Annotated in this window: 52 protein-coding genes and 4 pseudogenes; 30 read left to right on the top strand and 26 right to left on the bottom strand. The window is 42.0% G+C overall.

What is annotated here, in order from left to right:
* Nucleotides 1-32: 32 nt before the first annotated feature.
* A complete protein-coding gene (locus B1L02_RS23145; RefSeq protein ID WP_088533052.1) occupies nucleotides 33-242 on the bottom strand; it encodes a hypothetical protein in 210 nt (69 codons plus the stop codon).
* A gap of 427 nt (nucleotides 243-669) precedes the next feature.
* Here B1L02_RS23145 and B1L02_RS23140 point away from each other — a divergent pair, with 427 nt between their 5' ends.
* The 4 genes from B1L02_RS23140 to B1L02_RS23120 all read left to right on the top strand — a co-directional run bounded on the left by B1L02_RS23140 (nucleotide 670) and on the right by B1L02_RS23120 (nucleotide 5,092).
* A complete protein-coding gene (locus B1L02_RS23140; protein WP_088533051.1) occupies nucleotides 670-1,467 on the top strand; it encodes a substrate-binding periplasmic protein in 798 nt (265 codons plus the stop codon).
* A 95-nt stretch (nucleotides 1,468-1,562) separates the two neighbouring features.
* Entirely contained in the window at nucleotides 1,563-2,738 is a 1,176-nt protein-coding gene (locus B1L02_RS23135) for a GGDEF domain-containing protein (RefSeq protein WP_088533050.1), read from the top strand.
* Between the two features lie 18 nt (nucleotides 2,739-2,756).
* Nucleotides 2,757-3,698 (top strand): alpha/beta hydrolase, encoded by a 942-nt coding sequence (locus tag B1L02_RS23130; protein ID WP_088533049.1) that lies wholly within the window; start codon nucleotides 2,757-2,759, stop codon nucleotides 3,696-3,698.
* A 524-nt stretch (nucleotides 3,699-4,222) separates the two neighbouring features.
* Nucleotides 4,223-5,092, top strand: coding sequence for an MBL fold metallo-hydrolase (locus B1L02_RS23120; RefSeq protein ID WP_088533047.1), 870 nt, complete (start codon nucleotides 4,223-4,225; stop codon nucleotides 5,090-5,092).
* Between the two features lie 80 nt (nucleotides 5,093-5,172).
* Here B1L02_RS23120 and B1L02_RS23115 read toward each other — a convergent pair whose 3' ends face one another.
* Complete coding sequence (locus tag B1L02_RS23115; protein WP_088533046.1) at nucleotides 5,173-5,406, bottom strand: hypothetical protein; 234 nt, start codon at nucleotides 5,404-5,406, stop codon at nucleotides 5,173-5,175.
* A 281-nt stretch (nucleotides 5,407-5,687) separates the two neighbouring features.
* Here B1L02_RS23115 and B1L02_RS23110 point away from each other — a divergent pair, with 281 nt between their 5' ends.
* The 7 genes from B1L02_RS23110 to B1L02_RS24875 all read left to right on the top strand — a co-directional run bounded on the left by B1L02_RS23110 (nucleotide 5,688) and on the right by B1L02_RS24875 (nucleotide 8,964).
* On the top strand, nucleotides 5,688-5,996 hold the full coding sequence (locus tag B1L02_RS23110; protein WP_088533045.1) for a helix-turn-helix domain-containing protein: 309 nt from the start codon (nucleotides 5,688-5,690) through the stop codon (nucleotides 5,994-5,996).
* Between the two features lie 141 nt (nucleotides 5,997-6,137).
* Nucleotides 6,138-6,575 (top strand): hypothetical protein, encoded by a 438-nt coding sequence (locus B1L02_RS23105; protein WP_088533044.1) that lies wholly within the window; start codon nucleotides 6,138-6,140, stop codon nucleotides 6,573-6,575.
* 111 nt (nucleotides 6,576-6,686) lie between these two features.
* Nucleotides 6,687-7,376: a hypothetical protein gene (locus B1L02_RS23100; protein ID WP_088533043.1), complete on the top strand. Its 690-nt coding sequence runs from the start codon at nucleotides 6,687-6,689 to the stop codon at nucleotides 7,374-7,376.
* Between the two features lie 129 nt (nucleotides 7,377-7,505).
* Nucleotides 7,506-7,823 carry a hypothetical protein gene (locus B1L02_RS23095; protein WP_088533042.1) on the top strand — a complete coding sequence of 106 codons (318 nt, stop codon included), beginning with the start codon at nucleotides 7,506-7,508 and terminating at the stop codon, nucleotides 7,821-7,823.
* A gap of 2 nt (nucleotides 7,824-7,825) precedes the next feature.
* Nucleotides 7,826-8,365 (top strand): hypothetical protein, encoded by a 540-nt coding sequence (locus B1L02_RS24880; RefSeq protein ID WP_223192130.1) that lies wholly within the window; start codon nucleotides 7,826-7,828, stop codon nucleotides 8,363-8,365.
* Nucleotides 8,366-8,425: 60 nt separating this feature from the next.
* Nucleotides 8,426-8,803, top strand: a complete 378-nt coding sequence (locus tag B1L02_RS23085; RefSeq protein WP_223192131.1) for a hypothetical protein — start codon at nucleotides 8,426-8,428, stop codon at nucleotides 8,801-8,803.
* On the top strand, nucleotides 8,785-8,964 hold the full coding sequence (locus B1L02_RS24875) for a hypothetical protein (RefSeq protein ID WP_223192132.1): 180 nt from the start codon (nucleotides 8,785-8,787) through the stop codon (nucleotides 8,962-8,964). The genes B1L02_RS23085 and B1L02_RS24875 overlap by 19 nt, the downstream gene beginning before the upstream one ends.
* Before the next feature lie 75 nt (nucleotides 8,965-9,039).
* Here the strand turns inward: B1L02_RS24875 and B1L02_RS23080 are convergent.
* The 4 genes and pseudogenes from B1L02_RS23080 to B1L02_RS23065 form a co-directional block, all read right to left on the bottom strand.
* A pseudogene (locus tag B1L02_RS23080) lies at nucleotides 9,040-10,347 on the bottom strand (IS5 family transposase).
* A gap of 494 nt (nucleotides 10,348-10,841) precedes the next feature.
* Nucleotides 10,842-11,795, bottom strand: a complete 954-nt coding sequence (locus B1L02_RS23075) for a hypothetical protein (RefSeq protein WP_088533041.1) — start codon at nucleotides 11,793-11,795, stop codon at nucleotides 10,842-10,844.
* An 8-nt stretch (nucleotides 11,796-11,803) separates the two neighbouring features.
* Entirely contained in the window at nucleotides 11,804-14,872 is a 3,069-nt protein-coding gene (locus B1L02_RS23070; RefSeq protein ID WP_088533040.1) for a hypothetical protein, read from the bottom strand.
* A gap of 15 nt (nucleotides 14,873-14,887) precedes the next feature.
* The gene (locus B1L02_RS23065; RefSeq protein WP_088533039.1) at nucleotides 14,888-15,955 is read right to left on the bottom strand and encodes a DUF4150 domain-containing protein; all 1,068 of its coding nucleotides are present in this window, start codon (nucleotides 15,953-15,955) and stop codon (nucleotides 14,888-14,890) included.
* 474 nt (nucleotides 15,956-16,429) lie between these two features.
* Here B1L02_RS23065 and cspE point away from each other — a divergent pair, with 474 nt between their 5' ends.
* A complete protein-coding gene (gene cspE, locus B1L02_RS23060; RefSeq protein WP_010369631.1) occupies nucleotides 16,430-16,642 on the top strand; it encodes a cold-shock protein in 213 nt (70 codons plus the stop codon).
* Between the two features lie 57 nt (nucleotides 16,643-16,699).
* Here cspE and B1L02_RS23055 read toward each other — a convergent pair whose 3' ends face one another.
* The 6 genes from B1L02_RS23055 to B1L02_RS23030 form a co-directional block, all read right to left on the bottom strand.
* On the bottom strand, nucleotides 16,700-18,034 hold the full coding sequence (locus tag B1L02_RS23055; RefSeq protein ID WP_088533038.1) for a magnesium transporter: 1,335 nt from the start codon (nucleotides 18,032-18,034) through the stop codon (nucleotides 16,700-16,702).
* A 3-nt stretch (nucleotides 18,035-18,037) separates the two neighbouring features.
* The gene (locus B1L02_RS23050) at nucleotides 18,038-18,856 is read right to left on the bottom strand and encodes a magnesium transporter MgtE N-terminal domain-containing protein (protein ID WP_088533037.1); all 819 of its coding nucleotides are present in this window, start codon (nucleotides 18,854-18,856) and stop codon (nucleotides 18,038-18,040) included.
* 9 nt (nucleotides 18,857-18,865) lie between these two features.
* Nucleotides 18,866-19,723 (bottom strand): mechanosensitive ion channel family protein, encoded by an 858-nt coding sequence (locus tag B1L02_RS23045; protein ID WP_088533036.1) that lies wholly within the window; start codon nucleotides 19,721-19,723, stop codon nucleotides 18,866-18,868.
* A 215-nt stretch (nucleotides 19,724-19,938) separates the two neighbouring features.
* The gene (locus B1L02_RS23040) at nucleotides 19,939-20,403 is read right to left on the bottom strand and encodes a pyridoxamine 5'-phosphate oxidase family protein (RefSeq protein ID WP_088533035.1); all 465 of its coding nucleotides are present in this window, start codon (nucleotides 20,401-20,403) and stop codon (nucleotides 19,939-19,941) included.
* A gap of 62 nt (nucleotides 20,404-20,465) precedes the next feature.
* Nucleotides 20,466-21,020 (bottom strand): type 1 glutamine amidotransferase domain-containing protein, encoded by a 555-nt coding sequence (locus B1L02_RS23035; RefSeq protein ID WP_088533034.1) that lies wholly within the window; start codon nucleotides 21,018-21,020, stop codon nucleotides 20,466-20,468.
* A 167-nt stretch (nucleotides 21,021-21,187) separates the two neighbouring features.
* On the bottom strand, nucleotides 21,188-23,191 hold the full coding sequence (locus B1L02_RS23030) for an alpha-amylase (protein ID WP_088533033.1): 2,004 nt from the start codon (nucleotides 23,189-23,191) through the stop codon (nucleotides 21,188-21,190).
* Between the two features lie 505 nt (nucleotides 23,192-23,696).
* Here B1L02_RS23030 and B1L02_RS23025 point away from each other — a divergent pair.
* Nucleotides 23,697-28,628: an Ig-like domain-containing protein gene (locus tag B1L02_RS23025; protein WP_232003204.1), complete on the top strand. Its 4,932-nt coding sequence runs from the start codon at nucleotides 23,697-23,699 to the stop codon at nucleotides 28,626-28,628.
* Nucleotides 28,625-30,841 carry an Ig-like domain-containing protein gene (locus B1L02_RS24870; RefSeq protein ID WP_232003203.1) on the top strand — a complete coding sequence of 739 codons (2,217 nt, stop codon included), beginning with the start codon at nucleotides 28,625-28,627 and terminating at the stop codon, nucleotides 30,839-30,841. The genes B1L02_RS23025 and B1L02_RS24870 overlap by 4 nt, the downstream gene beginning before the upstream one ends.
* Before the next feature lie 106 nt (nucleotides 30,842-30,947).
* Here the strand turns inward: B1L02_RS24870 and B1L02_RS23020 are convergent, their stop codons facing one another.
* Nucleotides 30,948-31,682, bottom strand: a complete 735-nt coding sequence (locus B1L02_RS23020; RefSeq protein ID WP_174694592.1) for a substrate-binding periplasmic protein — start codon at nucleotides 31,680-31,682, stop codon at nucleotides 30,948-30,950.
* A 297-nt stretch (nucleotides 31,683-31,979) separates the two neighbouring features.
* Here B1L02_RS23020 and B1L02_RS23015 point away from each other — a divergent pair, with 297 nt between their 5' ends.
* On the top strand, nucleotides 31,980-34,586 hold the full coding sequence (locus tag B1L02_RS23015; protein WP_088533031.1) for an ExeM/NucH family extracellular endonuclease: 2,607 nt from the start codon (nucleotides 31,980-31,982) through the stop codon (nucleotides 34,584-34,586).
* A 71-nt stretch (nucleotides 34,587-34,657) separates the two neighbouring features.
* Here the strand turns inward: B1L02_RS23015 and B1L02_RS23010 are convergent, their stop codons facing one another.
* The 3 genes from B1L02_RS23010 to B1L02_RS23000 form a co-directional block, all read right to left on the bottom strand.
* Complete coding sequence (locus B1L02_RS23010; RefSeq protein ID WP_088533030.1) at nucleotides 34,658-35,155, bottom strand: GrpB family protein; 498 nt, start codon at nucleotides 35,153-35,155, stop codon at nucleotides 34,658-34,660.
* Between the two features lie 700 nt (nucleotides 35,156-35,855).
* Nucleotides 35,856-36,281, bottom strand: a complete 426-nt coding sequence (locus B1L02_RS23005; protein ID WP_088533029.1) for a GNAT family N-acetyltransferase — start codon at nucleotides 36,279-36,281, stop codon at nucleotides 35,856-35,858.
* Between the two features lie 325 nt (nucleotides 36,282-36,606).
* Nucleotides 36,607-37,281, bottom strand: a complete 675-nt coding sequence (locus B1L02_RS23000; RefSeq protein WP_088533028.1) for an ArsR/SmtB family transcription factor — start codon at nucleotides 37,279-37,281, stop codon at nucleotides 36,607-36,609.
* A gap of 73 nt (nucleotides 37,282-37,354) precedes the next feature.
* Between B1L02_RS23000 and B1L02_RS22995 the strand changes: the two genes are divergently transcribed.
* From B1L02_RS22995 to B1L02_RS22985, 3 genes are read left to right on the top strand one after another with little or no spacing between them, the layout of a single operon-like run.
* Complete coding sequence (locus tag B1L02_RS22995; RefSeq protein WP_088533027.1) at nucleotides 37,355-37,720, top strand: NIPSNAP family protein; 366 nt, start codon at nucleotides 37,355-37,357, stop codon at nucleotides 37,718-37,720.
* A complete protein-coding gene (locus B1L02_RS22990) occupies nucleotides 37,708-38,025 on the top strand; it encodes an antibiotic biosynthesis monooxygenase family protein (protein WP_088533026.1) in 318 nt (105 codons plus the stop codon). The genes B1L02_RS22995 and B1L02_RS22990 overlap by 13 nt, the downstream gene beginning before the upstream one ends.
* Nucleotides 38,026-38,040: 15 nt before the next feature.
* Entirely contained in the window at nucleotides 38,041-38,679 is a 639-nt protein-coding gene (locus B1L02_RS22985) for a LysE family translocator (protein ID WP_088533025.1), read from the top strand.
* Between the two features lie 239 nt (nucleotides 38,680-38,918).
* On the opposite strand, the gene B1L02_RS22980 is transcribed toward B1L02_RS22985, so the two are convergent.
* From B1L02_RS22980 to B1L02_RS22965, 4 genes are all read right to left on the bottom strand, one after another.
* On the bottom strand, nucleotides 38,919-39,383 hold the full coding sequence (locus tag B1L02_RS22980; protein ID WP_088533024.1) for a GNAT family N-acetyltransferase: 465 nt from the start codon (nucleotides 39,381-39,383) through the stop codon (nucleotides 38,919-38,921).
* A 63-nt stretch (nucleotides 39,384-39,446) separates the two neighbouring features.
* On the bottom strand, nucleotides 39,447-39,917 hold the full coding sequence (locus B1L02_RS22975) for an energy transducer TonB (RefSeq protein WP_088533023.1): 471 nt from the start codon (nucleotides 39,915-39,917) through the stop codon (nucleotides 39,447-39,449).
* 45 nt (nucleotides 39,918-39,962) lie between these two features.
* Nucleotides 39,963-40,517, bottom strand: a complete 555-nt coding sequence (locus B1L02_RS22970) for a GNAT family N-acetyltransferase (protein ID WP_088533022.1) — start codon at nucleotides 40,515-40,517, stop codon at nucleotides 39,963-39,965.
* 83 nt (nucleotides 40,518-40,600) lie between these two features.
* Nucleotides 40,601-41,767 (bottom strand): MFS transporter, encoded by a 1,167-nt coding sequence (locus B1L02_RS22965; protein WP_088533150.1) that lies wholly within the window; start codon nucleotides 41,765-41,767, stop codon nucleotides 40,601-40,603.
* 101 nt (nucleotides 41,768-41,868) lie between these two features.
* Between B1L02_RS22965 and B1L02_RS22960 the strand changes: the two genes are divergently transcribed.
* Both B1L02_RS22960 and B1L02_RS22955 read left to right on the top strand, forming a co-directional pair.
* A complete protein-coding gene (locus B1L02_RS22960; RefSeq protein ID WP_088533021.1) occupies nucleotides 41,869-42,756 on the top strand; it encodes a LysR family transcriptional regulator in 888 nt (295 codons plus the stop codon).
* A 166-nt stretch (nucleotides 42,757-42,922) separates the two neighbouring features.
* Entirely contained in the window at nucleotides 42,923-45,208 is a 2,286-nt protein-coding gene (locus B1L02_RS22955; RefSeq protein WP_088533020.1) for an InlB B-repeat-containing protein, read from the top strand.
* A 377-nt stretch (nucleotides 45,209-45,585) separates the two neighbouring features.
* Here the strand turns inward: B1L02_RS22955 and B1L02_RS24865 are convergent.
* Nucleotides 45,586-45,789 (bottom strand): annotated as a pseudogene (locus tag B1L02_RS24865) (transposase); the annotation flags it as partial.
* A 167-nt stretch (nucleotides 45,790-45,956) separates the two neighbouring features.
* Nucleotides 45,957-46,098 (bottom strand): annotated as a pseudogene (locus B1L02_RS22945) (transposase); the annotation flags it as partial.
* 177 nt (nucleotides 46,099-46,275) lie between these two features.
* On the opposite strand from B1L02_RS22945, the gene B1L02_RS22940 reads away from it, so the two are divergent.
* Entirely contained in the window at nucleotides 46,276-46,557 is a 282-nt protein-coding gene (locus tag B1L02_RS22940) for a type II toxin-antitoxin system Phd/YefM family antitoxin (protein WP_167651286.1), read from the top strand.
* Nucleotides 46,554-46,841, top strand: a complete 288-nt coding sequence (locus tag B1L02_RS22935) for a type II toxin-antitoxin system RelE/ParE family toxin (RefSeq protein ID WP_088533018.1) — start codon at nucleotides 46,554-46,556, stop codon at nucleotides 46,839-46,841. The genes B1L02_RS22940 and B1L02_RS22935 overlap by 4 nt, the downstream gene beginning before the upstream one ends.
* Nucleotides 46,842-47,378: 537 nt before the next feature.
* Here the strand turns inward: B1L02_RS22935 and B1L02_RS22925 are convergent.
* Nucleotides 47,379-48,497: pseudogene (locus B1L02_RS22925) on the bottom strand (IS3 family transposase).
* 270 nt (nucleotides 48,498-48,767) lie between these two features.
* Here B1L02_RS22925 and B1L02_RS22920 point away from each other — a divergent pair.
* Nucleotides 48,768-49,907, top strand: coding sequence for a S8 family serine peptidase (locus tag B1L02_RS22920; RefSeq protein WP_069022850.1), 1,140 nt, complete (start codon nucleotides 48,768-48,770; stop codon nucleotides 49,905-49,907).
* Between the two features lie 159 nt (nucleotides 49,908-50,066).
* Complete coding sequence (locus tag B1L02_RS22915; protein WP_088533017.1) at nucleotides 50,067-50,756, top strand: DUF4386 family protein; 690 nt, start codon at nucleotides 50,067-50,069, stop codon at nucleotides 50,754-50,756.
* A 74-nt stretch (nucleotides 50,757-50,830) separates the two neighbouring features.
* Here the strand turns inward: B1L02_RS22915 and B1L02_RS22910 are convergent, their stop codons facing one another.
* From B1L02_RS22910 to B1L02_RS22900, 3 genes are read right to left on the bottom strand one after another with little or no spacing between them, the layout of a single operon-like run.
* On the bottom strand, nucleotides 50,831-51,235 hold the full coding sequence (locus B1L02_RS22910; protein ID WP_088533016.1) for a lysozyme inhibitor LprI family protein: 405 nt from the start codon (nucleotides 51,233-51,235) through the stop codon (nucleotides 50,831-50,833).
* On the bottom strand, nucleotides 51,232-51,564 hold the full coding sequence (locus B1L02_RS22905; protein ID WP_088533015.1) for a hypothetical protein: 333 nt from the start codon (nucleotides 51,562-51,564) through the stop codon (nucleotides 51,232-51,234). Before B1L02_RS22905 ends, B1L02_RS22910 begins: the two co-directional genes overlap by 4 nt.
* Nucleotides 51,557-53,014, bottom strand: a complete 1,458-nt coding sequence (locus B1L02_RS22900; protein ID WP_088533014.1) for a PLP-dependent aminotransferase family protein — start codon at nucleotides 53,012-53,014, stop codon at nucleotides 51,557-51,559. The genes B1L02_RS22905 and B1L02_RS22900 overlap by 8 nt, the downstream gene beginning before the upstream one ends.
* Before the next feature lie 96 nt (nucleotides 53,015-53,110).
* Between B1L02_RS22900 and B1L02_RS22895 the strand changes: the two genes are divergently transcribed.
* From B1L02_RS22895 to B1L02_RS22870, 6 genes are all read left to right on the top strand, one after another.
* Nucleotides 53,111-53,686 (top strand): GNAT family N-acetyltransferase, encoded by a 576-nt coding sequence (locus B1L02_RS22895; protein ID WP_088533013.1) that lies wholly within the window; start codon nucleotides 53,111-53,113, stop codon nucleotides 53,684-53,686.
* Nucleotides 53,683-54,264, top strand: coding sequence for an FMN-binding negative transcriptional regulator (locus tag B1L02_RS22890; RefSeq protein WP_088533012.1), 582 nt, complete (start codon nucleotides 53,683-53,685; stop codon nucleotides 54,262-54,264). The genes B1L02_RS22895 and B1L02_RS22890 overlap by 4 nt, the downstream gene beginning before the upstream one ends.
* 149 nt (nucleotides 54,265-54,413) lie before the next feature.
* Complete coding sequence (locus tag B1L02_RS22885) at nucleotides 54,414-54,878, top strand: hypothetical protein (protein ID WP_088533011.1); 465 nt, start codon at nucleotides 54,414-54,416, stop codon at nucleotides 54,876-54,878.
* A 246-nt stretch (nucleotides 54,879-55,124) separates the two neighbouring features.
* Nucleotides 55,125-56,138: a DUF5924 family protein gene (locus B1L02_RS22880; RefSeq protein WP_174694591.1), complete on the top strand. Its 1,014-nt coding sequence runs from the start codon at nucleotides 55,125-55,127 to the stop codon at nucleotides 56,136-56,138.
* 98 nt (nucleotides 56,139-56,236) lie between these two features.
* Nucleotides 56,237-56,680 carry a DUF2000 domain-containing protein gene (locus B1L02_RS22875; protein ID WP_088533009.1) on the top strand — a complete coding sequence of 148 codons (444 nt, stop codon included), beginning with the start codon at nucleotides 56,237-56,239 and terminating at the stop codon, nucleotides 56,678-56,680.
* A 52-nt stretch (nucleotides 56,681-56,732) separates the two neighbouring features.
* Nucleotides 56,733-57,290, top strand: coding sequence for a hypothetical protein (locus tag B1L02_RS22870; RefSeq protein ID WP_088533008.1), 558 nt, complete (start codon nucleotides 56,733-56,735; stop codon nucleotides 57,288-57,290).
* The last annotated feature ends 381 nt before the right edge of the window (nucleotides 57,291-57,671 follow it).

Raw genomic sequence — 57,671 nt, 5'->3', positions numbered from 1 at the left:
GCTTTAGCCTCCTTTGACTTCCTCTTGCTTAACTATTCACCTAACTTTTTGTTCGAGTTCGCGATATAAAGCATGACGAGAATAAACAAAAGCGAAAACGGTGGCAGTAAACTCATAAATAAACCGATAAACATTTCAAGTTTTCCCATTTTTGCTTTTTTTACCAAAAGTATGCTGATCCCAGCAGAGACTACCACCAGAAAAAAATAGATCTGAGCGGCAAAATCAAAGTGTATATTCATCTCACTCTCCCATTAGGACATAACAGAGTTTGACCCGTGCACTCATAGTGTCCATTTGATATGCGCCTACAGTTGACTATTACATCGGCCTTTCTGCAAGTAGCGGGAAGCTGAAGTAATAAAGCCAAAAACTTTTATTTTCATTTTAAAATTCTTCTGTTTGACTTTGTGCATTTAACATTAATGCTCATTCAGAGTAGTTCAGTTCTCAAGAAGAACAAATATCACCACAAGAAGTCAACAATTTTTAGTTATTAAGAATTAAATTTAACTTGTGTAGGCATCAATTGATGTGTAGTAATCAACGACCAATATTACTTACGTTTATCAATGAAATTTGGTTAACAAATGGAGAACACTTAGTCATTAGATTTTTTATAGAAAGCCACTATATTTAAAAAATGATTACTACGCACATAAGTGAAAAATGAACTTATTTCGCTTTGTTTTTATTTGCTGCGGTATCTTTCTGCCGCTCTTATCTAATGCCATTCCCCATAAACCTGAATATTCAACACCTATCAAGGTAACCATTTTGGTCGACGATGCTTACCCGCCTTATAGTTATCAAATTAATGGCGAGCTTTATGGCATCTATGTCGATATAGTGAGACAAGCAGCGCGTTTGCTGAGTAATGAATATCAAGTTAACTTGCAAGCGGTGCCTTGGAAGCGAGGCGTTTCCTCTTTGGTATCCGGTGAAGCAATGGCGTTAATGCCACCTTATATTCATATCAAAAAACGTCCCTATATCTGGCCCTATTCAATTCCCCTTCAAGAAGAGGTGGTGGTTGCCTTTTGTAATCAGGGGATCACGCTAAAAAACTTGCCTCACGTAAAACCAGACAGAGTACTTAATATTGGTATTAATGCCGGTTATATCATCTTAGATGAAAGCCTAAAGGAAGCGAAAAAACAGGGATTTATTCAACTTTGGGAAAACAAAAGTACACGTTCAAATATCGAAAAGCTCGCACGCGGACGCATTGATTGTTACGTCAATGATCGGCTTTCTACTTTGCTTGGTATCAATAAAATGTCGCAGATAACGCCAAACTTAAATACCAGTAATATTGTTGAAGACAAAATAGTAATGCGTCGCACAGCCCATATCGGGTACTTAAAAGGGTTTGAAGAGAAGTACCCATTTAAACAAGACTTTATCCAAAAAATGGACGTGGCATTAAGAAAGGTAGTTACCACCCACGCTACAGAAAAGGAGTAAAAACCACTATAATAATCTTTTCCTTTCACAACTGACAAAAAGCGTATTTATCACCTATATTTTAAATATAGAAAACCCCTAGGCTTATACGAAAAATGATGAGTGTTATTGGTGAAAGTTCAGCCTCCGAAGAAATATGCCAATGGAGGTCCGAATTTAAAGAAAAAGCATGGGAGCAAAGGTATTTAGAGAGTAAATTGCAACAAGACAAAAAAGTAGCGCGTTTTTTAGCTATTGCTGTTGCTACTGTACTACTTTTGATATTGCCATTTGATAAATTAATCATTAAACCACAACATTGGCCCCATCCTGCATTTGAATGGCGTGTTGTAATTGTCGTTGTTTGTATTGTTTCCGCATACAGTGTTATCCATCAGAAGACGAGCAAACAGCTTAAAAAACTTGTATTAGCATTTATTATTTTTTTTCTTTTCAACGTACAAGCGATTGCGCTTACCTACCAAGATCACTACGTACTACATGTGTTCTTTGACGTGATTATAATTGTTATCATTTATTCATCAACTTTGTTATCGTTGAAGCTATCCTCTTTGCTTTGTGTTAGCTATGCGGTAATTGGTAGTTTGAATATCGTTTTTACCAAAACATTAGACACTCATACTGTAGGAATGGTATTGGTGGCTTATCTGTCTGCAAATCTTGTAGGTACAATAATTTCCCAATTAGAACACAGGCTAAGACGAGAGCTATTTCTTCGTAAGGAGCAATTAAAAGAAGCTGCACTGAAAATGGAGTCGTTCGCATTTCGCGATGCCTTAACAAACATCCCTAACCGACGCTCCTTCGATGATAGTTTTGAACATCATCAAAAAAGCGCGAAGCGACTCGCCGCTGAGCACAGAAACGTCTGCCTTATAATTTCTGATATTGATTTTTTTAAAAAAGTAAATGACACCTACGGACATGATGTTGGTGATATAGTACTAGTCAAGTTTTCTCAGTTTCTAGCTGAATCTATTCGCCCTAATGATGCGGTATACCGCTTCGGCGGTGAAGAGTTCATCATGATATTGCAAAACATCAAAGCGCACGAAGCAACAGAAAAAATAAGAAATATAATCAAAAAACTGAATGATCGGGTTTTTACTGTACCTGAAATTAACTACCCCATAACAGCGAGTTTTGGTTTAGCTTTTTTAAAACCAGAAGAAAATTCGCGCGACATAATAGCCAGAGCAGATAAAATGCTTTACCAAGCAAAAGCTAATGGTAGAAATCAGCTTTGCATTGACACTACTGGCACTTTTTAATTTTATTATGAGATTTTAATGTCTACTTTTACTAAGCTTTTTTCAGGACTACAACGCAGTGTATACAGCGAAATTATTTTTAGAGTAGCAAGAAGATTACTTCGCAGTTCTGAAGATCATTCTATAGCTTGGTTGCGGCGCAGGACAAACTTCTTAAGTAAGTTTTTTTACAGTGATACTGCCACTTATTCACAGCCTCAGATTATAGCAGACAGGCAAGCAATACTTATCACACCGATTGAAAACCAGCACCCTACTCAGCAAATTGTTTTCTTTCATGGCGGTGGTTTTGTTCTTGATGGAGGTCATTTCTACCAAAAGTTTTGCCGTACACTCGCTGAGCAAAGTAGGATGAGCGTATTGCTATTAAACTATCGACTTGCACCTGAATATACTTACCCTACCGCACATCAAGATTGCTTATTAATGACACAAGCATACCTTACCAGCAAAACAAGTCACCAATTTCATTTTATTGGTGATTCAGCTGGAGCTGCTTTGCTGTTGACAACCTTCCAGCAACTTGCATCTCAAGGGAAGCATAAAAATGTAGCGAGTTTACTCTTACTGTCACCATGGATAGCTGCGCATACTCATATAAAATCTAAGCAAAATGAAACTCACAGAGATTGTATTAGTCACCAAAACTTAAGGCGATGGTTTAATAGTTACTACCAACATAGTTATGATACTCATTTAGCAAGTCAAGTGTATGACTTTCCATTCCACGCATTACCCGCGGTCTTTATACAATTTGCGAGTGACGAAATACTAGCCCAACAGATCAGAGATTTTATTGACCACAGCCGCGAGAAACATGTTGCCCTAATCACAGATGAAGTGAACCATCTGTTTCACAGTTTTCAAATTTTGGGGCTGTATACACAAGAGGGAAAACAAGCGATGAGAAAAATTGTTAAGTTTATTCATAATGCAAACGCGGTAGTTGTAACAAATTAAGCAACAGAACTTTTGGGAAGAACTCGACCAATGCTATGTGTATTTAAAATGTAACAGTAAATCTCATGGTATATGCATCCGTTATTGTTCAGTATGCAGCTCGTTTGAAGAGTCATAAATATCAACGATTTTACGGGTTTTGGAGTTCCCACCCTAATACAGGTAAAACGGCTAAGCTTAACTAGGGCCTGTTGACCTTTGCTGTTTGATTTTTGTTCCCCTGAGTGTGTTTTGGTCGCGGCGCTCGACTTGCCGCCTAGTAATCTAAGCAAAAGTTGAGCAACAATGAACAAAGCGCACTCAGATGAACCCGAAGGGCAGCGCTTGATTGGCATTTCTTCGGTGTTGCCCCACAAGGATGTGGGGTAAGGTGACTTTGCAGGAGTACAAAGCCTTTATCGCCAGACTAACGATGCTACGCAGGCTCTGCCTGGTATAAATGGCAATCAAACTGCTGCAAAAACAAACTTTAAAGGTCAACAGGCCCTAGGCTTTTATACATATAAAGACGAAAAGGATGGAATATGATTAAACTCGCAAAAAGCTTATTCGCAGCCATAGCGCTCAGTATAATGTTCGTGTCAAATGTTCAGGCTGATGACGTTGAGTTTAAGTTGCAAGAGGTAGCAAAGGGCCTTCACGTGCTATTTGGGCAAGGCGGTAATATTGCGATAAGCTCAGGCTCGGATGGCGTTTATATCGTCGATGATCAGTTCGCTAAACTCAGCGAACAAATTAAAGCCAAAATCAAAACAATCCAACCCAATGCACCTGAGTTTGTTATTAATACCCATCATCATGGCGACCATACAGGAGGCAACGAAAATTTCGCACAAGCGGGCAGCCATGTTATCGCGCATCACAATGTATACAAGCGGTTAGAACAAAAACATGGTGACGGTTCTGACTACTTGCCAACCTTGACGTTTGGCAGTGATATGAAGCTCCACTTTAACCAAGAGCATGCTCACTTGTGGCATTATCATCACGCCCATACCGATGGCGATGCTGTGATCTTTTTTGACCGGGCAAATGCCGTACATATGGGCGATATCTATTTTAATTTAGGCAGCTTACCTTTTGTCGATGTCGACAGCGGCGGCTCCTTAAACGGGACAATTGCAGCGGTACAAGATGTGATAGAGAAAATAGACGACAAGACTACCGTCATACCAGGCCATGGTCCTGTAACAGATAAACAAAATTTACAAGACTATCTAGCACTATTACAAAAAGCGAAAGTACTTATGCTAGATGCAATGAAAAATAATACAAGCTTGGAAGAAGTTTTAGCCGCTCGTCCACTACAAGTACTCAATCTTAACTATGCTAATTGGCTACCAGAGGAGCGCGTTACCACTTTATTCTATCGCAGTTTGAAATCGCCCCAGTAAAATAAAGTGCTAACCTATTTTAAAAAAGGGGATGCCAGTAATGCACATCCCCTCCACCGAAAATACTTAGCTTAAAAACACTACTCCATCGTTGGTGCACTGGCATAAACAAGGTCGACTAAATTACTCATTGTTTTAGACTTTTGCATATATGCTTTCTCCATATAGGCAAGCTCTTGTAGCTCAAATAGTGTGGTCTCTACTAACGCTAACCATTTAGCCGTGGACTCTGGCACCTCTGAGCCTTGCTTACTTGCTTTTTTTAACGCCTCATAATAAATATTAAGATCGTTATACTGACGTAAGTAATCCATATAATAATCCTTGTCACCAACCGATATTCTATAAAGCTGAGCTTATCAAAAACTTCGCCTGAAAATTCTGTCGAACAAAAAAATTCACAACAAAAATTTAAATAAACACCATTACTCAACAACTTACATTAGAATAAAATCATTTTAGTAACATAAAAACAAAACAAGCTTGCAAATTTGGTACATGCGGTTACAATCCAAATTTTACAAAATAGAAACAGTAACGGCGTTAAAATTTAACTTTCGCATATCGCGAGCCCGAGTGAAAAAGGATTAAGTGAGTGGGCAGAACCCGATTTAAGTGTACAGGTGATGATCTTAGAAGACTGCGCATGTCGGCTGATAAAACCACCCAGCAGATGGCTGACTTAGTAGGGATCCGGCGACAAACCTATGAAGAGTATGAAAAAGGTATTTGCAAATTTTCATTCGAGTACTTTTTAGAATGGAGTACATACTGTGGTATGGATGTTAATCCAATTACAGACTACTTTATGGACCTACGCACAAAGATGCAAGACGTAAAACTCTGGCGAGAAAGCCCTTCTCCTGCAAAAAAGCGCAAAAACCAAAAAGGTCAGGAAGATTAGTGTGTTAACATCCACCTTTTAATACAACATCTTTAGTTTCACTTGTTTACAAAACAAGCAACAAGTTATTCTCATTTTTGACGTTTCGCGATAGAGTAGTGCTAACCAAAACACCGAAAATAATCCTGAAGGGAAATCAACATGCAGCTATTCAAAAATGTGACAGTAGGCATACTAACCTTTTGCTTTATCGAGATAAAAAAATTTGTAAGTAAAATAAAACAAGGCACTCGCGTGCGCTTAGTTAATTGCGCTAGTCGTAACAAACATTGCGCTGTAGCAACTCAGTGCTATCGCAACGGTAATACCATGACGGAGTCACAACTGTACCGAATAGTGGGTGGTTCGGGTTTAGACTATTATAAAAACTTGCAGAGTGAATATGTTTACAATCAGTTCAGTTCAGTGCTGAATTGTCAGGACCTGCAGCAAAGCAATCGGGGCTATCGAGGGCACCAACATGAAGATACAGGTGCTGCGAGTATGCACGGTGAAACAGGATTACTAATAAACGATAGAGATTTGAAGCGTGTCAATGGGGGTTCTGGTGGACACCAATTTGAAGATCCGAGAGGATAAAGCACGATACCTTGTGGCTTCACATTGTTATCTGTTTAAGCTCACTCTCTTCATGCTAAGACGAAAGTTTGAAATAATACTAAACGAGTAAAGGACAGCAAGGAATAAATAATGAAAACGTCTTGGCTCTTTTATATTGCAGCATTGCTGTTTACTGGGTTATTGTCATATATACATCTAAATACAGACTTGTTTTATGGTATAGCTACTCTTGTCGTGATGACGACTCTTGCTACCCGTTATAGAAATCAAGTAAATATCGTGCATATCATCACAGTGATATTTCTCTTTACCATAATCGAGTTTGGCTTATTTGAGTTGATTGACATCTATATGCGAGAGGAACCACCATATAAAAAGAACTTTATGGTTTATTTAATGCACTTCTTTGTTGATGTATCAATTCTTTTAATACTAAGAAAACGAGTGATGTACTCTTTATTGTTTATGCGCCGCTTCCACCCAAATAACTGGCGTGCCATTTACATTACCCATGCCGACATTTTATTGTACGGTATCTACATCTTATTTATCATTGTAGACTCAGCCGCATTTGTAGAAAACTTGTTCCGAAATATGGATTATATCTTTGGCGTCTCAGAAGCAACGGCTAAGCCCTTCTGGAGCTGGAACTGGGTTTACAAAAGTTACCCCTACGCAAAAAGTATTCTGCTTTCTTGTGTTGTAACTATCTTACTCGCCACCATTTTTGTAGAAAATCAACGGCCCGAACAGGAAGACGATGATGAAGATGACAACGATGAAGTAATACATAAAACAGATCAACAACAAAAGCCGTAATGGCTTTTGTTGTTGGGTATCTAGTTACCATCTTTTCCCGCGTCAAACCCAAAACCTTTCATTCAGTGTTAGTCCACCTCCTACCTGTTTTCCTCCAAGAATGTATATGATTCACAAAGGAGATGACCAATGAACGAAGAAAAATCAGTCAAGGATGCCATTAACGCCTTTTATAAAGGTGCTGGTGTTGACCTAACGTCTTCAGGTGAAGTAAACGCTAAGGTCGCTGAAATATTTGGTAAGATGGTTGAAGAAACGCGACAATGCACAGCCGCTTTGAAAAGGATGCCTAAACCAACAGCTGCTAAAGCGACAATAGGTTGGATCGCTAAAAACTTTACACAAAGTATTATTAGTCAATTAAGTGAAGAACAGTCGCTTTCGTGTGCGAAAAAGGTGATATTAAATTATAAATCTCCAATGAAGCTAGCTTCTCTTGGAGTGTAACAATGAAGTTATTATTATCAATTGCACTTTTTGCGTTATTACCCACCTCCAGCTATGCAGAAAGCTGGCCTAAACCACAATGCCAAGGCGAGCCATACTGGCTTGAATTTAGTACTGCGAAGCTCTGTATCCCCAAGCAAAACGTTACTCATCTCAATATTCTTCATTCAGAGTTACCCTCGTTCACCGTTACAACTGTGCATGGCGAACTCATTTTTCAGTTACAAACGGCTGAGAATATTACCGGTGGTCTAAATAGTAAATATGGACTTGATCTAGCGTCTTATTTTATCGCATTGAAAAACAAAGATAAGCCAGCCATTGATTACAATATTGCCTACCAAGTCCATGAGCTTACATCACCTAACGACATTGGCATATTTAACACTGAAGACTGGCTGGCCGTATCGCTAATCAACAACACTCGTAGCTTTGATGAGCTTTTTATCTTTAACAAATCTAGCCAACACATACTGCATATTGGTGGTCAATTTGATAGTTTTGAAGCTAAAACACTCTTAGCTCAGTTCCGGTTACCATGATTGAAAGGTATAAAAGACTATTAAAAATTATAATAATTACAAAATAAACAAGGATTTACTATGCGATACCTTACAGCAATAGGGACTTTTTTATTAGCTGCTTACTCTATCTATCTGAATACGGTAATCTCAGACTTAGAGTTTGAGCGAGATAACTTGGAGGAGCGTATCGCAGCTCTCTCCAGCAACATTAAGACTTCCGACAATTTAAAGCCACACCTTGCAGAAGTCGCTATCAGCAAGCCAAAGTCTAATGGTAAGTTCGCGGATGAGAATAGAACTAACCAATATACTGAAGTTAAAACACCTAAAGAAAGTAACGAAAGCACAATCACGCCTTCGAATGATAAAGGGTTTGACGAACAATCTGTAGACGAAACTTCGGCATTCGAATTTTCCGATCAAATTCATTTTTTTTCATGGAAAACGAAATCCTAAACAAGCTGCGCGTAACTAATATTGATTGCCGTGAAACGGCCTGTCGAGTGGATATCTATATCAATGAAGACGAACCAATCAAAACCGCAGCGGCTGTTGGTGAAATATTTGGGAGCGATGAACGCTGGCAAGATCACCCCTTCTATTTTAGTCGATTCTGAATATTGGCGCTTTGATGCTTAGACTGGCCGAATAAAATCAGTCCAGACTGAGCATTCGCTTTATTGACAGCGACGTTATTGCACAGCGTTTCGCACTGTTAATAGCTGATATAAAATCCAGGCATAAAAAAGCCGCAGTTGAGCTAGGATTTTACGGCAGTTTTGGCCTACGCCTGCAAGCACTGCGTTAAGCCTGTCACCGAGCTTTCCTTTTAAACGGTTAAGACCCAAGTGGCCATCTTGTTTCATGTGCCCGATGATTGGCTCTATCGCGTTGCGTCGCCTGAGCTTTTTCTTAATGCTCGGCGTCACTCCACGTTTTTGCCCTGCAATACACACATCATAACGTTCTGCAAAATGCCCGCGATAACCTCTATCTACAAAACAGCTGTATGGCCTTTTATCTGTCACGTTTTCTACTATTCTCAACGTTTCCCATAACGTGTCACCGTCATAGGGGTTGCCGTGCATTGCATGAGCGCACACCACAAACTGCTCTTTCAATGTTGTCGCGACACTCACTTTGACACCAAACTCATATGGCTTTGCGCTTTTCCCCTTGGCGATACATTCAACACCCGGCTCATGTAGGCTATAGAGCTTGTTTTTACTCGTTCTTTCTTGCTTTAACAGTCGCTCAGCCTGCTGCAGAGTATCGAAGAATTCCTTGCTTGGTTGCTCGGTGATTTTCCGCAAGATGTCTTTCATCACTCGCCTGAGATAGTTTTTCTGTTTTTTCAGTGTTTTCTTCATGCGTTTGAATTGTTTGGCATGGGCATAACTTGCCACCTTTTGAGCGGCCTTAGGGCCAACTCGTTCATAACTTTGCCTAAGCACGATGCCGGCTTGCTTAGCGAAGCCAACCAGTTTATTGCGGCATTTTTCTAGTAGTTTACTGTCCGTTGGATGGGCGATATTTTTCTCCATAACGGTGCTGTCTACGACTACTTCTCGCAAGCTTGAAGGCTTGATGGTATTACTTTTAATGCCCGCATCTACCGTGAGTGACAGCATTAACTCAACGCCATCCTCACCAATTCGCTTGCGAAAGCGTGTCATTGAACTGGGATCGCAAGGTGGTTCATGCGCAAAAAATTGCATGCCACAAAAATATTGCCAATACGGGTTTTCGCACCACATGGCCACCGTGTTTTCGTCAGACAGTTTGTGAATTTGTTTCAGGTATTCGAGACCCGCAAGCAGGCGGATAGGCTTGGCGCCAGCGCCTTTATCGCCATAATGCTGTTTAAATTCAACCTATAGACGCTGCCAATCAATGAGTTTTGCCAATTTCACGAGTTCATGACGCGGTGAAACAATATCAATAAGCTCGACTTGAAACAGGTGCTTTTGTGGTGTTTGCATGGTTGGTTTTGGTTTCATTTTTACACTCAAATTGCAATGTTTTGGTTGTGTGATTCAAAAAAGTTGCAATTTGAGGGTAGTAAGATCGTTTAGATCTTCAAGTAATTCAATAAATTAAATTGGTTTCAGGATCGACTAAGTAAGGCTACTCCCTTTTATTTCGGCCCCATAAGGTACAGTATATTACACTCTTTAAAAAAACCATTATATCGAGCAGTCCTCATACGAATATCATCATCTTATTTTGACCAATAAAAACGAGCAGAAAGCCCCCTAATTTATTGGTTAGGGACGTGCTTACTTGCAACTTTAAACATACTTAAAAATCTTTGAATATTTATAGTAGGCGAGTACAACATACTATAAAAATCGATTAATGCATTTTCTATTTTGTGTTGCCATGTTGATGCACGGAGCGCAGACTGAATCAATCTAGGTTTGTATGAAGCTATATACGCTAGCGTTGCAAACGTCCCATAAAAGCATCAAAAGTTAAAAGCTATCCACAACACCTATTCCGGATAGCAAAATACTAGCTGTAACACTATCATGGTGAACATACCTCTAGGCTTGGGTGGCCTTTTGGGATCAGGGGTCCATACTTCCCACGGTTTTGTAATTTCTGGTTGAACTTTGCCCTCAGACCAGTCAAACTCTAAAGCTTCCTGAAATATTTGCTCTTCAATTTCTCTTTGCTGTTCGAGGCTGAATTGTGTCCAAAATCTATTCGAGCGTTTATTTTTTTCATCTAATTTGGCAGTCAAAGGGTCAAGTTCTCGAAATAGCTCAAACTCAGGTGAGTCAGGTAGTGGTTTACTTATATCCATGTACCTCACGATATATTCCCACATTAGATAATTATTAATGGGCATTGATGTATTATCCAAACCTAAAGACAACGTCATCTTTGCATTTGGGAACGAATCTAAGTTATGATGCCTTAACTCTAAAACACTCATCATAGAGCCTACGGAGCCAACCCTTTGCTTTTGTTTGCAAACAATATCCTCCCAATTAAAGCTTAAATTAGCACCTGAAGGAATATCTTTTTCACCATCAATTTTACACGCAAAGCTTACCGTTTGTTCTACGCGATTTAAACACACACCTTTTTTGGGTTTAAAAGACTTTAAACACCCTAATAAGTTAACAAAAAATATTGAATAAATTGGAAGTATTATTAACGCTGGCCAATAGAAATCATCTCCCATAAATAAATACGCGATAAGTTTCCCAAAAAGTGCAAACCACATCAACGCAGATAAAAAGCAGGGGAGTGCAAAAATATAAAATGACCAACTTTGAGGTGCATGTATAAAAATAAAACGATTTTTCCTATCTTCTTCTTTCCTTTTCATGAACATTATATAGAAGGCCAAACCAAATCGCTCTCTAGATAGACCACCATAAAAGTTTTCAGCGTTAAAAAATCGATTAAAGTTGCATGTCTTAGTTAGTTCTTTCAATCTTCCTCCTAGCTTTCATATTCTTTATAATTAACAGGAAGTTTAAACCCACTCCTTCTTATAAATGGTGTTAGTTCAACATCCAAAATATCACCATCTAGGGTAAAGTTAAAAATCCCACCACATTTAACTCTATCTTTGTTATAAACTGGCTTATGATCTTTTAGCCCATATACCCAAAATCCCTCATAAACTTCTAGGTTAACTTTATTCCGGTACTTGAACTTAACGCTTAACCCTAGCTCTTGCTCTAAGTCATTCATTAGTGGTGCTTCAACCTCAACCGTATAACTTAAACCAAAATTTATCTTACTTTTAACTCTTGGTGCATATAAAATAGAGATAATATACTCATAAAACTTTTCAGAGTTTGAGAAAGCTATATATTTGTTCTCTTCGGTACTAAATTCCCCAAACTTAACCCACCTTTTCAGCTTAGAGTCAGTTAAAACTTCAGCTAAGATTCCAGCTAAAATTGCACATATAAAAAAGGCCCAACCCCAAGGGCCTAATGAACCAAAAAGCACTGCATGTCCAGAAGTAAGCAAAGTGAAACCAGCTGAGACGAGAGAGGCTATTCCAGCATCAACATCCTTTTTCTCAATTAACTCCAAACCATCGTAAATCAAAACAATAGATGCTGCCAGTCCCACAAGACCTGTCGCGCTTCTTAAAATGGTATATGACGTTGCATGACCAAAAAGTACTCCTTGACCTCTACTTTTCGTTAAAAATTTACTATTATCACTAGTATTAATCATAGAGTTTAATAAGGACGTTGTTGCTACTATATTTGCACCTATTAATGCAAAGTTTTTATTTAGCTCATAAAACCCATCTTTTTTTTCAAAGTTTTTTTTGTAATCACTATATTGGAGTATTGCCCCCCAAATAGTAATGGCTACCAACACTCTAGGTATTACACCTTTTGCCGCGGTCTTAAAATTTGATAGTTCGCTATTGGTAAGACCTTGTCTGTGATAACCTCTCCCCAACTCATCAAATAGCTCTTTGTGCTCATATTCGAGCTCAAATAGCTCCTTAGGGAGTGATAAAACATACTTTGTTGAGCTGTTTACATCCCCTTTAAGCTTTTTAAATTCGATAGTTTTTATAGCTAAACTTTCTATACTTTCTTTAGTCTTGGTTAAAATAACTCCGTTTACTTTGCCTTTTTCATCAAATACTTCTAATCCAAGCGCTTTTGCAACGGTAATAAATTGGTTATTATTCTTTGAGCCAACTTTATCTTTTATAACAGCATCAATAATCTTTTTAAAAGCTTGGTGTTGCTTTCTGTTAGTTAGCCTCCCTAATGTCGTTATATCACTAAACTCTTTAGTAAGAGAAAAGTGAGTATCCGGTACGTTACCAGCTGGGAACAGCTTAAGTTTATCTACAAATTCAGGTACGCGACTTTTTATCGTCGAGGCCATAAATCGTTGCAGCTTTTCACTAGGGGTCTGCTTGTCAATAAATTCCTTATGGAGTGCTAAATGAAGATTGGTAAACTCTTCAACCCCTTTAAGAGAAATATCGGAAGCTCCCTTTGTCAGATTAAACATTGATACAGGAGCAAGTGCTTCATCTGGATTAAACTTTTTGGGATCAAAATCCCCAAGCGCAACCCCTATTAGCGTTTCATCGTATTGTGCAGATGCAGATGTATCACCATAAGCAAGCTCGTTGCCACAAAATTGTTTTTGGAACCATTCATTTTCATCAGACACATGTTTGAAGACTAGTTTAATCGCTTTTTTATGTTGTTCATCAAGTTTGCTTGTTAACTTGCTTACTCGCGCCTTATCTAACACGGCCTTGAAGTTTACTTGCAATCCTTCTTTTCTCAGTGCCATTAGATTAAAGTGTTGACAGAACATATGAAAACTATAATGGTCTTGAATATTGTCCAAAGTTGAAAAATCACGAGAGATAAATTGGAGTTTTGATGGCTCAGATATTCCTCTTGGTGGTGTATGATTTTCAGTATAAATTTTGATTAATTTTTCTTTATTTTCATAAAAAGTCTCAACTAGATCTAATATCTCAGCACTGTTACTGCCAACAAGGTACTTTTCAACTTTACTTTCAGAGAGATGTGCAGCTGCACTTCGTAACTCACGACTAAATGAATCTTTTTGCTTATAATTGATTTCAGGTTTATACCGACTTTGAGCAACGTTCCGCATAGAAAAATCTTTTTCATGTAGCTCATCATTTAAAAATACACTTTGAGCAATGATAGCGGACTTATAATAACCGTTTTCTTCCAAAGTCAAGCGTTGAGTTGTAAGCTGCGCGAGGGCTGTTTCACTTAATAGGAAGCATTTTTGCGCTATCCCTAAAACGTCATGTAAATAGATACAGGGTTCGCCGTCTTCGTTGGCTTTTAAGTTTTCAATACTGTCCCAGTTGGGGGCTGATGAAAAATCGATGGTTTGCATCCGCTCGCTACGATAGGTCGAGGCTTTTCCTTCCTCTGGACACTTTGACGTCATCGGCTTTTTATCAAAGCGGCTGTCATCTGGCTTCATATCACCCAGCACGCTGATGTAATCCCACGACCATTGCACGCGTGAAAAGGCAACTTGATAAGTCATGGTTTTAACTGAAGTTGAGTCTGAGAATAGGCCTTTTGCGCGAATTGGTAGTGTGAGTCTTGGCATGTGCGTGCCGTTGTTGGGCCTGAAGCTTTGACCGTGATACTCACGAAGGTCAACTTCACTGAGCATGCCACCTGAAATGGCAGCTATTTCTCGCCACAAATAACCATTAACAAAAAAGTAGTAGTAACCAACCGGCTCATCTTCTTGAAATTCTTTTTGATCTTTAAACATGGGCACGTATTCAGGTGCCTTTGCTTTATTAATATCAAGCGAAGCTTCTGAGAATACACGTAGTTCTACCGTCTCCACAAAAGGAATTTGGTCATCCGGTTTTGGTGATGACGCTCGTTGAACTTCAGCAAAACCAAGTGGCACTGTACAATCTTTGCCATTTAATCCTTGAAGTTGCAATTCCAGCGTACAAGGTGCTTGCTCGTCGTTGAGTTCCGTATTAAAAATATGTGCGCCCATGCTTTATTGCCCTCCCTATTCTAGTTTTTTTTGTTGTTTGTTTGCGCCTTGCTTTATCACGAAATTTCCCTGTGAAATAAGACTACGGCTGCTTTGGTTATTTAGACCAAATGCACTCTGGATTGGGCCTTGTTCAGTAACCGTTGCATCTCTTTTTGCCACTGACAGTGAGCTAGGGGTCGCACCGCCTGGTTGATTCAAGGGAGAAGGCGGCGTGTTTTTACTGTTAGAGATCATAAGGTCTCCTTGGCGAACGGCGGGTTTTCCTTCGATATACACATCAAAAGAGCTGGTAATAAACTCTGCTTTGCCTTTGATAGTGCCGCTGGCAATGCCTTTCTTTCTACCGGGTTGGTCACCTGTGCTTTTTGAAAAGTTACTTTTGATGTTGGCTGCGGGATTGCCATTGATTTTTACCGAGCTTGCCGTGCTCGCTGCATCACCCGATTTGGCGAGATTGCTATAAGGAATTGGCACAACAACTTTACCAATTTTAGTCCAGCACACATCTATGGTATTTAGCATACCACCACTGTCTTTATGGACTGCAGTGCGACCATTAATTAATACGTTTTGGCCGCTTACGATGCCGACTTGCTGCGCTTCGCTATCTACGTCTTTTTCAATTTGTTCCTCAGTGCCAGCCTGCCATCCTATTTTGCGTTCAACCAAATCCAAAAATGCTCGAGCATTGTCAACCGGTTTGTGCATGTCCATGCCAGTATCTGGCTCTTGATGAGGTAAAATTGGCTCGTTTTTTTCGTCGTTCCACTTAGGCGGTGGGACAATATAGTCACTGGCAAACTCAGTTATCATTTCACCCAATACCATATCGCCATATTTAGCGCGCGCAATCTCATCTATAAATGCGTTTTCACCACTGGCCTTGTCAGGAAATACTGCAATTCCATTCACACAGCCAATGGCACCATTATTTTTCGCTGCGATAGTAAGCTTTAACAATGCAGGATTATTATGTCGCCATGACACGCTCCCACCTACTCGAAGCATTGCAGACATTGCATCTTGATCGTACTGAATCGAATCTAGCTCTTTTCCTTTTACTGCCGCGATAAAGCTCATAACACACTCCTTGTTAGTCTCTATTTGTTTCCTGAAGTAGCACACAAAATCGTTGCCTTAATCAAGAATGAATCAAAAGCTTAAACGTACAAAAATTAACGTAAGATTAAAGTTGGTAATGTTTTAAAAGATGATGTAGTAAGTCCTTCTATTCGATTAGGCAGGCAAACACATACTTAACTTAAATTCGTCCATTCCAATCAAAGTTACACCAATAAATCCGCTCAAAATTCATTTTCGCTTGTTTTTTAGACAAAAAATTAAAAACTTCATTGGACAGCGCCGTCAGAACGCTATACTATATGCAGGCTTTAGATACTTAGAGCACTTACTACTGCTGCACTGTTTTTTCTTGATACTCTTTTTTTTAAAAAGTCGTTTATAGATATACCAATGCGTTACTAGCTAAGTTTTATCTATCGCTTTATCGGTGATTTTCACCACACAATTAATTTTTTGAAAAAGGTTTCAATTATGTCTAACACAGTAAACGGCACAGTTAAGTGGTTCAACGAAGAGAAAGGTTTTGGATTCATCACTCAAGAGAACGGCGGTAAGGATGTATTCGTACACTTCCGTGCAATCGTTTCTGACGGTTTCAAAACTTTAACTGAAGGCCAATCAGTGTCTTTCACAGTTGAAGAAGGCCAAAAAGGTCCTCAAGCAAGCAACGTAGTAGTTAACTAATACGTGTTGCTCAGAGCTAGTGCTTGCACTAGCTCTACGAATTCCCCCACTCCTCACTCAGCCTTTCGGCAACATATCTGACAGCAACAACGCAATCCCCAAAAATGACATAAAGCCCGCTATATCTGTAATTGTCGTAAGTACAATTGATGAAGACTGCGCAGGGTCGAGTCCAAATTTTTTCAATGCAATTGGTACAATGGCACCTGAGCTTCCCGCAATGACAAGGGACGATATCATCGCCAGTGCAATAACTAGTGCAAGACCGAGTGATTGACTCCACAAATACACGCCAATACCACAAGTCACTGCGATTGCTATGCCATTTAACAGCCCAACCATCATTTCCTTTAACATCACCTGATACCAGTGTCGCGTTGAAATTTCTCGTAGCGTTAAGCCTCGCATCGTTACAGCCAAAGCTTGAGCCCCCGCATTACCCGACTGTCCAGCTGCTACTGGCAGTAAAATAGCTAAAGCGGTAACTTGAGCAATTAACCCCTCAAATGCCCCCACGACTGCTGCAGCTGCGAATGCTGTTAACAAGTTAATTTGTAACCATGGAAGCCGTTTCTTTACTGCAAACCAACTACTCGATAGGGCTTTTTCATCTTTACTCGCACCTACCATGGTCTGCATATCACTCGCTAAATCCTCTTTGGTTGACTGATAGGCATCAAAAAATCGGATCTGCCCAACGAGCTGTCGCTGAGCATCTAATACTGGAATCGCTCGCACCTTGTGCCCCTCAAACGCTTCCACGACCTGATCTTTATGATCCATCACATTTAGCGTAACTCGGATCGGTGTCGCGACCTGCATTAGGGTTTTACTTGAGGTACTTCCCACCAACACATTAAGGGTTGTTTCGCCCACTAAATCCTGCTGCTCGTTTAACACATAGATGACATCTGGCACTTTACCGTCCAATCGCTTTAGCTGCACGAGTACTTCACGTAGTGTGGTATCTGAGTAAAACGCTTGAACCTTTTTGTTCATCATTCTCGCAGCGGTATTTTCAGGAAAAACCAGCAACTCACTAAGTTCATCCGCTATGGTTGAATGCTGCTCTTTTAATTTAGCGAGCAGTGCCTGCTGCGCTTCCTGCGACTGTTTGTTTAATAGTCCAACCGCAATATGGCTATCTAGGCTGGCAATAAACTGCGCTTGATAATCCACAGGGAATTGCTGGAAAATTTGTTCTGCGGCTCCCGGTGGCAAATATTTCCATAAACGATAAATGATATGTTGTGCCTGCTGTTGTAATAATTGAGCGGCTTCGTCTGGAGGCAAAGTGCCAAGGAGCTGCGCACTTTTGAGCGGAAACTTACTTAAAAACTCGTCACTGAGCTGCTCTACCGCGGAATCTAATGTATCTTTTGCTGCGCTCATCGCTTATTTCCCTCTTTTAACTGGCACCAATGTGTCTAACATACTGGCAAACGAACTAGTATACGCATCTAACAAATCTAAAGATTCGCTTGGCTTATCTTGTGTTTCATCCATTCTGCCGAGAGCACTTCTTACTCTGTGATGTGGCAACACCCCAATAAAATCACCGCTTCGGTTGACAACCGCAACCTGATCTTGGCTTGCCCAAACGGGCGATTTCAAAGCGCTATGCAACTCGGTATAACCACTTAAAGAAACGACGTGAATATCCATAAAATCTGCAACTTCCTGCTGCGGCGCTTTTCGAAGCAGATGATTTAGCGACAACTGACCCACCACATGACGATGCTGATTTACCACATAAACTAGCGCAAACGCAATATAGTCACGTTTCTTTAAACGCAGCAATGACTCCTCAACCGTCATTGTCTCTTCAAGAATTAATACGTCCGTTTCAACCCATGCTCCCACAGTATAATCTGGATAGCTAATCAACATCTTACAAAGAGTTTGTCGTCTTACTGAGATAAGGTTAAGAAAACGTACAAGCTCGTCGTCTTGCAAATGCCTATAGATAGCAGCGATATCTGCCAACTTCATTTTGCCAAGCCATCTCACAATATCCACATCCGTTTGCGTTATCAGGATTTCCGCCGCACTGCGGGGCTGCATGACTTTAAGCACATTTAAAGCAACTTCATTTGATAAGGTTTTTAGCAACTCGGCAGCCACATCTGGCGTTTGCAAAGAAAGTAAGCGCGCTGCGCCAGCTGGCTCTTCTTGTAAAAAGTGTTGCGCAATTTTGAGGTTTAACGCTGACATAGAGCCTCCCTACTGCTTACTTGAATGACTGTGTGCCGCGGTAATATGTGCAGAGTCTTTTAGAAATTGCCTTGCCGGTATTAGGGTTCTACCCTTTTGCGTTTCGATCACTAACATCGTTGCTGTGATTTCGGTAAGCGTTCCTGAAACGCCTGCAATTTCAATTTGATCGTTAATTCGACAGTGACGCAGTGCTTGTTTCGCCGCGACAGTATTTGCAATTAATTCTCGACTGCCAAGACCAAAGGCCAATGCGACTCCGGCACACAGTACGCCCGTCAGCACCACCACCATATTGGTCACAAATTGAATATTTATCCCTAATTGCTCAATACCTATTACCGTTGCGGTAAATAGAATCGCGAGCTTGGCAATATTACCCGCGACTTCGACCCGCGCAAACCCTACGGACTGCGCACCAGCTCTCGCCATTGCACTGGCCAAGTTGCCGAGTAGATAACCGCCAACAATAATAAATATCCCGGCGAGAAGATTTGGTAAGTAACTAAGTAACGAAGAGATCCAATCACTGAAGAAATTTAAGCCAAGGCTAGATGTAGCTGCTGCGATAAAAAACATCATCGTGACCCAAAACACGGTTTTCCCTATCAATCGAGCGTGTTTTAGATTTAGCTGAAGCGTTTGTTCGGTTTGCACTCGTTTACTCAAGCCCGCTAACGCGCGATTGCAAAGCTTAAATAACGAAATAGTCAGCTTGCTCAACAGCCAAGCCACCACCCAACCGACAAGCAGCATAAGTGCCGCGCCCAATAGTTGCGGCGTATGAGTAACAAGTTGATTGATCAATTGCTCGTAACTGGCAGATAAGGCATGTTGCCAATTATCAAAGGTATCCTCGGTGGCCATGTAAACTCCTGAGTTTGCTGAAACAACTTACTTTCAAATCAATACATTCATTGTTATCACAGTGTTAGCCGTTGTCCAGAGAATTCCCCGAAGTCCTAAATATTTAAACTACTAACAATACGTTTGGAATATTTTTGTGCGAATCAAAGCAATTAAGGCGCAAAAACAAGTATCGTCTTTGCGTCCTAGTTGTTTCTTTACATTATGTGATATGGCTACCTGAAGTGGATGGTCTCTCGCTCACCCATTTCTTCCGGTTCCACATTTTTGCCCACCGCTAGTTTTAATAAGCCGCTCAAGTCAGGGCTAACATGCCAAATTTCAGCATCGTCCAGTTCAAAACGAAGCATGATAAGATCGGGGTCATCTTTACCCTTTTCAAACCAGCTCTCGGTCTGCCTTGACCAATGGGCATCAAGTACGTCTTGTCGTGTTTCTTCGATTAAGTGTCCGCGAATACAAGCAAATACATTGTGCCCTTTGCTGGAAAATTGTGCTGTTGCTTTACCACACTTAGCAATCCGATTTGTTTTACTGGTAAAAAACCAAAACTCGCCGTTGGCGTCTTTATCTAACTGTGCGCGCATTGGCTCATGGTGATTATTGTCATCACTCAAACCAATCATCACATTGGGACTACTGTCTAGCGCCTCCCAAAAGGTTTTCTTTATATCTGACATTATCTTCTCCTTATCTAATCAAATTAGCGTCTGCTTGAAACGGCACAAACCGACTATCTCGATTAATTGATATTATCTTGCTGCAAAGCCTCGATAATTGCTTCGTTAAAAGCATCAAGATCATTGGGATTGCGGCTTGTGATCAAGTTGTCGTCTACCGCAACTTTAAGGTCAACCCAGTCTGCACCTGCATTCTTGAGGTCGGTTTTGATACTTGGGTAAGAGGTAAGCGTTTTACCCTCCACCAGCTGCGCTTCAATTAGCAGCCAAGGGCCGTGGCATATCGCCGCAATTGGGCGCTTATTACCAAACTGTGAAAAGGCCTGAATAAATTTAACCGCAGATTTTTCCTGCCTTAGTCTGTCAGGGTTGAACAACCCGCCTGGTAAAACGAGCCCCGCATATTGACTGGGTATGGCTTCATCTAAAGTCAAATCAACGGCGACTTTCTCACCCCAATTGTCTTCATTCCAAGCGGCAATATCACCCTTTTTTAATGAAATGATATCAACATTAAATCCAGCGTTTTCAAGCGCCTGCTTAGGTTTAATCAGCTCGCTTTGTTCGAACCCGTCAGTGGCCAAGATCGCGACTGAAATATTGTCTGAGCTCGTCATCATTCTCTCCTTTCATACATTGTTGTTGTAGAGATAGATGCAGAATCAATACCATTATATAACCATATGAAATGTATGAACTTTAAAAAGCAATGTATCGATTGAATGTAATCTTTACAGCATAAAGGGATGTAAATCTGGACTAGGCTAAGCCTAGTCCATCTTTATTATAGAGAAGAGATAGAGGCTAAGTTTGTGCCAAACTCAAACACATTCAATTTTCCACATTGGCCGAAATGGTTATTGCTCGCATATGGTGTGTTTTGTTGGTTAATGTCGCCTTCCCAACCTTGACCACTTTTAACGAATGCTTTTACTTCAAACCAACCATTGAATGTTTTGCTACAGTCCATTTCTACTTCCAGCAGCCAGTAATGTGCTCCCCATTGATTAAGAGACATGACGCCGAAGCCATCGCTTTCGTAATGTTTTTCCGCGCCCCAACTTGCAGGCCAAATATTGGTTGTCCAATCCAGCGGGCTCCCTTCGGCGCCACTCGACTGCCCAGTTTCAGCCGCTAGCCAATCCAGTCTCGTATCAGCCGTTTTCCAAACCGAGGTTGTCGTGTTTCGCATGTTCAAGTGCTTGATAGGTAAAGAGCAAAGAGTAGGTTCGGTGCTACAATCAATCCCTCGTTGCAATGCAGCTCCGTGATCAAGACCACCACGGACGAACATATCCTGACCAGCTTGAGTTTCGGCTTTAATAAACACAAGTGTACGTTGCCAATCACCAGACGGCGGTGGTGTTGCCAGTTTACTTTGATGATGAATGGCGACGGCATCCATAGCAGCTAAATTAATTTGTGCGTAACCACTGGTATCAACTTCGATGCGTCGGCCTGCGCAGTTTTCGTGAGCGATACCTCCACTTAGCACATCACAATAGGTTCCTGCTGAAAGCCCTGTTTGCAGGCTTTGAACCATACTAGAAGATTCTCGGTTTATGGCGACAAAGCCCAAATCACCTCGAGAAAATGCAATTTGGTTATTACCATTGTCCCACCAGTTTGCTACCGTCCAATTGCCATTAGTATGATTTCTAAACTGCGTCGCTCCTGCGACCATTGGGCGACGATGCTCACACTGCCATAATTGACTAGTGCAATTAAGGTTGCCATTTTGATGAACAGGCACCGAAGGGCCTCCAGCATCAGTGTCGCCATTAAACTCGTAACTAGACATCACTTTAGGGTAGCCATAAGGATATGCCAGCATAAATACATTGGCTAAGTCATATAGTTTACCATCATGAAAAGTAACGATAGAGCCTGCACCACCATGCCCGCGCTGGTTGTCATGATTGTCTGTAAATACTACGGCTTTATAACTTGGCATCATGTCCCACGCTTCGCCAAAGCTTTTTAACCAAGCCAACTTGCCTTGCTTAAATGTCTCGCTCAGTTTAATGCTGTATTTAAACTCGGTGACTAAGCCATTTTGATGATACTCAGAAGCAGAAACCGCCTCGCCTCCTTGGTCAATCACCTCTTGGAAAACGACCGCTGGTTGATTTAGCTTGGCTAACACATCGCCAATATCACTTGCAGGCATGTGCTTGCTTGCATCCAACCTAAACCCTGCCACGCCCAGAGACTGTAAATCGTTCAAAAAGCCCGCGAGGGTATTTTGTACGTAGCTCGCATCAGTGTCTAAATCATGAAGCCCAACGAGTTCGCAGTGCTGTACTCGCCATGCATTATTACCATAGTCTTCAGGGTTTATTGCGCAGGTCTCATGAAAATCTTGTGGACTATAGATAGGATATTGTTTGTTGCCAAAAGCGTTACCCGCAACTCCGGTGCCGCTGCCATGGGCCATGTGGTTTATAACGGCATCAACATAGATGTCTACTCCGGCAGATTTACACCTCGCGACCATATCGGCAAATTCGGCTCGACTTCCACTACGACTCGTAATCTCATAACTGACTGGCTGATAACGAGTCCACCATTGGTCCCCTGTAATATGCTCATTGGGTGGCGATACTTGCACAGCCGCGTAGCCTTTTGGCCCCAAAAACGTTTCACATTCCGTAGCAACATCTGCCCAAGACCACTCGAATAAATGAACGAATGTTGTTGGGTCGCCTTCAGCGGCATGTGCAGGTGTAATGCAACTGGATGCTAACAACACCCCCGCTGCAATTTGGTTTAGTTTTATATTTTTCATTATTGCGCCTCTTATTCACACGAGATTAACAATATAGAATTCCTAGCTAAGCAATCTACTGAATACGTATGCATAAGTTTTACTAAAAAGTAGATTTACTAAGACATAACATAAACACCGAGTAGTATTTCAGCTTCAGTAATGAATCAACTCCTCTAGCAACTGAATCCATGCTCACCATGTACGAGAACAATTAAATTGCAATTAACAAAGCAATAACCATTAAATAATTACATGAATATGAAGTTTAAAACCCAAAAAAGAAACATTAAAAAGTAATTTTTTCTTATTTTTATTTTAATCCATATAAAAAATCGCAACAATAAAAATGAAAATGTCCCTAAGTTTCTGTTTTAGGTTACGAATTTTTAGAAATAGTTATTTCAAGCTTCAAAACATCAACTACACTCAAATTACATCTTTGTATAAAAAAACCGCATAGATGTCATCTAAAGCAGTTCTATCAATGTTATCAACCTAGTAACTGAATCACTCAGGGGTCACTATGATTACACCGCGCTCACTTTTAAGCTGTGTTCGAAAGATTGTCTCTAACAGCTGTATAGCTGGCGGTATATTTTTCGCCTTAACCTCATCCGCATTTGCACTGGAAAACTGGAAGAAAGTCGAACGACTCACGCCAACAGATGAAGTGACAAATGCTGATACATTGGTCTTTAAAGTCACGTTTGTTAATGCACATACCGTTGCACCAACTGCCAGTGACTTTACGATTATTGGCGATGAAGATGAACAAGTCATCGACAACAATACTGTTGGCACAGGTAGTAAAACCACCGCATCAGTCACACAAGTCACCGTCGACTCGGGTAACAGCTCTATTTACCATGTTACGCTCTCTGGAGGTGACCTTGCCAGCTACAATGGTGTTGTCTCATTGTTACCGGCGAGTAACCGTATTAAACCTGAAGTGTTTGAGGCTTACTACGTTAGTAATGGCACAACGTTGCCAGCTTCAGATAAACTCATGGTATTTGACTACGCCGACCAAACAAGCGAATTGAGTAACGGTAACTTTGGTGCAACTGCAGCAGAAGCCAGAGCGAATGCCGATGCAATGTGCAAAAGTAAATTTATACGCAAGCATAGCCGTTTAAACAATATAATTGATAGTTCTGCAACAACCGCTGTAAGTAATGGACCTGTGAAAGCACACGCGGTTATGTCATTCACTGCATCAGATGATATCGCCAGCCTTGACACCAATTACAGTATGCCTAGTGTCAATGTCTATAATACTGGTGGCACAAAACTGGCTGATACAGATTGGGATGATTTTGTTAATGGTACATTGAGCTCTCTTAACAGTAATGCACCAGATATATTAGAATCCTCAGGTAACGTTAAATACTTTTGGAGCTTTTCAGAATCCAATGGCACTCTAAGTACTGCAAGCAATTGCTCAGGAGGTACTTCATCCTCAAGTAGCGTAAAAGGAATAGTCAATCAAAATGGTAGCTGGTACGCGTTAATTGGTAGTATCCCCTGTAATAACGCTATCAACTTTATCTGTGTTGCATGGCATGAGTCAGCCTATCTAGACGCTAATATCTCCAACACTGCGCCTACGATTAGTAACTTACCAGCAAGCTTTACTGTGACAGAAGATATCGCGACAACGATTGATCTCTCCGCAGTGACGTTAGCTGATGGAGAAGATGACAACTTAACAGTCACCTTAGCGCTGGACAGTGGCACCATCGCAAGCACCGATGGCAATGGTACAGTGAGCAGCGTCACAGTGGCGGGAAGTGGTACCGCAAGTATGACATTAAGTGGGTCGGCGGCAGCACTCAATACCTATCTCGATGTGACGACTAAACTCAACATTACCACAGCAGCAGACGCTACAACGGCGATGACACTTACGGTCACACCGAGTGACGGCACCGTTGATGGTAGCGCTGCAACCAGCACCATAAACGTCACGGCAGTCAACGATAAACCAACGTTTACTTCTACAGCAGTCACTGCATCAACTGAGGATTCAGTATACAAATATTCAATAGCCACCAACGATCCAGACAAAGACGCTGTCACCGTTTCCGTCTCCTCTAGTACTCCACTTCCTAGCTGGTTAAGCTTAAACACAAGCACAGAGGCAACGGTGTCGACCCTTGCAGGTCAAAGTTCGGGCTATGCAGATGGTACAGGCACTGCCGCCTCGTTTAAATCGCCGTATGACGTGGTAACCGACAGTAACGGTAACGTTTACGTCGCTGACTATGGTAACCATGTTATCCGTAAAATAACCCCTGAAGGAGTAGTAACGACGCTAGCTGGGTCTGGAAGCGCAGGCTCTGACGACGGAACAGGAAGCGCAGCTTCGTTTAATTACCCCAAAGCCGTTGCGCTAGATTCATCTGGTAATATTTACGTTGCAGATTCTTCTAACAATACTATTCGTAAAGTTACGCCAGCTGGTGTGGTAACGACCTTTGCTGGTAGCGGAACTTACGGTAGCAATGATGGAACGGGCACGGCCGCAACCTTCGCAGCACCAACAGGGATTACTATTGACAGCAACGGGAATCTTTATGTCGTAGAAACAAACCCTCATATTGTTCGTAAAATTACTCCTGCAGGTGTCGTAACCACCTTTGCAGGTAGTAAAAATTCGTCAGGATTTACGGACGCAACGGGAACATCTGCAACATTCAACTTCCCTTATAATGGTGGTAGTAATAGCAATAATGACCTATTTATAGCTGACCGCAACAATCACGCTATTCGTAAAGTCACCTCGGCAAGTGTTGTAACCACTTTTGCAGGCACAGGCTCTGCAGGTTCAACAAACGGAACCGGAACGCAAGCTAGCTTTAATAAACCTTATGATGTAGCAGCAGATAGCGCAGATAACCTTTACGTAACCGAGCAAGCTGCGCACACCATTCGTAAAATCACCAGTACTGGAGTGGTAACAACCTATGCTGGAAGCGCTGGGGCTTCAGGAAATGCAGACGGTCTAGTTAGTGTGGCACGCTTTAGTCAACCCTATGGCATTGCGGTTGACAGTAATGACGTTGTGTACGTTGCAGATACTGGTAACCATCGAATTCGAAAGATTTCACCTGCTGAAACGACCTTAACAGGTACACCGACCAACGACGATGTTGGCGATCACTATATTTGTTTAATTGTTTCCGACGGTACTGAGACTAGTGAGCAATGCTTCACTATTACGGTTACAAACGTCAATGATGCGCCCGTTGTCGCGACGAATACAGGTTTAACGCTTGATGTAGGCACAACGATAAACATCACGAGTTCTGCACTGTCTGCAAGTGACGTCGATGATAGCGGTACCGGTTTAACTTATACAGTAACAACCTTACCAAGCCACGGCAGCCTCTTTGTAGATGCCAATAGTAACGATAGCTTAGATAGTGGTGAAGCGCTCGGCAGCAATGGTACATTCACACAAGCTGATATTGAAAATGGCAACTTCTTTTATACCCACGACGACTCTCAAAATGCGAGTGACAGTTTTGTCTTTTCACTAGAGGATGGCTTGGAAGACGGTGTTACCGCCATAACCAATCAAACCTTTAGCTTTGTTGTTGTACTAAACAAAGCGCCGGTTATCAGCGGTACCCCATCAGCTACCGTAAATGAAAATGTTGCATATAGTTTTACGCCTACCGCAACTGACGAAGATAACGACACCTTAACATTTAGCATCACGAATAAACCAAGCTGGGCAACCTTTAGCACCTCAACCGGTAGTTTAACGGGAACACCTAGCTATACCGATGCTGGTGCATACAATGGTATTGTTATTACAGTGAGTGATGGTACAGCCAGCGATACCTTGAATTTTAATATTACTGTCGTCAATGTGAACCGCACACCAAGTATTAGTGGAACACCAGCGACCAGCGTTGATGAAGATAGTAGTTATAGCTTTACGCCAACGGCCTCTGATCCTGACGGAGATACGCTTACTTTCAGTATAACTAATAAACCAAGTTGGGCTACCTTCAGTACCAGCACAGGCGCCTTGAGTGGCACGCCAAGTTTTACTGATGCTGGCGACTACAACGGTATTGTAATAACGGCCAGTGATGGCAGCGCAACACAAACGCTAAGCTTTAATATTAATGTTGTAAATGTGAATCGGGCGCCTTCTATCAGTGGTACTCCGTCTACTTCGGTACTTGAAGGTGGTGTTTATAATTTCACACCAACGGCAAGCGACCCTGATAATGACAACCTGAGCTTCTCTATTACCAATCAGCCGGGCTGGGCATCATTTAGCTCGACTACAGGGGCGCTAACAGGAACTCCTGATTTCAATCAATCAGGTACTTACAGTGGCATAGTTATCACGGTAAGTGATGGTAGTGCGACTCAAAGCCTGACTTTTTCTGTTACTGTAAACGATGTAAACCGAGCTCCCACGATAAGTGGAACACCTACTTCTACGGTAAATGAAGGAGTAAGTTATAGCTTTACCCCAAGTGCTTCAGATGAGGATAACGATAATCTTACCTTTAGCATTACCAATGCGCCTGATTGGACAACATTCAGTAGTACAACGGGTACACTAACCGGTACTCCTACCTTTAATGATGGTGGTGAGCAATACAACATCACAATTCGTGTTAGCGATGGTATTGAAGGTGCAAACCTTAACTTCACGCTAAGTGTGGTCAACATCAACCGCTTGCCAACTATCAGTGGTACACCAGGCGTGAAAGTCACTGTCGGGGAAAACTATAGTTTTATACCTGCAGCAACAGATGAAGATGAGGACACGCTCAACTTTACGATCACGAATAAGCCAAGCTGGGCACTATTCTCAGCATCAACCGGTGAACTCTCTGGTACACCATCAGAGACAGATATTGGTACGACTAGCGGAATTCAAATAAGTGTTAGTGATGGCACTGACAATGCGAGTTTACCAGCATTTAACCTTGAAGTGGTTGCTGAAAACACAGCTCCAACGGGTGAGAACCTCTCGCTCAGCGTTAAAGAAGATACCTCTTTGACTATTCTGCCGACATTACAAGATGCTGAAGATGATACCTTAACGCTGACCATCGGTAGTCAGCCAGCAAATGGTTCATTAACCAACAATGGTACGGGCTGGATATATCAACCAGAAGCTGACTTTAATGGGGACGATAGCTTTACCTATTCAGTGAGCGATGGAGAGCTGCAAAGTGATCGTTATACCGTTACATTGACTATTACACCTGTAAATGATTTGCCCGTCGCAAATAACGACACTTTCCAGTTAGACGGCACAGCCAATAACACTTATACCTTAGATGTCTTAGCGAATGATACGGATGTAGATGGTGATACCCTCATGATTGAAGGCGTCAAGGCAAGTTTAGGTACCGCCAGCATAGTCGACAATGCACTACAGTACAATGCCCAAGCAACTTCGCAGGCTCTGTTACTTTGAACTACGCCATTCGTGATGGTCATGGTGGTCGAGCTAAAGCAAATGCTCTATTAGAAATAAATGGTGCAGTCAATGGTGAACCTCCTGTTGTCACCGCCCCAGCAGATCTAGAAGTTAATGCTACGGGGCTATTTACCAAGGTGAATTTGGGTACTGCGACAGCACTCAATAGCAGCGGTGAGCCTTTACCCGTTACGCTAACAGAAGGTAAAACCATCTTTGCACCGGGAGTGCATAACGTCTACTGGCAAGCAACAGATGCAAACGGTAACTTAGGAACAGATCAACAGCTGTTGAGAGTGAACCCACTAGTGTCGTTGAGTAAAGATAAAACCGTTGCTGAAGGCACTAGGATAGATATTCAAGTGCTGCTAAATGGCCCTGCTCCGCAGTACCCAGTGACAGTCGACTACACGGTGACTGGCAGCGCAACATCTGGTGTGGATCATGACTTGAGTAGTGGCTCGGTAACGATAAGTTCAGGTACAAAAGCCAACATTTCAATTCAAACTGTTGCAGATGGTGAGTTTGAGGGGAATGAGACGATCACGGTCAGCTTGAATAGCGGTATTAATCTTGGTGCAAAACGGGAAACCACTATTACTGTGAGCGAACAAAATATTGCACCTGATGTCTCGCTAGTTGTGACTCAGAATGACCAAAACCGATTAACCGTTAGCCAAGATGAAGGAACTGTATCTATCGTTGCAACGGTGAATGATCCAAATGTTGGTGATACTGTGACGAGCACATGGAAAGTAACGGGCATGACTTCTGACCAATATACTGAAGATACACTGCAACTAAGCTTTAACCCTCAAGAACTGCAAGCGGGAACATACAAGATCACGCATACAGCGACTGATTCAAGTGGTGCACAAGATAGTGAGAGCGTATTTATTCAAGTGACCCAGTCATTGCAGCAATTATCTGATACCGAAGATACCGATGGCGATCTCATCCCTGATAGCCAAGAAGGTTACGCAGATGACGACGGAGACGGGATCCCTGATTTCCAAGACGCAATCACCGAGTGTAACGTGATGCCTCAAGAGGTGGTTACACAGGACGGCTTCTTAGTCGAAGGTAACCCTGGGGTCTGTTTACGTAAAGGCGAGTTTACCGCGAGCGGTGAAACTGGTGGTCTACTGATGACAGATGAAGAGGGTAACTCACAACTGGGCAGCGATAATGATGCGCAAATCACTGGCGGCTTGTTTGACTTTATCGCTTATGGATTGCCCAAAGCAGGTCAAGTGTATCAATTAGTGATGCCACAGCGCTTACCTATCCCAAGAGATGCCGTTTATCGTAAGTTTAAAGCGTCATCAGGCCTTTGGGTGAATTTTGTGGAAGACGCAAATAACCTTGTCTTTAGTAGTGAAGGTGAGCTAGGCATTTGTCCTCCTCCAGGAGATGAAAATTGGTCACCAGGACTGACTGAAGGTCATTGGTGTGTGCAACTTCAGATAGAAGATGGTGGTATCAATGATGACGATGGTGAGGCAAACGGTAGTATTGTGGATCCAGGTGGTGTCGGTGTACTACTCTCAAATAATCAGATGCCTGTAGCCCTAGACGATACAATTAGTATGAAGTGGAACACCAATATTACTATTGACGTCTTAGCGAATGACACTGACGCTGATGGAGATATGCTTACCATAGCAAATGCGTCAGCCAGTTTTGGTGAAGTACAGATCAATTCAGATAATACCCTGCACTACACACCAAACGCAGGATATATAGGAATAGATACGCTGAATTACGCCATAACTGATGGTAATGGAGGAACCGCAGGAGCGAGCGTAGTAATTACTGTAGTTGCCAATACGGCTCCCATAACGGTTTCCGATGTTGCAACGGTTGTTTCAGGAAAACCAATTACCATTAATGTGCTAGCAAACGACAGTGATAGCGATGGCGATACGCTGCAAGTAACTGAGGCAACGGCACAACACGGTAGTGTCGCTGTTAATGCTGATTACAGCTTAACCTATCAGTCAAATTCTGGGTTTGTTGGCAGTGAAACCGTTACCTACACAATCACAGATGGTGAGGCGAGTGTTCAAGGTAGTGTGAATATTACTGTCAACAAAGCACCTACCGATAGCGTCACGAACAAGAGTGATGGCGGTAGTATGCCATTATGGTTGATTTGGTTCAGTCTGGCACTTACTGTAGTTCGCCGTTGGCATTCAATAGCACGTTAACCACCTTATAGGTTAGTAACCACACAATAAGGGGTGATGAAGTTAAGCTTCATTACCCCTTCTTTTTGCGATAACACACAGAGCCAACAGAAGCGAGTACGGTTACTCACTCATCTAATTGATACTTTTTAAGTGTTGCTTGGTAAAAACCATTTGTCTGTAGTTGCGATAGACCCTTATTGAACAATTCAATAACTTCTGTTGCTTTTGGGTGGGATTTGCTAATGCCGATATGAAGCGGCCATTGTGCTATGGTCGGTTGATGTACTTTGAGGTCATGAAATTCAGCGTGTTGAGATTGCAAATAGACAAACGCAAGTTCGTCGCTTACTACAGCGTCTACTCGCGCTTTACTGAGAAGCGACAGACAGGAAGTCAGGTTTGTGAGCTTTTCTAAGCGAACTTGTGGGACCTGAGCGAGTGCAATTTCAGAACGAAAGCCCCGAATAGCACATACACTCAGACCCTTTAGATCTTCCATGTCCTCAAAGTCGACATCAGATCCCTTACGCGAAATAAGTACAAGGCGGTTGCTGTAGTAAGGCTCACTAAACATAAAACGTTCATCTCGGCTATCTGAGCGCCATAAAGCGGGGATAATATCGACCTGCCCTTTCGCCACGATTCGCATGGCTCGACTTAAAGGCATAATGAGCATTTCAAAATTTTGATTCTCCGCCTTAAATGCCGCGCGCACGAGCTCAACACTAAGGCCTGAACGTTCATCAACAATATACGGCGGCCAAACATGTTGCGCTCCCACTATGGCATCATTTGCCGATGATGTGCATGACAGGGTGATAAACAGGAGACATGACTGTTTTAAACTCTTTATCGCCATGTTTACGCTCTCCCGTCCTCACTTTCAAACTAAGTTAGCTTACAACTTTGCTACAAATATTTGCTCCGCTCCCAATTGAGTATAGCGCAACTGTTGCATCACGAAATATAAACATACTTGCTCACTGGTAACGTTTGAATATGGCATAAAATTCAACGACTTTTGTCCTTCAATACACAATTTACTGTAAACCAATGTAAATAAACCGTGAAGTTTAATTGAATTGTCATCAATAGCGCTTAAAATACTGCGTCCGAATAAAAATTCGGATAATTCTAATACACGGGAAAATAAAAAATGATTAAAAAATCTATCCTAGCTTCAGCTATTGCATTAGCTTGCCTAAATGCACAAGCAGAGGTGATTATCTCTGAGTATGTTGAAGGTAGCAGTTATAACAAAGCCATTGAGCTCTACAATGGTGGTGACGAAGCTGTCAGTCTAACTGGTTACTCTGTCAATTTCTTCTTTAATGGCGCAACAGAAGCTCGCACTAACATAGAATTAAGTGGTGAGCTTGCGGCTAAATCAACTTATGTTATTGCTCATGCTGACTCCGCAGCAGAGATCATCGCAAAAGCACAGTTAACAAACACAAGTAGCTGGTTTAATGGTGATGATGCCGTTACGCTTACGCTCAATGGTGCAGTTGTTGATAGCCTAGGTCAGATTGGTGTCGACCCTGGTAGCGAATGGATTGATGGCGATATTAGAACAAAAGATAAAACACTTGTCAGAGATCCTGCAATAACAACTGGCCGCACCGATGCAACTTCTGCATTTGTTGGCACTGGACAATGGCTTGCACTTGCTAAAGACGACTTTAGCAACCTAGGTATCCACATTAATGGCGGTGACGTACCTGAGCCAGAGCCAGTTATCTGTGGCGAAAATAATACCTTGATCAGTGCTATTCAGGGCGCAGGCGATGCAAGTCCATTGGCTGGAGAAACGGTTGAAATTCAAGCTGTTGTCACTGCAAGTATGCAATCAGATGACGGACTTGGCGGCTTCTTCATTCAAGAAGAAAGCACTGACTATGATGCTGATAGTAATACTTCCGAAGGTATTTTTGTCGTATATACTGCAACACCAGTAAGCACAGGCGATGTGGTTAAATTACGTGGTAAAGTTGAAGAGAAGTATGGTCAAACTCAACTCATTAACGTCGACGCAATTGAGCTATGCGGTTCTGCAACAGCTTCAGCGACTACCGTTACTTTACCTGCAGAGAATGGCCTTGAAGCCTACGAAGGCATGTTGGTTTCGATTTCAAATGAGTTGGTCGTTAACGATACATACGGACTTGCGCGCTACGGCGAAGTACGCTTAGGTACTGAACGTTTGTACCAAAGCACTCAAGTAGCAACGCCTGGTGATGCAGCAAACCAGCTAGAAGCTGAGAACAAGCGCAAAGAAATTTTACTTGATGATGGTTCATCAGTACAAAACCCTGACGTTATTCCTTATCCATCACCCACACTAGATGCCTATAACACCTTACGACTGGGCGATTCCGTGACGGGCCTTGAGGGTGTCATGGGATATGGTTATAGCCAATACCGTATTCACCCAACAACAACACCAAACTTTGTTCATACTAATCTCCGTACAGAAGCACCTCAAGTAGAAGTGCGTGGAGATTTACGTATTGCTAGCTTCAACGTATTAAACTACTTCAATGGTGACGGTCAAGGTGCAGGTTTCCCAACGTCACGAGGAGCTGACAATCTTGAAGAGTTTGAACGTCAAAAAGCCAAAACGGTTGCTGCAATTTCTGCGCTCGATGCCGATATCATCGGTCTACTTGAAGTAGAAAATGATGGCTTTGGTGAGTTTAGTGCGATTGCCGATCTCGTTAACGCTTTAAATGCGGCAGACTCTGCTAATACCTATGCATTTGTAAACCTTAATGTTGACCAAGTGGGTGGGGATGCAATTACATCCGGTATCATCTATCGTAGTAACAAGGTAGCTGAAGTAGGCACGCCAGCATTTACCGAAACAGTACCATTTGATTACGGTAACCGTCCTCCTGTCGTACAAACGTTCAAAGAAGCAAACGGTGAAGAAATCTTCACAGTGGTCATGGCTCACTTACGCTCTAAAGGCAGTTGCTCAAAAGCTGAGGGCTTAGATCAAGACCAAAATGATGGTCAAGGTTGTTGGAACCAAACTCGAGTCACTGCGGTTAATACCCTAGCGACTTGGCTTGGCACAAATCCGACAGGAGTTGCAGAAGATGATGTGATTATTCTGGGTGACATGAATGCATACGCTCAGGAAGATCCAATCAACACCTATGTCGAGAATGGTTATGCCAACATCAAGCAAACGCTTCATGGCAATAACTTAGATTATTCATACGTGTATCAAGGGCGTATCGGTAGCCTAGATCACGCCTTTGCTTCAAACACGATGATGGAGAAAGTAAAGTCAGTAACGGATTGGCATATCAATGCTGACGAACCCGTTGCGCTAGATTACAACACTGAGTACAAGTCAGATACTCACAAAGCAAGTCTTTACGCGACACACGCTTATCGCGCATCGGATCATGACCCTGTGGTTATCGACCTTAACCTTGCTAAAGAGCCGACGATTATTGAAGGCGAGTTTACAGGCCTTGCAGGTTGGTTCTGGTGGCAACATCGCTCAATCGAGCTACCTGCGGGCTTTGATAAACTAGAAGTGTCAATCACAGGTCAAGGCGAAGCGGACTTGTATGTGCGCCATAAGAAAATGCCAAACTTCTTTAAGTACGACTGTCGTCCATACCTTTGGGGTAGCGAAGAAAGCTGTGTATTTGACGAGCCTGCTGAAGGTAAATGGAATTTCCGTCTCCGCGGTCTATTCCCTTACTACAACGTAACTATCAAATATAAAGCGACAAAAGCGAATTAAAGTAATAACCATGGTAAAGGGAAGCAATTAGCTTCCCTTTCTCTAAGAAACAATATAACTTGCCCATCGTATTAAGCTAATACTCGTTTAATAAACGGCCACTTTTGTTGAGTATATTGCTCGCGGTCATCTTTGTATTCTTTTGCTAACCTCTGCTTTAACGCGCAGTACTCAGCTCTTAAATCTGATGACGCTCTTAATTTTTCCCTAAAAGAAATACGCTCTTGCCAAAGTAGGCTGTTGAAAGGGACAAGGTGTAAGTGATGGGTTCTACACTCAGGCGTTGGTTTGCAAAACCAGTGCATTACGTCAGCTTTATAGGGGTAATAACAATAACCGTGTTGAGTGAGCACTTGGATGGCTTCTTTTGACGCTTCTAGTGACTTAACACCCACCATAATATCTATCACCGGCTTAGCAACCATACCAACCACCGCTGTACTACCCACATGTTCAATATCACCTTCAACCCAAGGGCAAAGCAAAGGCGCTAACCTTAGCTTTTCATCTTGGAACATCCGTGGCCAATCTTGATTATATTTAGAAAGTGAAATCGCTTGGTCTGCCATTGGAAGGAGGATCCCATAGTTGCGTCAGGTTCGGTTTGGAACAGTATACAGCTAAAGCAAAGCTATAATCATCACTACCACATAAACGCGCGATCAATGCACAATTGAAGTACGGGCTAACACTTACACCCACCATAATTTGCATTTATATTATGGTGAGTGTCTGCTATCTGCTTGTCTAGTAAAGCAGCACACAGGCCGTAAAGATTCGATACGTGGTAAGTGAATTCGGGCCAGCTTTGACGATGGGTTCAGGGCAGAGCTTATCTTCGATTAATGGTCATTAACGAAGTATGCTCTCACCCTGGATGAGTCTGCAGCCGTACTGTTGATCACCACAATTATATCCGTATTTATCATGCCTTTTTTCTTTGGATGAAGTATTAATTTTTTAACCTTAGAAGTGCTAGCTCCTAAGGAATTATAGTCGCGTCATGAAAAGAAAAGAGAACCGATTTAAAGCAACTCAATTACAATAGATTAAGCTGCTTTACTTGTTTGTATAGAATCATCAGGTTACTTAGTTGATTCTGAAAAACTCGGATTTTCAAAAATGCCATAAAAGCCGACTGATGTCGGCTTCCCCTGCTAATTTTAGCATTCGGCTCTACTGCTTGAAATGACACTTTTATAGTTGGAGTGAGAACTATCCTGCCACAGAAGCGGCTGATAGGTGCTCAGCCCCAAATATCATTAATTTTTATTCTGATAAAACAAATTCTTTCAATTGTTCGTCTGATCTAGGGAAAATATAGGCGGAACGTTGCTTTTTCCAGCCTAACTTCTCGTAAAACCCACTTTTACCAGGAGCAGCGGTGAGCATAGTTGTTAAGTATGAGCTCAAGTTTTTTTCTAATTCATTTAAAATATTAGCTCCAACTCTTCTTCCTTGATATTCAGGGTGAATTACCAAATCTACAATCCAAGCATAAAAGCAACCATCATCCACTGTTCTACCTAAACCGATTAAATTATCTCCATCATAGGCAAAATATTTCAATGTGCTATCCGTGAATGCTTTGCACAGTTGCTCAGGGCTGCGTTTTTCCCAACCAACAGATTCAAACAATTCACTTACTTTTTTCCAATCTATGTTTTTAGTTGAACTAGAATATCGAATTTTCATAACTTAATCCTTTTAAGTGTATTTTGAATTTTATAATATCTTATGTGATTGGTTAATAAAGTTATTTTTTTAATGTGTGATATCTTTTGCTGGTAAAGAGGCCAGGGTAAGAGCATACTTCGTTAATGACTAACACAGACACCCACCATAATTTGCATCTATGCTTTGGTGGGTATCTGCTATTTGGTTTGTAACTTTAACAGAGTCTCTGAGCAACGCAGTGGCTCTATTTATTACCTTTAACGATTTAATGTTTATGCATTAACGTCACCTCTAAGCGATGAGCTGACATAGAACGGCATATATCAACAATATTAATTAACACTTAAATACCATACCTTTTCGTAAAGGCACTAAGCCCTTGAGGAGTAAATTGAATCACTCTGGAATCCAAATCTTGTTGTGCCCAGTTACGACTCATAGCATCGTCTAGTACCCATTTTCCTAGACTGCCAGCCAGATGGCTTCTTCTTTCGCTCCAATCTAAACATGCCTTACATACTGGTCTGCTTCGGTTTTTAAAAGAGCTAAAATCAACACCTATGTTGCTAAAAAACTTTTGCCCTGTTTCCGTCAATATAATCTCGGTAGAGTTTTCAATTAGCCAGCCGTTGTCCACCAAAGCATCGAATAACTTTACGCCTAACTCTCCTGCTAGGTGGTCGTAGCAAATGCGGGATTTTCTCAATCTCTCGTTTCTAGGCCCAGTTGATATTTTTGAATTTGATACAGATACGCTAATACTAAACATTTGTTCAATAAGTTCAGCGACTTGGATGTTTCTTAGCTGAAAGTACTTATGACGTCCTTGCTTCCTGACGACTAAAAGCTCGCCTTCAACTAATTTCATTAAATGACTGCTCGCTGTTTGAGGGGTAATATCTGCTTCAAGTGATAGCTCTGTTGCCGTTAGAGCTTTACCACTCATCAAGGCTGTAAGCATTTTAGAACGAGCCGTATCTCCGATTAAATTTCCAATATATGCAATATTAGGTTCCACTCTTTTTCCTTCACAGTTCGATCGCCATCGAAGTATCACAATTTAATGACGAGTAGACTGCCAAAAAACGAAAATGGAGACAACCACTTTGAAAATTACCTGCTTTATTGAATACCAACTTGATCCCTTCAAATTAGATATGTTTGAACGATACGCTGAAAGCTGGAGCAAAATCATTCCTTTATGCGGAGGAGAGTTATTAGGGTATTTTTTACCTCATGAGGGTTCAAATAATATAGCTTATGGCTTAATCAGTTTTGATTCTCTGGCTGATTATGAACGCTATAGAAGCAAGTTACGCCTGTCAGAGCTTGGTAAAAGCAACTTTCGCTTTGCCCAAAAGGAAAAGTTTATTGTTAATGAGAAACGTACGTTTTTGCAGGTTATATCCTCAACTTACAAGCGAGATCTTGAAGGAGAAAATACATGCTCGCAGTGATTTTTGAAGTAACTCCAAAAGAGCAGGGAAAAGCGCTCTATTTTGAAATGGCGCAGGCGTTGAAAAGTACACTCAACGAGGTTGATGGCTTTATCTCTGTTGAGCGTTTTCAAAGCCTCTCTAACCAAGATAGATTTTTATCCTTATCATTTTGGCAAAACGAAACAGCGCTAATGCAATGGAAAGAGCATTTTGAACACCAAATCGCTCAGAAAAGAGGAAAGGAAGAGCTTTTTAGCCACTTCAGAATAAGAGTTGGCAATGTTATTCGCGATTATGGCAGTGAAAACCAAGTAACTAAGTGATTGTCAGGAATTAAAATGAATATAGAGCAATATGTTACGTATGCTGTGATAATTACGGTACTTTTGGTGTCACCAGGACCATCTGTGTTACTTTCAATTAATAATGGATTGAACCATGGAAAGAAGCTAGCAGCGCTTGGCGTTTTAGGTAATCTCGCTGCATTTCAGCTCTTGTTGATTATAAGTGCGACAGGTCTGGGAGCAGTCATTCTAACATTTAGTGAACTATTAACTTATATAAAAGTAATTGGTGCTGGTTATTTATGTTATTTAGGCATTAAAGTATATCGTTCGCCAGTGTCTCAGCTTGATACTGACGGCTCTCAGCCCTCTTTACACCATCAACCATGGCTGATTTTTAAACAAGCATTTTGGGTTACATCTATGAATCCGAAAGCATTAATTTTTGTATCGGCATTACTACCTCAATTTATTAATCCAACCGTTTCATTAATGCCACAAGTTGTGATGCTGTGTATTATCAGTGCATTGATTCATTTCACAATTTATTTTGGTTATGCAGCACTTGCTGAGAAGGTAAAGCAGCTAGTGGGAGGCGAAAAAGGCCGAGGCCGAGGCCGATTCAATAAAGTGAGTGGCGTAACATTTTTAATTTTTGGTATAGTTTTAGGACTATCTGGTTCCACTACTTAAATGGCAGTTAGCCCTTCCTAAATATATATAAGGATTGTAGTGGTCAACTAATTGAACTTACTGCATAGAGCCGACATTCGGCTCTAAATTGTTTTTGTCCAAACACAAGTTAGGTGAGCGTCCGTTATAGCAATTGGATTTAAGGCGATAAGTTACTGTTGAACGGTCTAGTTTGGCACATATGAGACTATCGGACTTTATTAAGCCTTATACCTGAGCTTATAATCTAGCTTGTTTAACTAACCTACTGTTTTGCTCATCACCACCACATCAACGCCTCGGTAATTGACGTTTTCGAGCGGTTGCCAGCCGAGTTTCCGGTAGAGTCCACCTTCTGGGTGTTCAGTTTGTAAATATAACGTTTTTACACCGAATTTAATGGCTAATTGCTCCGCTTCTTTGACTAAGCGTGACGCTAGTTTATTTCCACGATAGGGCTTGTCCACATATACACCACCAATCCAGTGCTCTTTATCTGTGTAGATACTCATTTCATGAAATTTAAGCTGCACGGCTCCTGCGATTTTATCGCCATCAAGTGCAATGATTACACAGGGAATACCTGACTCGTTAAGGTAATCTAAAAGCTTTTGCTCAAAACGCTCTACAGAGGCCTCTTCAACAATGCTTCCCCACTCGTCAAAATACCACTTAGCAATAATTGGTATCAGTGCTTTGTGCTGCGCTAGAAGTTTAAATTCCATTTTAATTGCCTCAAATCATAAAAGCGCGGATACGTTCGCGCGCTATGCAATAAAACGATGTGCTTAACGCCCCGGAATGGAGGTAAATTTACAGTTTCGCTTTGCTTCAGCCAAATTTTTTTGTCCTTCAATAATAAAGTAATCAAGCTTCGCATCGATTAATATAGCCTGACGCGCTGGGTTATTATCATCAGGATTCCAGCGCCACTTTCTAATTGCCTGAAGTGCGCTGCTATCAAAAACGCCCTCGGGATAACTGCTAGTGATTTTGTACCGTCCCACTCTCCCATCTGGGGTTATACCTAACGTCAAAGAAACACATCCCGATATCCCACCTTTAGCCGCCTCTATTGGATACATAGGTTCTATCCGGCGTTTTTGAACCCAATAACCATCCGCTTGAGTTTTGATGGGTAAATGTCGCATATCTACGTAGCGAATATGTTTTAGCTCTTCAGCCGTTAACGGTACAGAAGTGTTACTAGTTTGACATCCAGAGAGTAACAGCAACGCCAGAAAGGTTATTCTTTTCATGTCACGTTTATTCCTTTAAAATCAAGTAGTGTAATTAGTTCCCTTTTATAGGTCAAGCTTCATAACCTCACGAGCAATTTTATTTCTATTTAATTGATAGATATAGATATCATGCTTTTCACTGCCTATATCCAAAAAGGCTTTTAAACGAGTTTTGCGTTTCATCCCTAACTTCAGCATCAACCGCTGCGACTGCAGATTCTCAACGGCGCATATGGCCTGAATGGTATCTACAGAGAGACTTTGAAAAGCCTCCTTTATCAGTGCTGTTGCGGCTTCTTCCCCATAACCCTTACCGATCTCTGCCTCAGCTAATCGGAAGCCAATCTCACCGACCCGTTTACCTGCATCAACATATTTAAAAACGAGTTCACCAATAAGTTGAGCTTGTGGCTTTTTAACGATCGCAAAGATCAAACGCTCATCGACCGCACCTTTCCAAGGTTGGCAAGCTTGAATTAGCCTCTCTTTTGCCGACTCGAGTGTGGCAGGCGCACCGATATATTTTGACGTATTTGGGTTTTTCCGATGGCTGTAAACCGCATCTAAGTCATCCATTGTCATTCGCCTTATGGATAAACGCTCTGTTTCAAACTGCATTGTTATTTTTCCCTACCCTAAGATCACATACATAGCCACCAGTCTCATAGATGAACGCTATGTCTCAGAAGCGCTGCATTCTATTACTCTTTACAAACCGGCATAAGGACAGTGCGTAAATGCCGCCAGGTTATAAACAGTAACAGCGCACAACCAAAAACGAGTGCCGCGAGTGACTCAACGCCACTCAGTAGCCATCTGTTGACCAGCCATGCCACACAAGAAAAAAATAACAGCTCAACCGCGCCGACTAGCGCATTTGCTGTTCCTGCTTTCTCTGGATGCAAAACGCCAATAAGATGCATATAACTTGGAAAATAAGCGCCAAATACAAACATAATCGCAGCATAAGCAAGCAAAACAGCAAGCGCACTACCACTTGCAAATAGCAGCAATAACACGCTGACAACTAATGCAGGCCAAGTCCAAATCACGATATCCAAATAAGTGCGCTTACGCTGCAATACCTTAGTTAATATTGACCCTATGAGTAAACCAAACATCGGGATCATCATCGCCTGACCTATTGCGTTGGCTTCCAAGCCAAACTGCCGAGCCAATAAAAACGGCAGATACAGTTGAATGGTGAGATACAAGAAAGTAGGCAACCATTTGAGCGACGCGAGGGAAATAAACGAGCGATTTAGCAATAGACTTTGATATTCATTAAAGAGCGATTTGGGCCTCAGCGACATAGAAATTTTACTGCTCTGCTGCATAGTTTTATAGCCATAAATCAGTATCAAAATATAGTAAGCGAACGCAAACCATGACATCCCCTGCCACCCTACCCAGCCAGATAACACCCCAGCCAAGAATGGACTACAAATCGCAGTAACACTCACCGACATTGATAGCGTCGCCATCGCGCTTTTAAGTTCACTACCCGATAATCTTGCAGCAAGAAGCGTTCTGCCAATTAACACCGGCGACGCAGCACCAATGCCTTGCAACACTCGACCGATAAAAAATACCTCGGCGCTAGATGCAATCGAACAAAAAACCGTGCCTAACAGTAAAATACCCAGCCCACTAAAAAATAACGGCCTATCACCAAACTTATCTCGTAGCGGCCCGACCAGCAGTTGCGCAGCTCCTAGTGTAGTAAAGTAGCTAATTACAGCTGCTTGTCCTTGGCTAGGCGTAAGCTGTAAGGAATCCGCGATATTAGGTAAAACAGGGATGTAGATTTGGCTTGCGATTTGAGAGCAAGACATCAGCAAAACAGCTAAAAAAACAACTTGAAACACGTCAGCCCCTCTTAACTTAATAGAGGGTAATTTTACTGAGCTTTTAATATCCAAAAAATAAGATAATAATAAAAACACTTATTCCCATCAGGAAACAATTAATGGATTGGTTAACCGGAGTGCGGAGTTTTAGCAAAGTTGTGGAGTTTGGTAGTTTTACTCGGGCCGCAGATGAAGAGGGGGTTTCAGCGTCTGCAGTGAGCAAACGAATTGATTGGTTGGAACAACAACTTGGCTTAACGCTATTTATTCGCACTACTCGCCAAGTCAATCTCACTGAGGCTGGGGAACACTTCTTACCGAAGGCGTCAGCATGGCTAGCGCAGTTTGAATGTTTAACTGATCACGGACAAGCACTGAATCAAGCACCATCTGGTAGCTTAAAAATCGCTTCAACACTCGCGGTGGGCAGCACCATTTTAATGCCAAATATCGCCTCATTTTTAGCCAAATATCCCAAATTAAAAATTCACCTTAATGTCATCGCTCCTGGCGCACACCCAGATCTTACTCATGATTTAGTGATCACACGCTACTATGAAGCTTTTGACTCAGCCTCTCATAAAGGCAGCAGACTCATTGATTATCAAATGCAGATCTTTGGTGCTCCTCACTATCTCAAACAGCATAAGTCTATCAAGTCCCTTGATGATCTGCGCCAACATAAAATGTTGTTAAGCAGTTATTACCACAAACTAGGAGGGATTATTTTAGAAAATGGCGACGTCTTCCAGTTTGACAACTATAACTTCGTCTCTGATCAACTCGACGCTATGCTGACAGCAGCAGTACAAGGTTTGGGACTGGTATTTATTGCGCCTAGCTATGTGAAAAGGGAACTTGATCAAGGTTTGCTCATACCGGTATTACCCGAAGTAAAATCCGAAACAAAACAATTGTGGGCATATTATCCGAAGGCAAACTACACACCATATAAAACCCAACTTTTTATCGAACACCTTAAAAATCACCTTAACTCAACAAAGTAGAGAAGATTGGCTTTCACATATGTTCACAATTTAAGTACAAAAAATCCTCTAAAGATTTAGAGCCATATGGTAATTTAGGGTGTTTACTCAATTTTGTAGTACTAATCAGTACTAACCGAGTATTTCGCTAAATAGTGCTATACGCAATGACTTTAAAGGACTAACAATGAGTTTTAATCTCTATAAGAAAACCACACTGGCAACGCTAGTCTCTGGGCTAGCAGCAATGAATGCACAAGCAAGCCAACCGCTTAGTTTAGATACCATCACTAACCCAAAAATAGATTGTGATACAAAAATTGAATTACTAATAGCAAATGCTGAAAATGGCGAAAGTGACAATTTATTGCCAGCCGAGTCTCTGTTGGATGTACTCAATACCCACTGCTACCAAGAACAAAAAACTACAACTGAAACCGAACGAAATCCGCCAGAGTTAAGATCAATCCACTTGACCTCCAACTCAGTTAACGTCAACGACGGTGACAAAACCGTTGATATCACATTAAGGTTTTATGATGAAAGCGGCGTAAAAGGCACGCGCGTTTATTTATCGCCTCCGACAGGCTTCAGTTGGGGTGGCAATAAATCTGCAGCCGCTGCTAATTGGCAGAAAACAGACGAGCCGGGGGTTTACGAAAGTAAGGTCAGTTTCACTTTTACCGATGCCGACGTTAATGGTAAATGGTTTTTAACCCTAGGCCATATACTTGACGTAAACAACGCTGTCCGCTTTTGGCTACGCGAGAGTGAAATTGAAGCTGCGGGCTTTAACCCACATATTATCGTCGCGAACGATAAAGTCACAGAGGGCGTTAACCCTGAAATAAAATCTATTACGATTTCAGACACTGAAGTTGATGTAAATACAGGCGATAAAACGGTTAAAATAGCCATAGAAGCTTATGACCAATCAACAATGTCTAAAGGTGTAATTAGGGTTTCACCACCTAGCCAGTACAAATCACTTGCGATAAAACAGGCTGAGTCATCAGCTTGGCAAAAAACGGATGTCGAAGGAGTTTACCGTTCGAATTACTCTTTTACCTTTACTGATAAAGATCTACCAGGTGAATGGTTTGTTGCCTCTGCAATGCTCACTGATAGCAATGGAAATATGGGCGCTTACAATCGAGGTCACTTTAACCAGCTAGGTCTAGCGTCTGTTATTACGGTTAAAAATCAAACTGAACTAGATATTGTGCCGCCAAGCATCGACCATATTGCTTTCTCATCAAACCAGCTAAACTCAACGAATGGTGAGCAAAACGTTACTTTAACCGTCACGGCGTCAGATATATCTGGCATCGCCAAAGGTTACTATTCTCTCAGAGCACCGGAAGGCTCCGAGGCAAAAGATAAACTATTTACCATAGAACAGTGGCAACAAGGCAGTGATCAGAATACGTTTGTTGGCACCACAAGCCTAAATTTCAGCAAAGATGACTTGCAAAAAGGTCAAGGTGTTTGGCAATTGGATGCAAACATTCAGATAGATTCTGCTGGCATTTATAGCCAAGGTGCGAAAGCCCGAGAATTAACGACTTTAGGCGCCACGCCTTATATCTTTGTTGATGAAGAACAGATCAGTGAAATCTCAGTGAAAGATATAACGGGAACTAAACAGGTAAAAACGGGAGCAAGCAACCAAGTTACGCTAGAAATAACTGAAAACACGCTGCCCAGTTTACCTCGCGTATTTCAGCTCTACCTAGATTCTGATGCCGCAGTAAAGTTTGATTTCCACTCTGTAGATCAAGGATATACAGTTAACTGCATCGACCAAAATAACAGTCGCTTATGTAGTTTTTCTGGCGCGTCTGATATTAAATCTGTTCAAGTTTCGTTTACTGTAACACCAAGCGAAGCTGACATGTTTGCACCCACGGTTCGCTTTTCATCAGAAGCCCCTGAATTAGACTACACAAACAATAAAGTTGCATTTCAGGTAACAAGCTATGAACCACAGCAGTTTAGTGTCGTTTTTAAGAACTGGGATGGAAGCGTGCTTTCTACTCAAAATATTGAAGAAAATAGTGCTGCAACGGCTCCTCAAGTTCCGCCCCGGGAAGGTTATACATTTACAGGCTGGAATGCCGACTTTAATGATGTTAATCAGAACCTTACCATTACGGCACAATTTGAGATTAATAAGTATCAAGTGAAGTTTGTGGATTGGAATGACACAGTCATCAAAGCAGCAGAAGTCGTTCATGGACACGCAGCAACCCCGCCCACAGAGCCAAAACGAAATGGTTATACATTTACCGGTTGGGATCTAGCTTTTGACCAAGTCACCAGTGAGCTGGTTGTAAAAGCACAGTACAAAGCGAACTCAACGCCAACGACGACCGATAAGGAAGATAAAGGCAGTTCAGGTGGTGCGTTCGGCTACTTGTTTATTCTACTGAGTAGCGTCATGGTTGCAATTAGACGCAGAGCATTACGCTAACGCTAACTGGAAAACATCTTAAGGGAAGAATAGACTCAACCGAGTAGCCGATTGAGTCTATTCTATTTAGCTGTAGTAGTGTGCTCACCAAGGGATACTGACGGTATAAGTACCAAGCGATTTTGACGTAATCACACTATCAATGTTACCTTCATTCTACATAGAAAATAAGGACACCCATCACTATTAATATCAAAGCTGAGGAAGTGAAGTAAAAAAAGTATCAAAACACTTCAATCACTTTGGTCAAAAACGTTTTTCGATAGCCCAATTTTTAGCGCCCAAGCGTATCTCTGCACTAAAACTGGATTATCGCGCACGACAACGCGCTGCGAATACAACTGTAAGAAATTCTAGAGTTGAGAACGTGAGTTTTGCTAAGCCAATAAGCGCTCGCAGTTTGTTAGGTTTGTTCGTCGTCGTTTTTGCAGTGTTTCACAGTAAGCGGTTATTGTTCGCTCTCGACCAACAGCACCGTGGAATACCCGGGAAAATTGCGTGGTAAGTTTTATCCAGTTTTCAGGCTCTATATTTAGTCGAGTAAGAATAGGCTGGGACTCAAAAATATAACCGCATTTATCGGTAGGCTAATTTTTTAGTGTCCAAGCATATCTCTGCACTAAAACTGGATTATCGTACACGACAACGCGCTGCGAATACAACAGTAAGAAAATTCTAGAGTTGAGAGCGTGAGTTTCGCTAAGCCAGCCAGCGCTTGCTGTTTGTTCGTCGTCGTTTTTAGCGATTTTTAGGCTGCCAGCAAAGCGTGGCAGACTTTTTAGTTGTTTGCCCTGCTTAGCGTGGTCGATGTCTTTTTTGATACTAGTAAAGTCATAGGTTTCAGGCGTTGGGGCTAATTTAGCTCGAATAGGGTTTAAGTCGACGTGTACCATACAAGTGCCTAAACCAAAGGACGAAAAATAGCAGGCTTGTGCTCCTTCGTCGCCAATTTTAGCCTGGTATTTTGTGCCGTTTACGGCAAGTGTATAACACAGAATCAACTCCTTGCTCTAAACGGTTGGTTGAACTATTATCTGTACGTTATTTTGTACCAATTGGAGTTCAATATGAGTCGTATTCATTTCGATCAAGATATTCAGCCGTTATCTGAATTTCGTGCAGGTGTAGCTTCTTACATCAAACAAATCAATGAGACTCGCCGTCCATTGGTCATCACACAACGTGGTAAAGGTGTAGCTGTTGTTCTCGGTGTTGCAGAGTATGAAGCAATGCAAGAGAAAATAGAATTACTAGAAGAAATGCGCACAGCTGAAGCTCAATTAGCTTCAGGCCTTGGTGCTTCCAATGATGATGCTCGTGCTCAAGTACTGAGGCGCATTAAGAAATGAAAGTAGTTTGGTCCCCATTAGCGCTTCAGAAGCTAGGCGATGCAGCGGAATTTATTTCTTTGGATAATCCATCTGCCGGAGAAAAGTGGGTAAACGAAGTTTTTGATAAAACTGAACTGCTTGGAAGTATGCCTGAAATGGGGTGCTGTGTTCCTGAAATGCCCCATACGAATTATCGTGAAATCACTTTTGGTCACTATCGTATTATCTATAGCTTAAGTCATGAGATCCGCGTACTAACAGTTCGTAATTGTCGTCAAATGTTGTCGGAAGATGACCTGTAGAACTGTGTTATAACGCGACGTTATAAGGTGTAGGCAATTACGGACAAACAATCGAGGATGGAGCTAAGGAGAAAAGCTGGATGTAGAGATTTACCAAAACCTCAAGTGAAATATCAGGGTCCTGAGTATTCACTGTCTTTTGCTTGTTGTGAGTGTAGAACTTCGAATATGCGCCAATTTAATCTTGCTCCATGTGATTACCCTGAGAGCATTGAATATCCTATTTGTAAGGGAGTTGCAGTTAACTTAGGTCGTCACTTTAACCCCCAAGAAATCGGATTTAGCTCAGTGGACAAAAGTAAAATTTTTAATTGAGCACTGATTCCTATTTCAAAAAATTCGTACTACTAAAAACAGCTATGAGAGTGTTCCTTATCCAGAGACGCTAGCTCAAGCAAAAGAATTCGTAGTAAAGTACCGTCAATATGCAGTGCAATCGCCTTATAACAAAGCAAATTAAAGTTCGGAAGAAAACAGTTGGCTTTGTTCGTTCCTCACAAATTATAGCCAACTATTTTTAGCCGTTTATTTGCGGCGTTAGCGTCCACTCCCCCTCCAATGACACACCTCTAAACTGGAGTTTTCCGACTTAGTGCGGTAAATCGTCGGAGGCAAGTTACCAATACTTTCGTGTGTTCTTTCTTCGTTGTAATCTAAACGCCAGAACCAAGCCATATCTCTCACTTGATTGAGGCTCTCAAACAAGTAAGCATTTAAAAACTCCCTTCTAAATGAGCCGTTAAAACGCTCTATAAAAGCATTTTGTTGCAGCTTCCCAGGCTTTATATAAGCGAGTCTTATATCTCGCTCATGACACCAATCTGTTAGTTTATTTGAAATTAGTTTCGGGCCATTATCCACACGAATTTGTACTGGTAAACGTCCACGCTCTGACTCTAACTGCTCTAATACACGGATAACTCGCGCAGCTGGAAGTGATGTATCCACTTCTATAGCCAAGCATTCTCGTGTTGCTTCATCAAGCACATTTAAGGTTCTAAATCGTTTTCCGCAATAGAGTGTGTCGTATGTAAAATCCAGTGCCCATTGGTAGTTCACCTCACTCTTAACCTCAAGTGGTTGCGGCTTCCGCTGCGGCAATTTACGCTTAGCTCTGCGTCTTAAGTTCAAACCCATTAAGCAATACACACGGTAAATACGCTTATGCTTAAACGGATACCCTTTAAATTTTATTCTGTTCACACACTTCCAGAAGCCAGCTTGTGGTGACTTTTCAAGTACCTCTTTAATCGCATCAATGACAGCAGCGTCTGCATAACGCCTGTCCCGCTCTGGGCGGTAAAAGGCTGAGCGGCTGAGCCCCACAAATGAGCATGATTTTACAATACTCAGGCCAGCTTCAACCAAGATGCTTACGCGACTACGCTTGTCTGCTGTCAACAACCTTTTTTGCAAAGAGCTCCTTAATCGCACTATTTTCTAGGTTGGCTTCAGCATATATTTTTTTGAGCTTAAGGTTTTCTTCTACAAGCTTTTTAACATCAGACGCCTCCATACCACCATACTTCGACTTCCAGTTGTAAAACGTACATTGCTAATGCCGTGTTTACGACATACGTCCTCAACTCTCATAACTGAGTCAGCTTCTTTCAGCACATCAATGATCTTTGATTCGGTAAAACGTGATTTCTTCATCAATTAGCCTCCTGCTTTAATGATTGCAGAAAACTCCAATTATGGATGTCTCATTTTATGGGAAGGTGACAATACAACACTCTAATACTGCGCATAAACTCAACTTGATTAGATAAGTTAAAATCCAAATACTACTCATTTATGCACCTAAATAGGAAAAAGTAGATATTTTTTTCGTTCCACCTTTGACAATTATTAATATACAGCTAACTTTGTTACCAACCTGTTTCAAAGGTTAATTTTAAAATAATTATAAATAGGAACAATAAGATGAAAAAAACACTACTTACTTTGTCTATCATGTCGACGTTTGGTGCTACTACCGTTTTTGCACAAGATGCAACGTATCAAGGCGCAGCCGTGGATGCGGAAATTGCGAATACCTGCATCGTGCGTTTTAAAGATGATGTTTCAAAGTTTGATGTTGAAGGTAAAGCGCGTGGCATGGTCGCAAAAGCGAATGCACAAGCGAAACATGTCTATAAAAACACCATTAAAGGCATGGCCGTGAACATGAGCTGTGACAAAGCTAAATCCGCGTTTGCAGGAAATAGCGATGTGATGCGCTTTACTCCCGATGGTAAAGTGTATGCAAGCCCGGCAAAAGCAAAGGGAAAACCAGGTGGTGGTAGTAACCCACAGACAACACCTTGGAGCGTAACGCGTGTTGGTGGTCCTGTGAATGGCAACGGTTATACCGCTTGGGTTATTGATACTGGTATCGACTTAGATCATCAAGATTTGAACGTTGACGCAAGCCGCGGTTTCTCTGCATTTTCTAGCGGTAGAAATGCAGGCATGGACGACGGCAACGGCCACGGCACACACGTTGCGGGTACGATAGGCGCGCTCGATAACGATATTGATGTAGTGGGTGTTGCAGCTGGCACCACTGTCGTTCCAGTAAAAGTGTTAGATGCTCGCGGCTCAGGCAGTTGGTCAGGTGTTTTAGCTGGTGTTGATCATGTTGCGGTCAATGCAAGCCCTGGCGACTGCGCAAACATGAGCTTGGGTGGCGGCTTCAACCAAGAGCTAAATGATGCCGTTGAAAGCGCAGCGCAACAATCTGGTGCTTTCTTTGTGGTAGCCGCTGGTAACGAAAGCCAGCACGCTGCAAATGTGTCTCCAGCTAGTGCTTCACACAACCGCGTATTCACTATTTCAGCGACCGATTCAAATGACCGTTTTGCAAGCTTTTCAAATTATGGCAACCCACCTGTAGACTATGCAGCTCCTGGTGTTGGCATTTTATCACTTAAAAATGGTGGCGGAACAACGACTATGTCAGGCACTTCAATGGCTTCACCTGCCGCCTGTGCCGTGATCATGATGCGAAATGGTAACCCAGGTACTGATGGTAAAGCATCAAACGATCCTGATGGCAATGCAGATAGCATCGTTCATCTTTAATAACTTAGAGAGCACCTAAAGGTGCTCTTCTCCTCTCCCGAATCCCCTTCCCTGCTCAATAAACTATTGTTACAAATAAACACGCCCTGTTCTGGAGCTGATGCTTAATATGTTGCTAAACTGAGTACAACAATAATAATCAAATTAACTGGAATCGCTATGTCATTACAAAAATGGGGAGGTATCGCCGCACTCACAGAAGCCGCGACTTATTTGTTTGGCTTTGTATTATTTTTTGGGATTTTGGACTCAAGTGAGCACAATACGCCAGCGCTTTATCTAGATTTCTTTGTGCAAAATCGCGATACCTTTTTTCTTGGTTATATCGTGATTGGGATTATTTTCAGTTTTGCCCTGATTGTGTTGGTGCAAGCAATTCATCAACGCTTTAACACAATGTCACCTGACTGGATGAAGTTTGCTAGCGTTGTTGGCTATATTTGGTCGGCGATTGTCCTTGCCAGTACCATGATTTTTTTAACCAGCATTGAAGCGATTGCAAAATTTTATGAGATGGACCCTGCGCTTGCATTAACGATTAATCGCACCATTTCGATAGTGGTAGATGCGCTTGGCGGTGGCATTGAATTGGTTGGCGCGATTTGGGTACTTACAATCAGTTACGTCGGTCTCAAACATAAAATATTTAGCCCACTGCTACATTGTTGGGGTTTGCTTGTGAGTCTAGCTGGGATTTTAACTTTATTTTCAGGTTTATCTTTCCTTGCCAAAGACCCGTTTTTTGAGGTTACTACTGCTATATTTGGTCTCGGACAAATCCTATGGTTTATCGTATTAGGCGTGATGCTATTGAGAGATAAAACACCATCAGAGGTTGCTCCCGACTAAGTTAAGGCAGATAGCCGAGGCTCAGAATAATACTCACAGTGGCTATTGTTAGGTAAATTAACATAACCACGCTTTTACTCAGGTTCTGGTAATACTGGAGGCGTACTATCCATATAAGTCAAAAAGTTAGCCCAAAGTGTATGCGTTCTGGTTTTAACTAATTCCTTTCGACATTCGATTGCCATCACACCGCGAATAGTGCCTTCTCGCCATTGGGTATACACTGCGTCACAGTGAGCATCGAGATAGCTTTGCCATACCGATTGTGAGGTTTTAATCGCTTCCACAAGCTGCTCATCATAGGCGTTATGCTCGAGGCTTTTTTGATAGTAGCGTTCAAGCGCTTCGGTTCGCGCGTTAAGTTCGCTCATTGCGCACTCGTTGATCTCTATGGTTGAGATAGGGTTTTCACACACATCTCCTCCCGCCAACGCGATTTGGCTATATAATAAAAACAATGCGGCCGCCATTAATCTCATGGTATTTCCTTTTGTGTTTTAATGAGTTTCATCATATTACCGATGGAGTCGAGGTTAATTCCACCCATCAGCTCTGGATTATTCAAGGCATAGAGATAATCTTCTACCAAGGTGCAGTCAACCTCGTCACGCAGTTCAACAAACCCAGCCCAGCTTTCGAGGTCATCCTCGTCGATTTCACCACTGAGATATTTTGCTAACACCACATTTAGCATCGCCTTGCTGATAGCAAGTGATACTGCGCTGTTATCGCTCAATAGTATAGTTAATGCCTGTTCTTTGCGTGGGCCGAATGTAACAAATTCGGCTAGTGCTTGTTGCTTATTCATGATTTTTCTCCAGCTCAGCGACTAAAGCAAATAATTCGCTCAGCCCAGCTTGCTGTTGCTCGATTTCTTGCGCCGCAAAGCCTAAGCGAATATGACTTAAACTACTAGCCTTATCGAGGGTAAATTCAGGCTCACATTGTACGTAAATTCCCTTTTCACGCGCTTTTTCAGATAATTTCGACACATCGCGTTTGCTATTTACCCAATACGCCATACCGCCTTGCGGCACTTCAAAATCAATATCTAGCGTGACTTTCAGCTCGTTTAGGTGCTGCGCCATCGCGTGATGGCGTACTTGATAGGCTTTGGTCATGCGCCGTAAATGGCGTTCAAACCCGCCCTCTTCCATCCAGTCAGCCACAGCCAACTGAGTAAGCGCATCATTTTTGTGATTAAGTAGCTGCTTACGTGCCACCAATTGCGCAAGCACATCTGTCCGTGCGCTCATGTAACCCACACGAGCACCGGCAAACATAATTTTTGAGAAGGTAGAAATATAAATCACAATACCACTTGGGTCGCATGCCGCCATCGGCTGCAACGGCGGGCAGAGATAATGAAACTCATGGTCGTAATCGTCTTCAATAATAAACACGCCATACTGCTGGCACAGCTGATAAATCGCCATGCGCCTCGGTACCGATAAAGTCACTGTAGTTGGATATTGATGCAGAGGAGTTAAGTACAGCAACTTCACCTTATTTTGTTCAAGGCAGCGCGCCAAGGCCTCCACTTTAATGCCTTCTGCGTCTTGGGCTAAAGCAAAAACTTCAGCGCCAGCATTGGTAAAGGTGTGTCGCGCAGGTGGATAACCAAGCATCTCGATGGCAACACCATCACCTGGATTAATAAATGCATTTGCCACCAACGAGAGCGCTTCTTGGGAGCCATTACAAATCAGTAAGTCATCACATACCAGTCCCCTTGATCGGCGCAAATACGCCCGAATTTGAAATTTCAGCAACTCGCACCCCGCAATGTCTGAATAGTGAAAATGACTGACATTGGTTTTGCGACACGCCTTTACCAAAAACCGCTTAAACTCATTATAGGGAAAGGCATGAAGATCTGGTAAGCCCCCTGCAAAACTATAGCGATAGGCCGTACACTTAGTGCTGCTTACTGGAGTCAGTGTTTTAGCAAATTGCGGTACAATTTGTGGTGTAGAAGGCACCTCTGAAGTTATCTGTTGGCTACTGAAAATAGGTAGCTCAGCATTGACTCGATAGCCGCTACGCTCTTTAACCACCAGCCAGCCTTCAGCTACCAAGTTTTGTAGGGCATTCATCACCGTGTGCCGGTTCATACCATGTAACTCAGCCAGCTTTCGGGCCGAAGGAAGTTTGTCACCGGGTGTGAGTTTACCTTCGGTAATGGCGCAGCGTAAAACATCTGCTAAGCGTTTATGTTTAGCGTCTTGAGACTGTGTTTTTGGGCTAATAGAAATCAAAACTGGTCTAATTAAGTTATTAAATCTGGTTGTTTTATATCAACCAAAATCAGCGCAATATGCAAGCATTAAAAACGCAGAATGAATGGAATATTGATGCTTTCAAAACAAACCTTAGAATCCAATCGCGTCAAGCTCACTCCGCTTGAAGCCGCGCATTTACCTGAGTTATTGGCTCGTGGCAAAAAAGCTGAGATCTGGAAGTGGGTATTTAACAATTATTGTCGCGATCTAAAAACCATAGAGCAATGGTTTTACGGCTCTGCGCAGTTTGATGAAAGCGAACAACTTGTTGTTGCAATCATAGATAAAGATTCAGGTAAACTGGCTGGTAATAGCCGCTTGTTTAGACTTGATAAACTCAACCTAAGTGCCGAAATCGGCCATACTTTTATTGGTACAGAATTTCAACGCACGCATGTCAACACCCACACCAAATATCTGTTGCTCAAATATGCCTTTGAGGCGATTGGACTAGTGCGAGTGCAATTTCAAACGCATGAATGTAACCATAAGTCTCGTAATGCTATCGCACGCCTCGGTGCCCATTTTGAAGGCTTGTCGTTAAAAGATAGACGCCTGCCCGACGGAAGTTACCGTAATACAGCACGATTCGCCATCACCGACGAGATGTGGCCTGAAGTGAAAGCGAGGTTGGAGGAAAAGTTATGAGCTACCCAAGAAACTACTACGTTGAAAGCAATCCAAACATACTCAGATCTGTGATCTCGAAACACCCGCTGGCCACGCTGACGGTGATACAGGAAGGCAAGATAAAGACGGTTTTTGTACCGCTAACATTAAGTGATGACCATGCTTATTTACTTGGACACGCTACAAAAGATAACCCAATTTTCCACGCGGACGGTGTTATTCAAGCAGTTTTCCACTGTGAAGATCATTACCTCTCACCCGCGGTTATCCCTGACATAAAGCTCCCCACGTGGTTGTATGCAAATGTGATAGTTGAAGGTGAGCTCGCGCTTATTACTACTGATGATGAAAAATACGCGTCAATGCAAGCGCAGATAACGCATTTTGAGCAGTTTTCAAATACTGATTGGCAGCTTGATAGCGTGCCTGCCAATCAGCGCCAATCGCTGTTTAACGCCATTAACTTTTTCAAGATTAAAATCAATACGATGCATGGCGCTTTTAAGTTAAGCCAAAACCAGTCGAGTGACATTCGCGAAAAAATCAAAATACATTTACAGCCGCTAAAACCTGCGATGTACAGCTTGTTTGTATAAATATAGTGACACTAGTTTAATTTTTCGTTACCTTTTCCTATCATGCAAATCTACACGTCACGCTATCTTTCATTAAGCAAGCTTTGACCAAAAACAAATTATTTAAGGTTTCAATTACTTATTACAAACTTTATTTTAAGGAGAAAATAATGAAAGTATTACCTGTTTTAGCATCACTGCTCATCCTCAGCGGTTGCGCAACAACAGATTATTCTCAAATAGAAATAAGCACTGCATCACTGTCCAATCTAGAAGTTGAAGAGATTGGCAATTTACAGCAAAGAAAACATGAAATTAAAGTTTCTTTCGATTACGCTATTGAGAACTTCAGTCCAGAAAACAAGCTGTATACTTGCTCAGTTTTATTTGCCAATACCGACGGAACATCTGTAACTAGCTTCAAAGGTACGATTCCCCCATGCATTCTTGACAATAAGACTGGAAATGTTTCTATCACTTGGCCTACGCCTGTCGATATAAGTCGAAATGCACCTAAAATGGTGCTATCAAAACTGAAATATCCAATCGAATACTTTGTTGCTATTCATCAAAAAACAGGTAAAAGCTCAAGCAAATTGATTGGCAAGTCTGAGCCTTTAACCAGCAAACTATAACGCTATAGGCTTGGAGTCAAAGCGCAACATGTCAACTTTGTACTCCAGCCAATCACTTTTTGCATCAACGGAAAACACAGGTTGATAGACTTGTGATCAAACAAGAGATCTCGCGAATCTAAAATCAAGAGCTGAAAACCTCCCCTTGCGAATGCTAAATGTACAAATCTATAGTGCATTCAAGCTCATATTGCATTCATGGTTAAGATGCTTCAATGGTAAAATCAGCAAGCAAGTTCTATTTCAATGCGTTATTTCAAAAACCTAATAACAAAATTTATTTTGATGATGCAGAAGTGGCCGGGTCTGATGGCACTACTGGCTTTTTGTAGCGGTATAGCGAGCTTTATATTGGTTGAACGGAAAGAGTCATTTTCACAGATCATCGCTCTGCTTTTACTCACCAGTTGGCTGTGGCTTATTATTGATAACTGGCTACGCGACCAAGTTGAACAACGATTTGGCATTGTGTTATCGCCCAACTTTATGCGCTTTGCCCTACAAATGGTGCAACAAGAAAGCCTATTCTTCGCACTGCCTTTTTTCTTGGCTGCCACGACATGGAACCATCCACAGGCCGCGTTTACCTGCTTAATTGCACTCTGCGCGTTTATCTCCGTTGTGGACCCGATATATTACAAAAAGCTAGCCCGGCACAACGTGCTGTTTATGGTATTCCATAATTTTGCTTTGTTTGTTGTGATTTCAGTTACGCTACCTATTTTACTTCATCTTACCACCGACCAAAGCATACAAATAGCGCTAGTTACCGCCATTGTGCTTACCCTACCGAGCCTTGCCAATGTCATGCCACACGCAAGATGGTGGCGTTTCCCTTTGTTAGCTCTGCTGTTAAGTGCACTCAGCGCCGGTTTGTGGCAGCTACGCAGCTGGGTTCCCCCTGCAGCCTTACGACTCACCGACATTGCGTTGGCCTATGAAGTTGATAGAGAGCAGCGAAAGCCAATGAACAGTATTCAACATCTCAATACCCATTCGCTGCATGCTCAAGGCTTGTATACCTGGAGCGCGGTAAAAGCACCACGGGGACTGAATGAAAAGATATTTCATGTGTGGGTACACAACAAACAAGTGGTTGACCGAATTCCTTTAAATATCAGCGGTGGACGCGAGAAAGGTTATCGAGCTTGGAGCCATAAGACCAATTTTCCCGCAGATTCAGCAGGAAAGTGGGCGGTACACGTTGTCACCAATTCAGGACAACTGATTGGCCTAACAAAATTTACTGTCTCTCCTTAGGAAATTTTAAGGAATTACAATCAATTATCTAAACCAAAGCGCAGTGATATTTTTAATATGATATGGTTAAGCGCCACTTTTCTAACTCAAGGAAGCCTATGACTGATTTTTCCACTTTACCGGACGAGAACTCAAAGCGATTCGTTACTGTGCTCAATAAAAAAGTTGAACTTGGTCGACTTTTCAATGCGCTTGGCCATATGACCGCGGGGCTCGTTGACCAAATAGGTAATACTGATGAGCTCTGCTTTTTACCGTATCAAGACGCAGAGGGCGGTATTCACCCTTCCATCTCACACTATCCTTTTATTGTGCTTAAAGCGGATAACAGTAATAAAATTAGAAAGGTACGGGCAGAGCTTGAGGCTCGTAAAATTCCCTTTACCGACTTTACAAATACCATGATTGTTGGCACATCCGAACAGCAAGTAAAGGCCACCGCTGAAACACCAGAACAAGACTTAGAGTACTTTGGCATTTGCATGTTTGGCGATAGCACGGAGCTTAAAAAATTTACAGGGAAATTCAGCTTGTTTAAATAACCTGAGGCTTATTTTTGGTATTACTGATTTGGTTATTGTTTAGATTTAATTTATGAAACGATTTTCAAGTATTGCGCTGGTCATTGTTGTATTACTAGTCATCCTTAATATGAGTAATTTGCCTTGGGAATTAAGATTTGCGGCTCCTCAGCATAATTACCTTTTCGTTATGATACTGGCTATCACCTTACCCGCTTCAGTGTTGCTGTGGTCGTTATTTCGACGCACCAAGTTACTCAAAGTGTCTGGCTTCTTAGTCGCTTTGGCGGCAGCAGTGCCGAGTTTCATCGTATTCATCTTTGCCGCTGGTGATTATTCCGAGATAAAACGAAGCGGCGTCGACTACTCCTTTGCCGAACTTAATCGACTGAACGTCAATGACGATAGCTATGTGCTTTACCGAACCAACGGCGGTGCCACCACCTCATTTGGGTTAGTTCTACGCTTAGAGCGAGAAATCGGGTTTGGTATTCACGCGGTAAAGGTTGTTCATAGCAAATACAAAGCCGCAGAAGGTCAGTTGGAGTTAGTTTCAGAGAGCCAAATAAAAATGCAGATCCAACCTTACGATACGCAAGAACAAATGGAAGTGGTGGTGTTAGATATTTAAAATACTTTCTATCTCTATTGCGTGAAATACATGATAAAAGCAACAAGCTCGCTGTGTAAAACAGCTCCTACTCCGTAGTGAAAGCACACTTGTAGGAGGCGGTTTACCCGCCGAGGGTTTATGTGTTCCGACAGATACTCGTTAAAGAAACCATCCCTCTAACGTGAGCTCAAAGCCCGACATAAAAACAACAAGATCGCTGTGTAAAACAGCTCCTACTCCGTAGTGAAAGCACACTTGTAGGAGGCGGTTTACCCGCCGAGGGTTTATGTGTTCCGACAAATACTCGTTGAAGAATTTATCCCTCTAACCTAAGCCCAAAGCCCGACATAAAAACAACAAGATCGCTGTGTAAAACAGCTCCTACTCCGTAGTGAAAGC

The sequence above is a fragment of the Pseudoalteromonas piscicida genome (assembly GCF_002208135.1).
GTDB classification, from domain to species: domain Bacteria; phylum Pseudomonadota; class Gammaproteobacteria; order Enterobacterales; family Alteromonadaceae; genus Pseudoalteromonas; species Pseudoalteromonas piscicida_A.
The sequence above is the reverse complement of the archived record's forward strand: the minus strand, read 5'-3'. Positions and strand labels throughout refer to the sequence as shown.

Excerpts from the sequence above, each read along its gene's own strand:
- B1L02_RS22985 (WP_088533025.1), top strand. The coding sequence starts at position 38,041 with ATGAATATAGAGCAATATGTTACGTATGCTGTGATAATTACGGTACTT.
- B1L02_RS23140 (WP_088533051.1), top strand. The coding sequence starts at position 670 with ATGAACTTATTTCGCTTTGTTTTTATTTGCTGCGGTATCTTTCTGCCG.
- B1L02_RS23020 (WP_174694592.1), bottom strand. The coding sequence starts at position 31,682 with ATGGCGATAAAGAGTTTAAAACAGTCATGTCTCCTGTTTATCACCCTG.
- B1L02_RS23030 (WP_088533033.1), bottom strand. The coding sequence starts at position 23,191 with ATGAAAAATATAAAACTAAACCAAATTGCAGCGGGGGTGTTGTTAGCA.
- B1L02_RS23005 (WP_088533029.1), bottom strand. The coding sequence starts at position 36,281 with ATGAAAATTCGATATTCTAGTTCAACTAAAAACATAGATTGGAAAAAA.
- B1L02_RS22890 (WP_088533012.1), top strand. The coding sequence starts at position 53,683 with ATGAGCTACCCAAGAAACTACTACGTTGAAAGCAATCCAAACATACTC.
- B1L02_RS22995 (WP_088533027.1), top strand. The coding sequence starts at position 37,355 with ATGGAGACAACCACTTTGAAAATTACCTGCTTTATTGAATACCAACTT.
- B1L02_RS22870 (WP_088533008.1), top strand. The coding sequence starts at position 56,733 with ATGAAACGATTTTCAAGTATTGCGCTGGTCATTGTTGTATTACTAGTC.
- B1L02_RS22910 (WP_088533016.1), bottom strand. The coding sequence starts at position 51,235 with ATGAGATTAATGGCGGCCGCATTGTTTTTATTATATAGCCAAATCGCG.
- B1L02_RS22885 (WP_088533011.1), top strand. The coding sequence starts at position 54,414 with ATGAAAGTATTACCTGTTTTAGCATCACTGCTCATCCTCAGCGGTTGC.
- B1L02_RS23100 (WP_088533043.1), top strand. The coding sequence starts at position 6,687 with ATGAAAACGTCTTGGCTCTTTTATATTGCAGCATTGCTGTTTACTGGG.
- B1L02_RS23045 (WP_088533036.1), bottom strand. The coding sequence starts at position 19,723 with ATGGCCACCGAGGATACCTTTGATAATTGGCAACATGCCTTATCTGCC.
- B1L02_RS22880 (WP_174694591.1), top strand. The coding sequence starts at position 55,125 with ATGCGTTATTTCAAAAACCTAATAACAAAATTTATTTTGATGATGCAG.
- B1L02_RS23095 (WP_088533042.1), top strand. The coding sequence starts at position 7,506 with ATGAACGAAGAAAAATCAGTCAAGGATGCCATTAACGCCTTTTATAAA.
- B1L02_RS23050 (WP_088533037.1), bottom strand. The coding sequence starts at position 18,856 with ATGTCAGCGTTAAACCTCAAAATTGCGCAACACTTTTTACAAGAAGAG.
- B1L02_RS23055 (WP_088533038.1), bottom strand. The coding sequence starts at position 18,034 with ATGAGCGCAGCAAAAGATACATTAGATTCCGCGGTAGAGCAGCTCAGT.
- B1L02_RS22940 (WP_167651286.1), top strand. The coding sequence starts at position 46,276 with ATGAGTCGTATTCATTTCGATCAAGATATTCAGCCGTTATCTGAATTT.
- B1L02_RS22915 (WP_088533017.1), top strand. The coding sequence starts at position 50,067 with ATGTCATTACAAAAATGGGGAGGTATCGCCGCACTCACAGAAGCCGCG.
- B1L02_RS24875 (WP_223192132.1), top strand. The coding sequence starts at position 8,785 with ATGGAAAACGAAATCCTAAACAAGCTGCGCGTAACTAATATTGATTGC.
- B1L02_RS23135 (WP_088533050.1), top strand. The coding sequence starts at position 1,563 with ATGATGAGTGTTATTGGTGAAAGTTCAGCCTCCGAAGAAATATGCCAA.
- B1L02_RS22975 (WP_088533023.1), bottom strand. The coding sequence starts at position 39,917 with ATGAAAAGAATAACCTTTCTGGCGTTGCTGTTACTCTCTGGATGTCAA.
- B1L02_RS22920 (WP_069022850.1), top strand. The coding sequence starts at position 48,768 with ATGAAAAAAACACTACTTACTTTGTCTATCATGTCGACGTTTGGTGCT.
- B1L02_RS23130 (WP_088533049.1), top strand. The coding sequence starts at position 2,757 with ATGTCTACTTTTACTAAGCTTTTTTCAGGACTACAACGCAGTGTATAC.
- B1L02_RS23070 (WP_088533040.1), bottom strand. The coding sequence starts at position 14,872 with ATGGGCGCACATATTTTTAATACGGAACTCAACGACGAGCAAGCACCT.
- B1L02_RS22990 (WP_088533026.1), top strand. The coding sequence starts at position 37,708 with ATGCTCGCAGTGATTTTTGAAGTAACTCCAAAAGAGCAGGGAAAAGCG.
- B1L02_RS22980 (WP_088533024.1), bottom strand. The coding sequence starts at position 39,383 with ATGGAATTTAAACTTCTAGCGCAGCACAAAGCACTGATACCAATTATT.
- B1L02_RS23145 (WP_088533052.1), bottom strand. The coding sequence starts at position 242 with ATGAATATACACTTTGATTTTGCCGCTCAGATCTATTTTTTTCTGGTG.
- B1L02_RS22895 (WP_088533013.1), top strand. The coding sequence starts at position 53,111 with ATGCTTTCAAAACAAACCTTAGAATCCAATCGCGTCAAGCTCACTCCG.
- B1L02_RS22955 (WP_088533020.1), top strand. The coding sequence starts at position 42,923 with ATGAGTTTTAATCTCTATAAGAAAACCACACTGGCAACGCTAGTCTCT.
- B1L02_RS24880 (WP_223192130.1), top strand. The coding sequence starts at position 7,826 with ATGAAGTTATTATTATCAATTGCACTTTTTGCGTTATTACCCACCTCC.
- B1L02_RS23085 (WP_223192131.1), top strand. The coding sequence starts at position 8,426 with ATGCGATACCTTACAGCAATAGGGACTTTTTTATTAGCTGCTTACTCT.
- B1L02_RS23010 (WP_088533030.1), bottom strand. The coding sequence starts at position 35,155 with ATGGCAGACCAAGCGATTTCACTTTCTAAATATAATCAAGATTGGCCA.
- B1L02_RS23115 (WP_088533046.1), bottom strand. The coding sequence starts at position 5,406 with ATGGATTACTTACGTCAGTATAACGATCTTAATATTTATTATGAGGCG.
- B1L02_RS23065 (WP_088533039.1), bottom strand. The coding sequence starts at position 15,955 with ATGAGCTTTATCGCGGCAGTAAAAGGAAAAGAGCTAGATTCGATTCAG.
- B1L02_RS22875 (WP_088533009.1), top strand. The coding sequence starts at position 56,237 with ATGACTGATTTTTCCACTTTACCGGACGAGAACTCAAAGCGATTCGTT.
- B1L02_RS23120 (WP_088533047.1), top strand. The coding sequence starts at position 4,223 with ATGATTAAACTCGCAAAAAGCTTATTCGCAGCCATAGCGCTCAGTATA.
- B1L02_RS22935 (WP_088533018.1), top strand. The coding sequence starts at position 46,554 with ATGAAAGTAGTTTGGTCCCCATTAGCGCTTCAGAAGCTAGGCGATGCA.
- B1L02_RS23040 (WP_088533035.1), bottom strand. The coding sequence starts at position 20,403 with ATGTCAGATATAAAGAAAACCTTTTGGGAGGCGCTAGACAGTAGTCCC.
- B1L02_RS22960 (WP_088533021.1), top strand. The coding sequence starts at position 41,869 with ATGGATTGGTTAACCGGAGTGCGGAGTTTTAGCAAAGTTGTGGAGTTT.
- B1L02_RS23035 (WP_088533034.1), bottom strand. The coding sequence starts at position 21,020 with ATGACGAGCTCAGACAATATTTCAGTCGCGATCTTGGCCACTGACGGG.
- B1L02_RS22905 (WP_088533015.1), bottom strand. The coding sequence starts at position 51,564 with ATGAATAAGCAACAAGCACTAGCCGAATTTGTTACATTCGGCCCACGC.
- cspE (WP_010369631.1), top strand. The coding sequence starts at position 16,430 with ATGTCTAACACAGTAAACGGCACAGTTAAGTGGTTCAACGAAGAGAAA.
- B1L02_RS22970 (WP_088533022.1), bottom strand. The coding sequence starts at position 40,517 with ATGCAGTTTGAAACAGAGCGTTTATCCATAAGGCGAATGACAATGGAT.
- B1L02_RS23105 (WP_088533044.1), top strand. The coding sequence starts at position 6,138 with ATGCAGCTATTCAAAAATGTGACAGTAGGCATACTAACCTTTTGCTTT.
- B1L02_RS23015 (WP_088533031.1), top strand. The coding sequence starts at position 31,980 with ATGATTAAAAAATCTATCCTAGCTTCAGCTATTGCATTAGCTTGCCTA.
- B1L02_RS23025 (WP_232003204.1), top strand. The coding sequence starts at position 23,697 with ATGATTACACCGCGCTCACTTTTAAGCTGTGTTCGAAAGATTGTCTCT.